The following is a 57,671-nucleotide window of genomic DNA, read 5'->3' as shown; positions in this document are numbered from 1 at the left end:
ATGGTATAATCCATCGTACTATCAGTCCCGGTATTCTTTACGTTACCCATGAAAATGCCATAGTCACTGATTTGTCGACCGCGACGCAGATTCGTTTTATCCACACACCTTGGTTTCCGCTTCCGCAGAATGCTACTTCGTTAAGGTGTGTAGCGCCGGAGTTAACCGGGCGTTCACAAGCGGTGGGTGACGCACGCTGTGATTTATACAGTCTTGGTGTGGTTTTATTTTATTGGTTCACTGGAAAGTATCCATTTATCGCTGATTCAAGCGCGCGCCTGGTCCACCAGCATTTAGTCGCAACCCCCAAGCGTTTGAATCAAGTTAATCCTCAATTGCCTGCGGTTCTGGCAGAGGTCGTTGCACGTTTGTTGGCTAAGCAGCCGTATCAACGCTATCGAACTGTGGATGCACTGTCGCACGACTTAGCGACAGTACGCCAAGTGGTATTAGGACAACGTAAAGATGATATCAGCATACTTTCGCGATTAGGATTTGCGAGCGAGATAGAGCGAATCGGTTCGCTCTATGGGCGTGATAATCAACTTCGGCTACTTGAAAAAAAATACAGTATGAGCCGCGAGGGTGGAACACACGGTGTATTAATCAAGGGTCGCTCGGGTTTAGGTAAAACATCATTGGTGCGTCATCTTTATCCACAAATGACAGCCGACAATGCTTTTTTTATTTCGGGAAAGTATGAGCACTCAACCCGTGGTGTTCCATACACTGGTTGGTTGTCAGCGATTGAGTCACTCGCGGGCTATTTTAAGCAAATGTCGAGTGACCAGCGTACCCAATGGCGAGCTTGGCTCGCCGAAGCAATGTCTGACTACCTGGCTGTTTTCTTGAGTTGGGTGCCCGATATTAAAAGAAGTCTTGGATTTTCGGATTCGGCTATTGCACCACAACACGCTAATTTACCGTCGTCAGAATTAAAACAGCGACTTAATGAAACAGTCCGTCGTTTTCTCTCGGTTTTTGAGCACGCTGACTGTTCGTTAGTCATCTTTTTAGATGATCTGCAATGGGCCGATCAGGCGTCAGTCGAATTATTAGAATGGGTACTCACCCAGCCAAGTCGAGCACCTATTTTACTGATTGGCTCACTGCGTGAAAATGAGGTCGACAATGGGCATCCGCTTAGTATTGCGATTCAAGAAGTTGAACGCGCTAATGTGATTTCACTTAAGCATATTCGGCTTGATGAATTATCTGTCGACGATATTTCCTTGTTACTCGCGGAAAAGGTTCAACACGAAACGAGTCAATTTCAACAGCTCGCTAATTGGTTGTATCAACACAGCCGTGGTAACCCATTCATGGTGTGGCAGTTGTTAAAAGCTTTAAGCCAAAAGGGGTTGCTTCAGTATCAGCCAGAAGCAGGCTGGCAATGGCGAATGGATGCAATTAATGACTTAGACGCCGTCGATGATATTTTTTCAGTCATACTGCTGCGGTTTCAACTTTTGCATGCTGAGGTTCAATATCTGCTCGCTCAAGCTGCGTGCATCGGCGTTCGGTTTGATATGCCATCGTTAGCCAGACTGACGGGAAAGCCGCCTGCAGTGATTCTAAAACAGCTATTGCCAGCAATTAATGAGGAATTTGTTGTCGTCGAAGCTGACATAACGACACCGAGCATGGATGAATCTAATATGACCTTCCGTTTCGTCCATGACCGAGTGCAAGAAGTCGCACACCGAACACTTGATTCCATCGATCTCGCCAAGGTGCATTATGAATTAGGCACACAACTCTTACAGCAGGTTAGTGGTCACTCAGAGGCTTATTCAATCCGTATCGTTAACCACTTGTACCGTGGTAAACAGTTTATTGATACCGCTGACGAACAAAGAGATTTTCTCCGGCTAGTAGTCAACGCTACCAGTAAAGCCGCTTCTGCGGGGGCTTTTGCCGAGGCCTTAACAATTTTGCGTCAGGGCATGCATGAAAACCCATGCCTCCATGATTTATGGTCGGTAGACCCCGAACTGGCTTACCAAGTGTATTCTGAACGTGGTGAACTTGAGTACCTCAACTCGAACTTTGAGCGCGCTGAGTATTTTGTCCGCCAAGCGATAGGCAATACCCACTCGTTACTTGATAAGGCGAACTTATATACCAAGTGGGTACAGCAAGCGACGTTAAGTGCCGATTACAAAAAGGCAGTCGATGTAGCGCGTGAGGGACTTGCATTGTTTAATGTGAGCCTGCCCGAGGAAACAGAATTAGATACGACAGCGCTGCGTTGCAGCGTATCAGACTCAGTCGACAGTCTCTCTTTTAATGATTTAGAGCATCTGTCAGTGCTGACCGACGAAAAGCAACAGGTGATTCTCGCATTGCTGATAGCCGTGGGTCCACCTTGTTATCGTGCATTTCCACGTCTATGGTCAAGTGTTGTCATCGCGCAATTTAAGCTTATGAGCGCTCATGGCGTCAATGGTGCCATTGGTTATACGTTACCGGCGCTCGGTGGCCTTATGGTTAATCATCAACTGGCTGATAGCGAACGCATTAAATCGCTGTACGGCGTCACTGAACAGTTGACTCGCAAGCGGGGTGATACGAGCTCACAAAGTATGGGCTTCTTGATGATGGGTAGCTCCTTAAGTCACTGGTTTAGGGCCCAACGTATCGCGAGTGATGACTATATGGCAGCGTACCGCTGCGGTCAGCAGTCAGGTAATTTGCAGTATGCGGTATATGGTTTTGGTCATGATACGTATTGCCGGTTTTTATCCGGTGAGCCACTTTCCGAGCTGGTACCGCGCGTTGAGCACTATCTGGAATACGCGAAACAGCGCGGCAATACTTGGGGTGTCGACTTGATGACCGGCGCTTTGGGCGTCATGTATCGATTGAGTGGTATCGGACATTTTCGCGGTAGCTTTGAGCAACATGTAGCTCAAGCCGAAACCCATCATAATCACCAAGTACTCGCTATCCTCAGTTGCATGAGGATGATTGAAGGGTTGGTCGGTAACGATAGAATTATTGTGCAAAAGTCGCTTGAACTCTGCGAACGCTATATTGAGCATACGTCAGTACAAGGTTTATTACCGATGGCACATTGGCCAGGGCTTCGTACGTTGGCATTAAGTCAGCTAGAACAGTTAGACGAGGACTCATTAAACGTCGCAATTGAGCGCTATCAAATTTGGGCGCAATGGCAGCCCGATAACTTTAGCCATTGGCTTGCGTTAATGCGCGCTGAACAAGATCGTTGCCGAGGCAAAATGCAGCAGACATTAGACGAGTACGATCAGGCATTGCGTCTCGCGCAGAAGCAAGGGCAGTGGCAAACCGCAGCCATGATAGCATCGCGGGCACAGCATTATTGGCACAACAAAGGTCACCCTGGCTTTGCAGCGGTGTATTCGTCACAACGTCATCATGTGATGGAGCGTTGGGATGCAATCGAGTTGATACACGATAGTGAACGTAAACCTCAATCAACGGGCTACGCCATGAGCATGGATGCCGTCATTGAGATAGCTCAAGCGCTCTCTGCATTTACCGAGCACGAGCGACTTGTGTCTGAAGTGTCGCGTATTCTGGTTCGTCAAACAGGCGCTCAGCGTTTGGCTCTTATGCTGTGTGAAGATGATGAGCTAAAGCTCGTGATGGATGTAGAACATCACTTAGAAAAATATTTTGAGCCGAGCGTTAGGTTAGAGCATGTAAGTAATTTGCCTACGGCAATGATTAGACATGTGGCTAAGGTCAAAAAGTTACAGCACATCAATGAAAACTCGTTGATAAATCGTAGTTGGCATAATCGTGCTGAAGACATTAAAAGTAGCCAAGTAAACGATTTTTCGGGTTCAGCTGTGAGCGTGCCGTTGGTTTACTTAGGCGATCTGATCGGTGTGTTGTATTTGGAACACAGCCGCAACCGTTACGCTTTTAATGAGCGGCAGATGCCCATTGTTGAGTTTATTGCTGCGCAAGCGGCCATTTCGATTCGTAATTTAGATCTCATGCGTGCGCTAGCGCGCGAAGGTGAGGCCCGTGCAGAAGCAGAGATGCGTATGCGATTTGCTGATGCCGAAATGGCATCACACGACAAAGTAAGGCAACAGCTACAACATCTAGCAAATACGGATGCATTAACTCAGCTGCCCAATCGTCGCTTCTTTATGAATGAGTTGCGACAGAGTTTTGAGCTGTTTAAGCGTAAAGGGCAACAAGCAGCGGTTGTTATGATGGATATTGATTCATTTAAAGTGATAAATGATCACTATGGGCATAGCACGGGTGACGAGGTCCTAAAAGCGATGGCTGAGCAATTTAATCGGGCCGTGCGTATGAACGATGTTGCTGCTCGAATTGGCGGTGAAGAATTTGCGCTATTAATTCGAGAAGCGGATTTGTCGCAAGTGCTGAGTATTGCCGAACGGTTACGGAAAGCCATCGAAATCGACTCAATTAAACATAACAACGAAGAAGTCGACTACACCGTGAGTATGGGCGTATCACAATTTGAGACAACGGACACACAATTTGAATCGATTCTAAACCGTGCGGATCGCGCGCTATATCAGGCGAAATCTCTAGGTAAAAATAGGGTGTGCCATGTTGAGCTGGAAAAGTGAGCCGTACGATGCTTCGCGCCTGTAATTCGAAACATCGTACGACAACTGCTCACACAGCTAACTAACGTGAAGTGCAAATTAATTATATGCGATTTATTCTCATTTGCAATACTAAATGAAAAAAATTCTCATTTAGATTATCATGTGTTAACCTGTTCATGATTTAAACAGTGATTTAGGAGTAGCCATGCGCAGTACCATTGCAGAAAAAGTCACTCAAGTACGTCATTGGAACGATACCCTCTTTAGTTTTAAAACTACACGACAGCGTTCTTTCACATTTGAAAACGGACAATTTGTGATGATTGGCTTAGAGGTCAATGATAAACCTCTGCTGCGCGCTTACAGCATTGCAAGCGCTAACTATGAAGACGAGCTCGAGTTTTTCAGTATTAAAGTGCCAGATGGCGCGCTGACCTCGCGCTTACAACATATCGAAGTGGGCGATGAAGTCATCATGTCGACGCGCCCTACAGGCACTTTGGTTCCGGGTCACTTGTTGCCGGGTAAACGACTGTATCTACTCTCGACGGGAACGGGTTTAGCGCCTTTCATGAGCGTGATTAAAGATCCCGATATCTACGAGCAGTATGAACAAGTCATATTAGTGCATGGCGTGCGTTATGTTTCTGAACTCGCCTATCAGAAAGAAATCGGCGAGGATTTGCCCAACAATGAATTTTTCGGTGACTGGGTTAAGGAAAAGCTACGGTACTATCCCACAGTAACGCGCGAACCATTCCGTGATGAAGACCATCAGAAACGTATCACCGAGTTGCTCGAGTCGAACACCCTCACGCGAAAGTTGGGTCTACCGGATATCGACCCTGAGCACGATCGTTTCATGTTATGTGGCAATGATGCCATGTTACAAGATTTAATGACTATCTTGAACGAGCGCGGCTTTAGTAAAGCGACCTCTCGTAAACAAGGCAGTTACGTTATCGAGCAGGCGTTCATCGAAAAGTAAACCGATTGAATTGACTGAGTAAGTTTGCCACGCTATTTAAGCGTCTTATATTAAGGAGCTTTCAATGAGCGCGTGGCAAACGACGGTGCAACAAGTACGTAAATGCACTCTATGTGAGCCCCAATTACCTTTGGGAGCTCGTCCTGTTATTCAATTTCATCCGCACGCTAGAATACTAATAGCGGGTCAAGCACCAGGCATTCGTGTACATCGTTCGGGCAAACCCTTTGATGATCCGAGCGGTGAACGCTTAAGATCATGGTTGGGTGTTGATAAATCAGATTTCTATGACGCACGCCAGTTTGCCATCCTGCCGATGGGCTTTTGCTATCCGGGTACTACGAGCTCTGGGGATGCGCCCCCACGACCTGAATGCGCTGATGCGTGGCGTGAGCAGTTACTTGAGCAGCTACCTCACTTAAAACTCACGCTCGCGATCGGACAATACGCTCAACAATGGCACGCTCAGCAACTTGTAGGTATCAAGCCTCAGCGAACACTCACTGCGCGTGTAAAGAATTGGCAGGCGTGGATAGAACAGGGCATACTGCCATTACCCCACCCAAGCCCCCGCAATAACCGCTGGCTTGCTAAAAACCCATGGTTTGAGGATGAGGTGGTACCCGAGTTGAAAGCGCAGATCGCGCGATGGCGAGGCTCTCAGAAATGAAAAGATTAGCAGCGTATGGACGCTTAATATGTTTTTTTGTGGCGGCTATGATAGGTATTCAAATACCTCAATTTGTCGACCAATATGGTGATGCCGTCTACGCACATCTTAACGAGGCAAAAGCGAGCGTAGCGGAGTTTCAACAAGAAGCCGATCGCTACTTTGATGGCTCAATCGAGCGTCTTATTGACTATTACCGCGCCTCAGATGATCCAGTATTCATTGATGGTGGAGATAGCATCGAGGGCATTTATCAGCGCTATCAGACGCTTCAGTCAGCTTGGAATCAGTATCAACAGAGCTATTGGCAACGTTATCAAACCACATTTTTGTCTCCAATCACCGATATCCGTAGAGAAGCCTGGGCGCGTTATGACTATGCGGTACGGCTGACACCTGAGGCGCTCGTTATGGCGGTCTCGGTCGGATTATTTGTCAGTTTGCTAGCCGACTTGTTGTTGAGCTTGTTATTATGGCCGCTCAGAAAACGTAGGACAGTCGCTAACTAGGAGTAAGCAATGGCATATGATTGGGTTGTATTTGATGCCGATGAAACATTATTTAGGTTCGATGCTAAGCGCGGTCTAACCCAGCTATTACAGTCTTACGACGTTGATTTTACCGAAGCGCACTTTAACCGGTTTAAAGAAGTGAATGCCCCTCTGTGGGAGGCGTTCCAACGTGGCGAGATTTCTGCCGCAGATATTAAATCTCGACGCTTTGTGGATTGGGAAGATCGTCTCGGGGTTTCATCTACAGAGCTCAACCGCCAATTTATGGCGCAGATGGGTACTATTTCCTCAACGCTTGATGGGGCAGGCTCAATGCTTGCTGCACTCGACGACAAAGTTCGCATGGGTATTATCACCAATGGCTTCGTCGATCTTCAGCAGGAGCGGTTGGCCACGCATCAGTTTGAACAGTTTTTTCAGTTTGTGGTGGTGTCTGAAGCGCTTGGCGTGGCGAAACCACACCCTGAGATCTTTCATCATACCCATCGTGAACATATCTCGGAGGAGGTTCCGACGAGTCGGATCTTAATGGTCGGGGATAATCCGTATTCGGATATATTGGGGGGACAACGTGCAGGTTGGCATACATGCTGGTTGAATGAACACCAAGCCACGTGCCCCGAACAAGTTAAACCGAATCATACCATCCGCCATTTAAGCGAGCTGGTGGAATTAGTCGCCTAGTCACCACCAGCGTCCCACGCGTTTTTTATAGTCACGGTAGGAATCGCCAAAGTGGCTTTCGAGCTGGCGCTCTTCGGGTTTGATTTGAAATAGGTTCATGTAGAACATATAGAGGGGTAAGCCTAACAAGGCTGCCATGTTGTGTAACGACAAGCCCCAAGCAAAAAGAATAACTAGAAAGCCTAGATACATTGGGTTACGTGTCCAGCGGTAAATACCGCGCGTCACCAATGTGCTCGATTTATCGGGTATGCGGGGGTCAACGGTGGTGTTTGCTTTGCGAAATTCCACCCAGCCTAATAATGGCAGTAAAATACCCACGGCCAATAAAAGGATACGTATCCAATGAGGTACCCAACCAAAGCGCACTTCAGGGAATAGGACGGCACAGCCATACATCAATGCGGCTACCACGATGATTAATAATAGCGGTGGTACTTTGAGCTCGAGTGCTTTCATAATTTAGGATAATAAACGATGGAACAACAAGCCATTATTGACCAAACCCAACGCTGGGTACAAGAGGTTGTGGTTAAGTTCAACTTCTGCCCATTTGCTCGACCTGAGGTCGATGCCAAGCGTATCCGGTACTGTGTTGTAGCTGAACAAGATCGTCAGACTCAGCTCGAAACACTGAATCACGAGTTGTTGAACTTGCAACAAAACGAAGCGATTGCCACCACGTTATTGATTATTCCCAAAGGGGTGGAGGGATTTTACGATTTTTTGGACTTGGTCGACCAAGCCAATGAGCTCATCACGATGCAAGGCTTTGATGGCGAATTTCAACTGGCACACTTTCATCCCGATTACTGCTTTGCGGATGCCAAGCAAAGTGACCCAGAGAACTATACCAATCGCTCTCCTTATCCGGTACTGCACCTACTTCGAGAAGCTATGATGGAAGAGGCATTAGAGCAATTTGAGCACCCCGAGAAGATTCCGGAGCGTAATATAGAATACTGCCGCCGCCGAGGTGCTGAGTATTTTGCTCAACAGCTGGCGACGATTACAGCAGGTAAGCGTTAGAGAACATTATTGAGCGCGATACCGACACCAAAACGTGTTTGTTTATGGTTGTAGTCAATTAAGCTCTCGCCGTACCCAGTAAACAAACTGGTATAGCCAATGAATTTGCCCCAAAGTGGGAAAGTGAAGTTGAATTCCGCTGAACCACGACCTGTCTCGATGGCATGGCGCAGATTTAATGTGTATTCAAAGTCATCGATATTAGCAGCGATGGTGAATTCATAGTCGCCAACATAGTCGGTTATATCCGGGTTGTCGTCGCCTGATGATTGCATCGGATCAGTTTTCGCATCTTCCTGAAAGCGAATCCAAGGCTTTAGGCTAAACACGAAAGGACCCTTTTCAGCGACTAACTGCACGTAAGCACGGTTCCAACTGCGAGAAAGTTCTTGGCTACGTCCGTTTGATAAATGCTCAACACCAACAGCTAAACCGGTGTTAGTACCGAACGGGTGCCAACCTGTCGGTGTGGTGTAAAATATTTCGGGTTGATAGTTGGTTTCTCTAAAAGGTTTAGAGATATTGCTGGCGTACACCTGCCACCAAGACTGCATACTGAAGCCAAAAAACAGCTTATCCCCTTCAATAAGCAAACTTTCCTTATTAACAGGCACTTTAAAGCTGAGTTGCAGTTTCGCCTCGTACTCTTCAAGGCTATCTTCGTAGCCCTGAAAATTTTGGTATGGAGCGGTATTGATATCGGTCGTACCCCAAACGGGTAGAATATAGTTACGGCGGTGAGGCGTTAAAACATAAGGATCGAATTCAGTCACCTTTTCACTTTGCATGCGCTTAGTCAACGCGCCAGGGTCTTTTACCTCATCGATTTTTACCACGTCTTGATTATCTTCTTCTCGAAGTTTCTCTGTGCATTGCTGTCTTACCTCTGCGACAGTTATTGAGGCGTTTTCTTTATTCATTGCGTCCAATAGACACTGCTGCATCGAAGAGAGCTCCTGAGCTTGAACAGCGGGCGCAAGACATGCAGCCGATAGGGCTAAAGAAGAGATGATACGACGAGGCATGAAAGCAAATCCTATATAATTGAATATAATAAATCATGACTAATACGTATCTAAATGTCTACTCAGATCCCCCCACATCGTGAACTCTTAACAAGACTTTTTCGTAGTCTGCTTATAAATTGAAATTTTGTGGATAGCTGGAGGCATTATGAAAGTTGCAGTGATTGGGGCAAATGGGGAAATAGGCACGCATGTGGTCGAGCAGTTGCAACATGCAAAGACTCACCCAGTCGTCGCTATGGTGCGCAAGCAAGCACAAGTGGATGGTTGGAAAGATCAAGGTGTCGACGCGCGTTTGTTAGATCTTGAAGGTCCTGTAAACGACATTGAGAAAGCGTTTGAAGATATCGATGCGGTAATTTTTACGGCCGGCTCTGGTGGCGCGACAGGCGACGATAAAACGCTCATGGTTGATTTGGACGGTGCTGTTAAAACGATGGAAGCAGCGCACGCGGTTGCTGCCGACCGTTTCATCTTAGTGAGTGCGCTGCAGGCACATAACCGCGAGCATTGGAACGAAGATTTACTGCCCTACTATGTCGCAAAACATTATGCCGACAAAGAGTTAATGCGTAGCGGTCTTGACTGGACTATCGTGCGTCCTGGTGGCTTAACAGACGAGCCAGGTACAGAGAAAGTGGAACTTGCCGAGAATTTAGGGCGTGGCACCATCGCAAGAGAAGATGTCGCGCGTATTCTAATCCGTTGTCTTGATGCGGATAACACGATTGGTAAGCACTTCGATGCGCTAACCGGCGAACAAGGTGTAGAGGCCGCTGTCAAGGCGATCTAGTCTGATTGCATGGCGTGCATCCAACTGCGGTGCACGCTATTGCGAGTTTTCGGATTCTTCGGGCGACACATATATCGCCACACCTTCTGCGGTTTTGTCGGTTAAACCAAACATGCGTCCAAGTTGAACACTTAAGCCTAAATTACCCGAATAACTACCCAACCCGGTACCAACATAGACCGAGCTATCACGTTTTTCGCCCGTCGCTTGTAACAGAACACCATTGGCACCTAACTTTGCTGCTTGTTCCTTAAGTCGTTGGACAACCGCGTCCATTTGGGCTTGATCACCGAAGCTCCAACTACCGTCACTTGAAACAGATAAGAGTGCGACCGTTTCATATTGTGTGGGTTCTTTTAGATAGAGTTTGACAGCGTCGACGTTGATTGCAGGACGCGCCTCACCAACCATAACGGTGGAAGGTTTCGAGGAACAAGCTGCTAGCCCCAAAAGCATAATAGCTGTCGTGAGCCAGGCCGAGCGGCGAGAAAAAACGTTGCGCATAATACACTCCAAACAAGTTCCTATTGATTGAGTATACGCAATTTACCGGCCTTTAGTGCGTCCTTTACATGAAAATTATAAACGCGCGGTGGTGCGCTAATCGATAACGATACTTGCAACGCCGCGTCTGACCAATACGCGTAATTCTTGAGTGCCACTCACAGTCACGGGTTGAATAACGATACTGCTAGTTTCACTGATGTTATCGACTAACGACTTATACATCGTTTGGACATCACTCGTTGCGGTGTACTCGAATACAGCGGCGCAAATAACATCGTTACAAGCTGCACTGCGTTGAAAAGCTGATGAAGTCTGCTCTACGGCATTTTTTAATGCTGCCCGAAAGTCGTACTCAAAGTCTTTGTGTTGTACGGCGCCACCCAGTTGATTAATGAAATTGTCGAAGTTTCGTAGTCTAAACGCCCGCTCTGTTGCCGTATTGGATAACCCACGCGGTGCAGATAGCTGGTCAATTAGTGTTTGTATAGCTGTCGGCTGCTCGGGCTCCGAATTAACGGAAAGTGTTTCGTCAAACTGCGCGATACGCGGTTCGGTGCTTTGTTCGGGTGAAGCGAGGGATGCTTTTGAGGACTGTTCTTGGTTTAGCCTTGGCGTGTCTATTTGAACAGGCGTCGATTTTGGTTGTTCCTTGCTCATATATAAAACGATGATTACCGCTGCGATCAATAGCGCAAGGACGAGCAAAAGATATCTATTTTTCATTGTATAGCGGTTATTTTAATTAGTTTTTAGACAACTTCATTATGTGTTGGTTAATGCTCGCTGGCAAGGGTAGCTGGTAAGTTGCAAAAGCGCGAGCTAAGCTCTTATTAAATAATAGAATAATGGGCATCTGAGGCACATGTTATTTATTGATGCGGCTATTCGATTTTCTGCTCTCGGTTTTTTGTTACTTATGACCGTCGTGATTATTCGAGACTTGCCGCGCTCATCACGTGGCTACCTCTTACTCTCAAGTAACTTTTTATTGGCTTGCTTTTTATTAGGCACGATGCCAACTGAGTTTCAGCTCCCTCATGCAGTTCAAATTCCCTTTCGTTTGCTTGATACCTTACTGATTCCAGTAACGTGGTTCTTAGTTTTAACACTGTTCCATCCGTATTTTCGTTTGAGCTATAGGTATGTGTTAGTCGCTTTGCTATTAACGAGTTCGATGCTTGCGGAACGAATGGTTTGGTTAGGGATTATTCAAAAGCTGCCACCTGAGTGGCCGCTGCTGGTCATCGGCCTCGCTGTGAGCGTAGTTATTCATATGTTAGTTGTGATTTTATCGGGGCGAACGGATGATCTCATCGAGCGACGCAGACGTTATCGGCTGTATTTCGTTGTAATTATTTCACTCTCTATACTAATCGCCATTTTCGTAGGTTCGATATGGTTACGTAGTGCACAAGCGACGACTCAGGCAATGAGTGTTTGGTTGCCCATTGCTTCGCTCACCTTGTGGTTGGTAAAGGGAGATACCTCAGCGTTGGCTTTTTATCGTAAAGGAGACAATGTCAACAAGCAGACCGATATCGATAAACAGTGGATGCAGAAACTGGACAGTTTAATGCAAACTGAACGTTTGTACTGCCGAGAGAAGCTTAGCGTGAAAGATTTAGCAACAGCGCTTGGCGTGGCAGAGCACAAGCTAAGAGCGCTGATAAATAAGCATAGTGGTTATAGCAACTTCAGCCACTACATTAATTCTTTGCGAGTTGATGCCGTTGTGAAGTGCTTAGAGAGTCGAAAGTATGACCATTTACCGATTCTTACCCTTGCGCTTAACCACGGCTTTAACTCCTTGCCTCCTTTTAACCGCGCATTTAAAAGTGAAGTAGGCCTTACACCATCCCAATTTAGAAAAAATTTGCGAGACTTTCAGAATTGACTCGCTTTTTTTAGAAATCGACCAGCTTAAACTTCTCTCTCTATCTATCGTGGTTGTATGTTTCTCGAACAAGGTAAGCAATCATGATGAAATTCAATTCCCTAAAAAAAGTGATGCTGTTCATTCTCATCGCTCTTATCATTATATGTGCATTCAGCTTCATCCTCATAAACCAACAAATAGAGCGAGCGTGGGGCGCGAGCGTTCCCCCTGTCGAAGTCGTTCCATTTGAACGACGCCAAGGGCAATACGCAATCGTCAACGCCAGTGTGCTAGATAGCCTTGGCGAGCAGATGTTGTTTAATCAGACCCTACTGATCAATAACGGAATCATTGAGGCGGTTGGTAACGATATTGCTATACCCGAAGAGGCTGAGCAAATTGATGCCAGTGGTATGTTTTTGATACCTGGGCTGATCGATGCGCATGTACACTTATGGCAAAGTCCCAATGACTTACTGCTTTATTTAGCGAACGGAGTAACACATATTCGTGAACTGAATGGAAGTGAAGAGCATTTGCAGTGGCGTCAACAAATCAGCCAGGGTAGACCGGGCCCTGATCTATTCGTAGCCTCTCGCCGACATAATAGCACAGGACTATTCGAGCAGTTGTTTCATAAGTGGGCAGCCAAGGTTGAATCGGTAACCGTCATCACAGATATGAAAACTCACGTGGGTGAGTTGAAAGCTGCGGGTTACGACGCGATTAAAGTATACACCGAGTTGAGTAATGATAACTTTAGTACGCTAACCAATGAAGCCAGCCATCAAGGCATTCCGATACTAGGCCATATTCCTCGGGGGCTGAAGCTCAATGAATTATGGAGCTCTAACCTCAAAGAAATTGCACATATTGAAGAATTTGTAAAAGCACTCGACCGTGAGTTTGGTGGTTATACACGAGATAATACAGATGACTTTATTGAGTTTGTTTGCCTACGAGCAGCTGAGATCGCACGGAATCTAGCCGCTCGAGATATGGCTGTAGTATCAACGCTTGCCCTAATAGAAGGCATTCCAAAGCAAAAGTTAAACGTGCAAAAGGCTTTAGATCAGGTAGCGCTCGAGTACGTCAATCGTGGTATAGCTGAGTCAGTTCATCCGAGTGTAAAAATGATGGGGTGGCATTCGGATGTGAACATTTATCGATTGCCAGATGACTATCCACAAGACCGCGTTGCAGGTAATCAGCGTTATTGGCTGGCATACGCCGAGGCTAATCGCATTTTGTTGAGTGAGATGCGCGAATATCAGGTCAAGGTATTGGCAGGCACCGATGCCAACGTACCGATCATGGTACCTGGTTTTTCGATACACGATGAATTGAAAGCGCTAGTAAAGGCTGGTTACTCACCGGCAGCAGCATTGCGAAGTGCGACTACTGAGACAGCGCAATGGATGGACCTAAAGACTGGCAAGATAGCGCCTGGTTATGAGGCAGACTTGGTTATGCTCAGTGGCAATCCATTGCACGACATTAGCAATACCCAAACAACTCAGGGTGTTATGAGTAATGGACGTTGGTACTCGAAGTATTCACTTGCGCAAATGCTCGTGGCGGTTCAAGAGGCTAATGGGTCTTAGCCTGAGGAACAGTAGCCAACCCTTCCGCACACGCATAGGCGCTTGACCATGCCCACTGGAAGTTGTAGCCGCCAAGCCAACCGGTGACATCAAGTACTTCGCCAATGAAAAATAGTCCAGGCTGTAGTTTACTTTGCATGGTTTGGGAGCTGACTTCATCGACATTAACGCCGCCCAGGGTGACCTCGGCGGTGCGATAGCCTTCGGTGCCGTTGGGCTTGATTTGCCAATGGTTAAGTTGCTCGGCGATTGTTTTAAACGTTTTTTTACTGATATCAGCGAGGCGTTGAGTCAGTGGCCATTGATGATACGCACCGAGTTGAGTGACGACGCGTTTCGCGAACAGCTGCTGTAATACGGTATTCAGCTGAGCCTTTGGTTGTTTAGTTTGGTTTTCTTGTAGCCATTCAAACGCATCGGTAGTAGGCAGGCAGTCAACGGTAATCGCCTCACCCGGTTGCCAATAAGAGGACACCTGCAGCATCGCCGGACCCGATAAACCGCGGTGAGTAAACAACATAGCCTCATTGAAGTGACCGTCATTGGCGCTGGCGGCGACGTCCATTGAGACGCCAGCAAGCTCAGCAAAAGCGTCTTTTTCGGTTGGGTGTAAGGTGAAGGGTACTAAGCCCGCGCGCACCGGTATGATCGAATGACCGAATTGCTCAGCAATTTGATAGCCCAACGGTGTCGCCCCGAGCTTAGGCATTGACAGTCCGCCACAGGCGAAGACTAAGTTACTGGCACTCAATTTGCCCTGCGAGGTATTAATACGATAAGTGTCTTGCTCGTATTCGACATCCAGTACTTCGGTTCTCAGCTGTACTTTGGCTCCGTAGCGAGCGCACTCGTCAAGTAGCATGCGAACGATGTCCTTTGCGGACTCATCACAGAATAACTGTCCTAACGTCTTTTCATGATACGGAATTTGGTATTCTGCGACTAAACCAATAAAGTCCCACTGAGTGTAACGACTAAGCGCCGATTTACAAAAATGAGGGTTACTGGAAAGATAGTTTTCGGGGCTAGCATACATGTTAGTAAAGTTACATCGACCACCCCCCGAAATGAGGATCTTTTTACCAGCCTGTTTGGCGTGGTCTACCACGATAACCTTGTGGCCGTTTCGCGCGGCATGGGCTGCACAGTGTAAACCGGCAGCGCCCGCACCAATAATCACTACATCAAATAACGCCATTACTGCTCAGATTTCAATACATCAAGAACGTATTTTGCTGCACTCACTTCGAATTGCTTCTCATCTTCCACGAATAGATGTTCTACGATGCCATCGACGATAACCATGGCGTAACGTTTTGAGCGAATGCCACCAAACGCACCCGTATCATTAGCGAGCCCAAGGGTTTGGCTGTATTCACCGTTACCATCTGACAATAACCGAACCTCATCTCCGATCCCAAGATGGTCACCCCAAGCTTTCATCACGAATGCATCATTGACTGAAACGCAATTAATACTCTGCACCCCTTGTTCAGCAAGCTCGTTTGCGAGTGACACATAACCTGGCAGGTGTTTTTCCGAACAGGTCGGAGTAAATGCGCCGGGTACTGCGAATAAGATGTGCGTGCCTTTGGCGAAAAGCTCTTGAGGGTCGTAATGTTGAATGCCAAGTTCACCTTTTGAGGTGAGCGAGCCTGATGGCAATAAATCGTTTTCATTAATCATAGCTGTTCGAATCCTTGCTTTATATAAACATCAAATCGATGTTTTTTACTCTTGATCTGCGAGTTCGGTTCTCTTTGTCCTAAAAAGTCGGCATGATCAGGACGCTTTACGACCACACGAAATTTAGCGGCTTGTATAGCTGGCGCTAATAAATCATCAGCATCCTCATCACCGCCGACCAAGTGCTGAAACATTTGCATGTCTTTCTTTACTTGAGCGCGCTGTTTACCCGATTTTGGATACATCGGATCGAGGTATACCACATCGTATTGTTCTGAAGAAACCTGTTTAACGTGTTCGAGCTCAAGTAGTTGCATGCGTTGGCAACAGTCGGCAATTTTATCGGCACCATTACGACCCCGTTCAAGCGCATCCTTGAGTAAAATACGAACCATCGGGTGACGCTCAATTAAATCAACCGATGACCCAAACGCGGCAACCATGAGTGCGTCACGAGCCAAACCGGCCGTTGCGTCGAGTACGGATGGTTTACGCTTGCCAGTAATACCCAGTGCTTTTATCAGAGATTCTGATTTCAAGCTTGAGTTAAGCGCACGGTAACCTGACTTTCCCGCGCGGAAATCCAGCTCAAGCGGCTTGATTCCTTTGGGACCAGCTGTCCAAACTAATTGGATGCCGTGTTCTGTTTGTTGTAATTCAAATTCCGAGCTCATTGATTTTTAGCGGAGCGTTGCATATCGACATGTGGAATATCATCTTCAAGATAGTCCTCGCTAATTGCCTCAAAGCCAAACGACTGATAAAACGCCCGTAAGTAAGTCTGAGCTTGGACTTGAATCGGCGCACTAGATGCCCGCGAATCAAGGTAGTCAATCGCACGCTGCATGAGCTCTCTGCCTAAGCCTAATTGTCGCGCGTCTTCGGTCGTGAGAAGGCGACCAATTTTTGATACGGGACTCACGTCAGAGGCTTTAAAAATGCGTGCGTAAGCAAGCATCTTGCCTTGATCGTTGCGAGCGAAAAGATGTTCGGCGTCAAAGTCAGTCCCGTCAGCGTCTAAATATGGACAGTTTTGTTCTACAACAAAAACTTCTTGGCGAATGCGTAGAATTTCATACAGCTGATGGGTGTTCAATTCTTCAAAAGTTCTTAAAAACCAGTTCATGTCCCTACTTTTTTAATGTCACGTTTAATCGGAATCACGTTTCGCTTATGTTCGTGGGAGAACAGTGCCAATAACTCGGTGACGGGTTTGCGTGCATCACCTTTTTGGCTAATATTGCGAGCTACTTTCAGACTACTGATTTCTGCCTGCTCGTACAATGCGCGTGTTAGCGGCGTATCGTGATTACTTATTAGTACAGGAATGTGTCTTTTACAAGCTGTACGTAAGGCGTGTCGCGCGAGCTCGCTTTGTTCATCTAAACTAAAGCCACCGGTAGCATAACTTGTAAAATTACTTGCTTGTACAAGTGGTGCATAAGGAGGATCACAATAAATGACATCGCCTTTTCGGGCTCTCCTGAACATTTGTTCAAAAGAACTGCAGACGAATTTAGCACGCTTTGCCTTTTCTGCAAAAACTTCAATTTCCGCTTCTGGAAAATAGGGCTTACGATAGTCGCCAAACGGGACATTAAAAATACCGCGACTGTTATAGCGGCAAAGCCCGTTATAACCATGTCGATTGAGGTACAAAAATAGCAGTGAACGGTAATAGGGGTCGTTGCTTTCGTTAAACGATTTACGCAACGCGTAGTAAGCGTCTGGTTGATTATTACGTGCAGTAAAAAGCCTACGCGCATCGACAATAAACGTCTTAGGGCGGCGCTTTACAAATTGATACAAGGTGATGAGATCAGGGTTGATATCGTTTAGTAAATAGCGATCATAATCGGTGTTTAGAAAGACCGATCCCGCACCCACAAAAGGTTCAATTAACTTACGCCCCTCGGGCAAACAAGCTTTTATGGGTTCGACAAGGCCGTACTTGCCTCCTGCCCATTTTAAAAATGCCCGATTTCGTTTCATTAGCCGGCCTTTTGTGGATTGAACGGCTAGTGTACCCGAAAGCTAAAGATATGAAAATTACTCTCCGCTCAATGGTCTTTGTTCCTGCTGAATAGCGGCAAAAGACTTGGGCCACGGACCCAGCGCGCGTAGAGCTTCCGGCAGTGCACTTGCGCGTGTTCGTGCCGCATCAATTGTACTGTAACTACCTAAGATAACGACATAACTGTTATCTTTTTGACGCTGATAAATACGCGCTTGCGGAGTCAGGTTATTGCGCTTAATAAACTCGGTTAAGGTTGGCTTATCACTGGCAATAGTGAGTTGTACTGAATAGTTTTGCGGCGGTTGACTGGCCACCCATTGACTATCGGTAAGTGTATTCGGTTGATTGTTGGTCTCGGCTTCTTTGGGGACTCGTTTATCACTGACCCATTCAACACCCACTTCACGTGGGTCATTCTCGGCGGCGGCGACACGATTAAGTGAATGAAGCGCTTCGCGATATGATGTTGCGAGCTCAGCAGGCACAAATTCGAATTGGTTCGACTGCAAAGGTTCAAAGCTCGGAAGTTGCTGTGTGACTTCTCTTGAAGTGGGTTCGGTCGTCAGCGGGCGAGGCTCAGGCGCCACCTCTGCTGTTTCGACGGAATCGGGCTGTTGGTTGAAGTAATCGATGATCGCTTGATGTTTGAGGCCTGCAAACCCAATTAAAGCGAGTGAAATACTTGCAGCAAGAATTTTGATGACCGGTACCGACCGTCGCTCTGTAGCGGGTTCGAGATTGCTCTCCGCTTGCTCCAGCTGGTTCGAAAACACATCATCCTGGTTTTCGTCTGGCTCCGAATAGCGTTGTGCTTGAGTCATTAGCTTCAGTTGCAGGCGTTGTTGAATCTCACCTGGATAACCATTGATGGTGGCAAGAAACTGTTGGATTTTATCTAGGTTCCAAAGTGGGCGTTGGCGCTCTGGTAATAACGCCTGAATAAAGCGCATCTGTTCTTCTTTGCCAAGTGGCGGTACTTCAACTAGCTCAGGTCGCTTCACACGTAACTGCGGTGGTGGTGTCTGTTGAAACACCCAGCGTGACTCGGCTGAGATAATAATACTTACACGTTGTCCAAGCGCACACAATTGATTAACTGTATTGACGCACTCCGCCAAAAAGCTGTCAGGCATGAGTTCACCATTATCAATGACGATAACGGCATGTTGCAGTGGACGTTGCCGCTGAATTTCACGACTCAGCGTATCATCATTTAAACTGATGGTACCAAACAGTTGGTTCAGGATTTGCGCACGAAGACGCTCTACCGAAGCTCGCTCTGATACTTGTACCCAAGCACATTCAGCGTAATTAGAGGCTTGCTCAATAAATAGCTCGCTGATAGTTGATTTGCCGCTACCTTGTGGGCCGTGCAGAAGCACGAGCGTATCACTGTGCTGGCAGTGTTCATGCAAACGGTCGATCACTGCCTGTTGGGAAGGCTTTGACCTAACGGGAGCGGCGACAATATGTGATGAGTAGGCGTTAGCCGGCATAATCTGCTTCCTATGTGATGCGGTTTAGCAACATTCAGTCAGCACAGCGGCTAGGTCCTCGTCAGTGATGTTGTGAGTGACTTCCGCTTGGCCGATACCGAGCGGTAACACGAAGTTTATTCGATGGTCTTTCACTTTTTTATCGCGCATCATATAGCTTAGCCAATCCGCCAACGTCATGTTGGGCGCTTGTGTTGGCAGCTGTAACTGTGACATCAGGTTGAGCACGCGACGGAAATCTGACGAAGACATCCGCTGTGTTTTCTCTGATAATTTAGATGCAATAATAGTGCCAGCGGCAACAGCTTCGCCGTGGGTCCACTCACCGTATTCAGTCGCTGCCTCGATCGCATGGCCGAATGTATGACCTAAGTTTAGCCATGCGCGGATACCAGACTCGCGTTCGTCTTTGGCGACAATCTCTGCCTTAATCTCACAGCTTCGTTGAATCGCATGTTGCAGCGCTTGCGTCTCTCGTTGTGCGAGGGCAATAGCATTGTGTTCGAGCCAGTGAAAGAAATCGGAGTCGTAAATGATGCCGTACTTTACGATTTCTGCTAGACCACTACGAAAGTCACGCGCGTCCAAGGTTGCTAGGCAGTTAAGATCAATAACAACGGCTTTGGGCTGATAAAAAGCACCGATAAGGTTTTTACCTTGGGGGTGGTTAATTGCCGTTTTACCGCCAACCGAGGAATCCACTTGCGATAACAACGTTGTCGGAATTTGATAAAAGTCGACGCCACGGTGATAAGTCGCTGCCACAAAGCCTGCTAAATCGCCTACCACTCCGCCACCTAAAGCAACGATTGCGCAGTCGCGACTGAAACCCTCTGCTATAAGCTTGTTGGTAATGGCTTCGAATGATGTGAGGCTCTTATATTGCTCGCCATCGTCCATCTCGAACAGGACAAGGCGATGATCAGTAAGAGCAGCGGATACATCAGCAAAATAATGTTTGGCGACCGTCGTATTACTAACGACAAAAACATCTTTACTTAAGTTAGGAAGCAATCGCTTCAGGTGTTGCAGATGATTTGCGGCGATATGAATATGGTAGCTGCGTTCGCCCAACTCTACATGCACATTGGCCATAACACAGCTCCCCAAAGAGGTTAACCTAACCCGTTAACCCCTAGTTGATCGATGATTTCATTGACTACTACTTTAGCGCTTTGTTCGTCAGTGCGAACAACGATATCCGCAATTTCCTCGTATAGCGGGTTGCGAACTTCTGCTAATTCTTCAAGTACTTTACGCGGGTCATCCGCCTCTGCGATCAGAGGACGACGTTTATCACGTTGCGTACGAGCCAATTGTTTGTCGATGGTCGTTTCAAGATATACGACAACACCACGAGCAGATAGACGGTTGCGGCTTTCTTTACTCATTACCGAACCGCCACCTGTCGCTAGGACAATACCCATATGCTCAGTCAATTCTTCAATGACTTTTTCTTCCCGCGCACGGAAGCCTTCTTCACCTTCCAGCTCAAAAACCCAGCTGATGTCAGCGCCGGTGCGTCGTTCAATTTCTGTATCTGAATCGTAGAAATCTAAATGAAGTTGTCTGGCAATTTGACGACCAATCGTACTTTTGCCGGCGCCCATTGGGCCGACAAGAAAAATATTACGTTTCTCAGCCATATTCCTGCTTACATCACTGTTAAATTAGCTGTAAATCACGAATCCGGAGTGTCTGGAGACGTCCCCCAACTCAACGAAAAGAAGCGGGATTATCTCAATTAGATTGCATTTTAGCAAATTTATTCCGATTCACTTAACAGCGTGGGTGTAACGAAAATAACCAGTTCACGTTTTTCTGATTGTTCACGCTGATTTTTAAAAAGATTACCGACAAGCGGCAACGAGGACAATATGGGGACACTTGTATCATCCTTCAACTCATATTGCTGAAAAATTCCACCTAATACGATCGTTTCGCCACTCTTTACTAATACACGAGTAGCCATTTCTTGGGTATCGATAGCCACGGCCGGACCTGTGGGTGTTGATACGGTATCGCCACGCGTGTTTTGTGTAATGGTAAGATCAAGCATTACATAGTCGTTAGAGGTAATCTGCGGTGTTACGCGTAGGCCCATCACTGCCTTTTTAAATTTGACCGCAGTAGCCCCCGAAGCCGCACTCTCAACATAAGGGATCTCGGTGCCTTGCTCGATGTAAGCGGGCTGCTGATTCGATGTAAAAATCTTCGGTTTTGCAATGATTTCAGCTTGGTTGTCTTGCTCCATTGCAGAAAGCTCAAGGTCGAGCAGGAGTCCATCAGACAGTTTTCCGACATTGACCTTAAACCGCCCCGCCGCGGGTACAGAAGGTAAGTCGACACGCATACCTTCGATGATTTGAGTAAGGCTCTCATCCTCGCGCAAGGTGGTGAGATCGCCCCACCGTACGCCAAACTGATCAATGGCATTGCTTTTCATGGTGACCATACGAGCCTCTATCATGACCTGCTTTACCGGCACATCCAATTGCGTAATAAGTTGTTTGATGCCGTCGAGATAAGCTTCTGATTCTTTGAGTATGAGTGTATTCGTTCGAGCATCGATAGTTACCGCACCTTGCTCTGATAACAGCCGTTGCTCGCTTTCTGAGAGAAGTTGAGCAATATCCTCAGCTTTTGCATGGTTGAGCGGAATAAGGTACGGAAGTATGACTCGCTCGGCCGATTGCTCAGAAGACCCAGAGGTTTGCGCACCTGTGACACGGATAAGGTTGTTGTTCATCCGTAGCGTGAGACCATAGCTATCGGCTAACTCATGCATTAATTCAAGCGCGTCGACATCACTGACGGCTAGGCTGACCGTCTCATCGATTGCTTTATCAGCAATAAGGTTTAGTTTCATTTTGTCAGCGATGATCTCGAAAGCAGTAACTAAGTCGACATCCTTCAAGCTCAAAGTGATTTTCGGTTGTTCGTTGGCGTACGCCGTTTTTAAAGACAGCAGGCAAAGTAACGCAAGTAGCAGTAAATAGCGTAAAGCTATAACGGCAGTTCGCTCGTGTGTTTTACTTTGCTCTGAAAGGTTGTGGTTGCACACGGAAAAGACTCCAGTTGTTTAAACGTGACGGACTCGTGGGTGATGTCTGTGATGACCGTAGCAGGTGCCTGAAAATAGTCGCCAACCGCTGCCATCTGCCAACGATCATCAGTTGATTGGAAATAAGCAGAAAAAGTGCCCTGGGTGGCTAAAGTGGCAACCAGTGTGTAGTTATGCCAATCACCCATTAATTTACCGTCGGTCATAAGTGTGCATTGCGTGGGCGCCGACTCGATTAAGCGAACAGAGGCAACTGAGGGGCCCGCATCAACTAGGTGCAGTGTGAGCTCCGTTGCACTGCCATCCTCACTGTTCTGAATCAGCGCTACACTGGATAATACAAACGGCTGGACGGCGTTGTAAGGCCAGTAGTTGAATGTGTCCGACAACCAGCGTTCGAGTTGTTGGGGTTGGGCAGTCAACTTCAGCCTTATTTGGGCGTCTGAAACAAGCGGTAATTGCTGTTCAACGTCAAGACGTGTCGCTGTTTCTAAGGCGCGGCTGAGCCATTGCGAAGCAGACAGCTTTTCAGGGGCTAAAGTGGTTGATGTATCGGCTAGTTGCGAGGGGGGACTTTCTTGCCAGGTGGCTTGGATAGCCGCGCGTGAGGTTTGTTGGTGCGAGCCAGTCAACCATGAACCTAGCAGCAGACTCACCGGTGTAATGACCAGTGAAAAGCTGATGAAAAAGTAAAAAAGAGCGGTATTTCGCATACTCAGGGTCAAGGTTTGAATATATCAATTTGAGCATGTCGGTGTTTTTGCAGTTGAAGCTGAATGCTCTGCTCACCGCCATATCGCAAGGATTCGCTTAAATGGGTTAGCTGCGCTGTACTAACATAAGACCCACTCAATGAGAGTTGCGACGACGTCCAACGCGCTTGTTTAAGGTTGAACCCCGATAGTCCATCCCGCCCAAATTTGATTAACTGCTTGAGCAGAGCGATTTGCTGCTGAGCCTGGACGGCTTGGTCGAATTGACGGAGCGCTGCTGCTTTCTGATCTTTTTCTGCGCGATGCCATTGAGCAACTTTAGTCTCAACCTCGCCAAGGTTTTGTGCAAAGAATTGCAAGTAGATCGGTAAGTTGACGAAAAGAGCACAGGCCCCATTGAACAGCATGAGCACTACAACGACACCAAGCCGCTGGCGCTGTTTTCTGCGCTGAATGGCAGATTGCCAGTCATTCAGGTTTAGCCACGCCATGGAAAGAAACCTCGAAGTGCGGCACCGAATAACAGCGGAGTGATATGTTTAAATAACGCGCTTGTGGTGCCGATATTAAACCACAGCGTATCTGAACCAAGTAATTGCTGTTTAACCTGACTATCTTCGTGATTATCTAGATAGCTGAGTATCATTGCACAAGCGTGATCAAAGCGCACAGCTTCTAGCCGTGCAAGTGAGTGTAAAGAGACTAGAATCCCGTGCTTAACTCGTAGCAGAATGTAACGTTGTTGTTCTTTGCATAAAATAATCCACTCAGTTATGGGATGTTGGGAGACCGCGTAGCGAGATAAAGAAGGCAGCAAATAGTTGGTACAACGCACCCAAGCTTGAGGTGCTGGCTCTAGTACTTTCGGAGCGATGGGCAGTTGTTCCGTCAGCTTCTCAATGGCGCTCTCATGGCCGCTGACCTGTTGGGTACCCAGTGTGGGCAGAGTCTGGGTATCCTGAAAAGCTGCCGCGCGCTGTGGAGCCTCTTGTGGGGCATCAGTGAGCGTTTTTAGGTGAACAAACTGGCTCGGAATAATAAGACACAACTGTGTCTTATACTTGCGCCAACTAATTTGATGAATAGCTGCAATGCGATGGTGTTTGATACTGAATCGACTCTGCTTGAGACGCAGCGAAACGAGTGAAACAGTACCGTCATCTATTAGTGCGGCTGTGAGAAAAGGTGTCATAAGTCTGTGCTACCAATGCAGTCGATTTTTGTATCGTGTTAAGCGTTGCAAGCGTAGTGTTTAGTTTAAAAATCAGCCATAATAGTTGGTCAAAGGTGTATGTCAGACATTCAACAACGTCACAGTAATGGGGTAAGTTTTTGAAGTTCTTAAAGCGATTCGCATGGATAGTCGCCATTTTGGGCGTGTTGGGGATATTGGCCGTAGGTGGACTCTACCTTTACGTAAAACCCGAATTGCCGAGCGTCGAGACATTAAGGGAAGTGAAACTGCAAACCCCAATGCAGGTATTCACAAAAGATGGCCAAATGATCTCTCAATTTGGCGAAAAGCGTCGTATTCCGGTTAAGCTCGAAGATGTCCCACAAACCATGGTTGATGCATTCCTAGCGACCGAAGATAGCCGCTTTTATCAACACTTTGGTGTTGACCCCATTGGTGTTGTTCGAGCATTTGGTGTGCTAGTCACTACCGGTGAAGTCAAAGAAGGCGCGAGTACTATCACCATGCAGTTGGCGCGAAACTTTTTCTTAAGTTTTGACCGAGCCTGGATGCGAAAAATCAAAGAGACCTTCATTGCGCTGCATATTGAACAGCTGCTTACTAAAGACGAAATTCTTGAGCTCTATCTGAACAAAATTGCATTCGGTCACCGAGCGTACGGCATTGGTGCTGCGGCACAAGTCTATTATGGCAAACCCTTGAGTGAATTAAGCTTAGCGCAAATGGCGACTATTGCAGGCTTGCCTAAGGCGCCCTCTAACCTGAACCCGATTAGTAACCCAGAAGCTTCAAAGGCACGCCGCCGTGTGGTTTTGTTGCGTATGCTCGACGAGAAAAAAATTACTCGGGCGCAATTTGACGAGGCCGCAGAAGCGCCTGTTACTGCTCGCCGTCATGGCGCGGAGGTTACGGTAAATGCGCCTTATCTTGCGGAGATCGTGCGTCAAGATATGGTCGACCGTTTTGGTGAGGAAGAGGCCTATAACGGTGGCTATAACGTCTACACCAGTGTGAGAAGCGATGTACAACTGGCTGCTCAACAAGCTATTTGGGACAACCTGCATGGCTATGATGAGCGCCATGGCTACCGCGGTCCTGTGAGTGTGTTGTGGAGTGAAAAAGAGGGGCAGCCCGCATTAAGCCAGAGTGAGGTGGAGCAATACTTAGATCGCGTCGACCGCATTGGCGCAGTGACCCCTGCGGTTGTGATGGCGCTTGAAGACCAGTCGGCAGACATTATCGTTAAAGGTGATGAACAGCTTACGACGCTCGATTGGGACGCCATGAAATGGGCGCGCCCCTACCTTAATGAGGAACGTCAGGGCGAACCCCCTGAGCGCGCAGCTGATATTATGCAGCCGGGGCATGTGATCTATGTTCGCTCAGTGGGTGAAACTAACCGTCTACGCTTAGCACAAGTGCCGGAGCCGAGCTCGGCGATTGTCTCTTTGAAGCCCAACGATGGTGCAGTCGAAGCTGTCGTCGGTGGCTATAGTTTCAATTTGAGTCAATATAACCGTGCGTTACAAGCAGCACGGCAAGTGGGTTCTAATATCAAGCCATTGATTTACTCGGCTGCGTTTGAGCAAGGTTTCACTTTGGCTACCTTAGTCAATGATGCACCGATTAATCAGTGGAATCCTGGAGCAGGTATCGCTTGGCGTCCTAAGAACTCTCCTGATGTATATGAAGGCCCGATTCGTTTGCGCAAAGCGCTGGCGAAATCTAAAAACGTGGTTTCTGTTAGGCTGATAAGAGAAATCGGCGTCAAAACTGCCGCAGATCATATTGCTAAGTTTGGTATTCCACGCGATTCCATTCCGGAAAATGAATCAATTTCGTTAGGGTCATTATCCATGACACCAATGGAGGTAGCGCGCGCTTATGCAACGTTTGCTAATGGCGGGTTTCTTATCGAGCCTTATGTTATCGAGCGGATAGAAAATGGCGATGGTGAAGTGGTGTACGAAGCGAACCCACAGCGCGCGTGTGAAGACTGCGATAACCCAGCGCCACGTATTATCTCTGAGCAGAACGCGTTCTTGGTCGCTCAGGCGATGAACTCGGCGGTATGGGGTGGCGGCAGTTGGGCACACAAAACTGGCTGGAACGGTACGTCTTGGCGTATTCAACGCTCAAAACCAATTGTTAACGTAACGGGTCGTGCGATTACAGGTAAAACCGGTACTACCAACGATGTGAAAGATACTTGGTTCTCAGGCTTTACTACTGGTCTGGTGACCACTACTTGGGTGGGCTTTGATGATGTATCACGCGAGTTGGGCCGGACTACGATGAACCCATTACTGAGTAGTAAAGAACAACCAATCTCAGGCGGTGAAGCGGGTGCGAAAACCGCATTGCCAGGGTGGATCTTATTCATGGAAAAAGCGGTCGACAAATTTCCAGCCGATGACTTTACCATTCCACCTAACGTGGTGAGCGTGAGAATTGATATGGAAACGGGTAAGTTATCGCATCGAAACGACTACACGAGCCGCTTCGAGTATTTTATCAGCGGTACTGAACCGACTGAATATGCTCAAGATGAGCGCGATAACAAAGATATATTTAATAACGAAGACGGGTTGTTCTAACCCGTCACCGTTAATTTCGCGAGTAATTGGTTGAGATCCGATTGGACCCCGCCGGCGGTGACGTGCTTACCTGCGCCTGGGCCGCTAATAACCAGTGGCATTTCTGAATACCAATCGGTGTATATCACAAAAATATTTTCACCAGGAATCAGGTTAGCCAGCATATCGCCTGCTGGAATATATTCGACACCAATTTTGGCGCTAACCCGCCCCTCTTCAGAGACAGAGAAGCTGGCAAGTAAGCGCGGCACATTACCGTCTTTAGCCGCTTCCTTAAGCATCGTATCCATTGGCTCGTCTAGCTCGTGAGCTCGTTGTAAAAACTCACTGGCAGAGATATCGCGAAGACTTTCAGGCACTAAACTGCTCACGCTGATATCTTCCCAATCAAGTTTAAGCCCAATTTCACGAGCTAAGATGAGTAGCTTACGTACCAGATCCTGACAGGATAAATCCTCACGTGGATCGGGCTCTGAATAGCCGCGCTTTTTAGCTTCCAATACTAAATCACTGAATTTAACACCGTCTGTGAAGTTCTCGAATAGCCAAGACATGGTGCCCGAAAAAATCCCTGAAATACTGCGAATCTCGTCACCGGAACCACGCAGATCGTTGATGGCATAATTAAGCGGCAGGCCAGCACCGACCGTAGTGTTATATAGCCACTCGCGTTTATACTCATGTTGAATCGTGCGAATTTCGCGATACAGTGCCTCCTCGGCCGACCCTGCTCGTTTATTTGCGCTGATAATATGTAAACCATTAGCAAACAAGCTTGGGTACAGTTGAGCGACCGGCTTCGCGTCGGTTAAATCAATCATGACCAGTTCATCATAGGGGGCATTAGGTAATTCGCGCAGTAACTCGGTTAGCACGTAAGGACGTGATAAACGGTCAAACCCTGCTTGCCACTCATTCAATTCGACGCCGCTATAGTCAAGCCAGAGCTTCTTAGAGTTCGCGATACCGATAACACGTACATCCATCACCTGATTAATGCGGTCGCGTTGCTGGCGGAATAAGTCCAACCAAGCAGTACCAATGTTACCGCGACCAATGACTAACACGCCTAAGCTACGGCGATAGTTAAATAACTGGCTATGAAGACGATTGAGTAAACGGCTATCGAGTTTTTGTTCTAATATTGCGACCGCAGAGCACCCATCTTCGCTGACCGCAAAGCGACGCACCTTCTGTTCGCCTAACTGTAGTTTGAAGGTATTGTATTGATCCGTCTCTTGAATGCGATTACCCACCAGTGCCACCATTGAATAGCCGTGGATTTGCGTGACCGCATTACCCGCATTGATGCGGTCGAGCCAGTGGCTGATGTAGTTCAAGTGGTTTTGGTGGAAAACCAAGTATTGCTGGTGTTTTTCGGGTTCGGTCCAGCTTACCAATGGTGTTAAATCAAGCACCTCAAGTTGTTTGACGAGTTCGCGGTCGTTGAGTTCGACCTTAAACAATACAATTTCGGACAAAGATGTGAATACTTTGCCCTTGGGCTCTGTATGTTCAAAATTGCCAATACGGGTCTGTTGATTTTCGACTTTTAGACTTGAGCGTACAGAAATAACCATGCGATCGCGGTCAACAGGTTGGAATGTACGCGGGTGTAGTACCGGGCTGCCTAATCGAGCCAGCTCTTCTGCTTCGCTCCAATCTAAGGTCGACAAACTGACGACACGTTCTATCTTACGCGGATCGGCTGAATAAACACCGGCGACGTCTTTCCAAATAGTGACTTGTTTTGAATTAAGTAAGCTACCCACCAAAGTCGCAGAATAGTCACTGCCGTTTCGACCTAAGGTGAGGCTTTCACCGTTTAAGCTTCGTGCAATAAAGCCTGTGACAATAAATCGTGTGCCGGGAAACGGTGCTACGCGGTTTAATAGATTATGGCGCGATTCCAGCTCCTGAATGACGGGTTCGGGAGCGTCTTCAGCCTTTAGGAAGTCACGCGCATCAATATGGTCTGCTTTAGTACCTTGCTTTCTCAATAAGGCGGCAAGAAGTCGAGCAGACCACAACTCACCGTAGGACAATAATTCGGCTTCGTGTTCGATGATTTCTTTACCCGCAACAAAGTCGCGGAAACGCTGAAAATCAACAGTCGACTGCTCAAGGATAGGTGCAGCAAACTCGCTGCCGAGTAGCTCGAGGATTAACCCTTGCTGGAAACGCTCCAACTGATCGAGCAAAATGTCAGCCGTATCACCCGACTCCTTTTGAGCTTTGATAATCGCAAGAATCCGGTTAGTGGTATCACCTGCCGCCGAAACAACAACAACATCGCTTGCGCCTGCATATTCAGTTACAATACGCGCCACTCGACGGTAACAAAAAGCGTCAGCCAAACTACTGCCGCCAAACTTATGCACTTGAACGTTGTCTGCAACCGTTCGAATCTGGTCTAAGCTCGGCTCTACGCTCATTGGCGATACCCCTCAAATATATGAATTAACTGATGTAAATACTAAGGCTAAAACATCAAACACCAAATGTCAGCAAATTTTAGCCATCTAGACGGATAAAATTTGACCTTCATCTGGGATTGAGTAAAATTCAATATAACTTATATGGTTTTTGACTAAGGCAGGACTCTCACGATGAAGTGGAATGGTGACTATATCTACCCCTACGCTGAGCATGGGCGAAAGAGCGAACAGGTAAAAAAAGTAACAGTATCGATACCGACTCGCGTACTCAAAGTGCTCACTGATGAGCGCACCCGCCGTCAAGTTAAGAACTTGCGTCATGCTACGAATAGCGAGTTGCTCTGCGAAGCTTTTTTACATGCTTTTACGGGTCAGCCACTGCCAACAGACACTGATTTAGAAAAAACTAACCCAAATAAAATTCCTAAGGCGGTACGAGAGGAATTAGAAGCCCGTGGACTTCCAATTCCTTCTGATGACGAGCTTGATACGCCTTAATCTCTCATGTAGTTATCAGGCAGCGGGATCTTCGCGACACCGGATTCGACCGCTGCCTCCGCCACTGCTCTAGCGACTCGCTGACATAAGCGAGGGTCCATCGGTTTAGGAATAATGTAATCTGGACCGAAAGAGAGCTTATCAATGCCTGCAGCTTTTTTAACTGCGTCGGGTACTTCTTCTCGAGCGAGTTGGCGAATCGCCTCAACAGCAGCGATCTTCATCTCGTCATTAATGGCGGTTGCGCGCACATCTAAAGCGCCACGAAACATGAAAGGAAAACACAACACGTTGTTTACTTGGTTGGGATAATCCGAGCGTCCCGTGCCAATAATAATGTCGTCGCGTGTTTGTTGGGCTAACTCGGGCTTTATTTCTGGATCGGGGTTAGAGCAAGCAAACACAATAGGCTTATCGGCCATCAACTTAAGTGCATCCGGCGATAGCAAGTCTGGCCCTGATACGCCCAAGAATAAGTCTGCTCCCTCGATGACTTCCTCAAGTGTGCGCTTATCTGTGTTGTTGGCGAACAATGCCTTATATTCGTTGAGATCTTCTCGACGCGTATGAATCACACCTTTCGAGTCGAGCATGTAGATATGTTCACGCTGTGCGCCACACTTAATCAGTAGTTCCATACAAGCAATGGCAGCAGCACCGGCACCCATACATACAATATGGGCATCTTTAAGTGATTTACCTTGGATTTCCAGCGCATTTAACATGCCCGCCGCGGTCACAATAGCCGTACCGTGTTGGTCATCATGAAAAACCGGCACGTTACACTTTTCAATAAGCGCTTGCTCGATTTCGAAGCACTCAGGTGCCTTGATATCCTCGAGATTAATGCCACCAAAAGTATCAGCTATATTGGCAACTGTATTAATGAAGTCTTGAGTGGTGCGGTGGGATACTTCGATATCAATTGAATCAAGCCCAGCAAAACGTTTAAATAACAGCGCCTTACCTTCCATGACAGGCTTAGATGCCAACGGTCCTAAGTTACCTAAACCAAGAATCGCGGTGCCATTAGAAATAACCGCGACCATGTTGCCTTTCGCCGTGTATTTATAGGCATTATCTGGATCTTCAGCAATGGCTCTAACAGGCTCAGCCACACCTGGGCTGTAGGCAAGTGCTAAGTCTTTAGCGGAGTCAGCTGGTTTAGTGAGTTCAACAGAGATCTTACCCGGTGTGGGGTATTGATGATAATCCAACGCTTTTTGGCGGAAATCTGACATTTAGGCAACCTGACAAAATGAGTAAAGGATGATGCATAAGGATAAAGGCAATTGCGAAAATAACAAATCTTACCTGCTTAATTGGCTTCTTTGGGTTAGGCTAACTTTTCATGTGTTTAAAAACGCACCAGTTAACTTTTCGTTAACAATGCTTGGTCTGGGCAGGGTAGAAACGAAAAAAGGCGCCATTTGGCGCCTTCTTCATAAAAACGTGCTGAAAAGCTCGTTTTAATACGTTTCGTGTTCGGGCTATTATTTTTTGCCCAAAGAACCAAAACGTTTCTTGAATTTGTCGACACGACCACCGGTGTCCATCACACGTTGCTTACCAGTGTAGAATGGGTGGCACTCTGAACATACGTCGATGTGTAGATCTTCTACGCGAGTAGAGCGAGTTTCAAATTCATTACCGCACGAGCAAGTCACTTTGATTGCTTCGTACTTAGGGTGAATACCTTGTTTCATGGGAATACCTCAAGTTGGGCCACATCGCTATCCAGTCGCCTCTTTTGCGCAGGACACCATGTGTAAAAAAACAACAATGTTTAAGAGCGCGGCATTTTATGCGATCTTCACCGATCATTCAAGAGGCTTATTGCGCTTGTTTTATCTTTAATTGCGTTTCAGAATAGCGGCATGATAGAGAGCCCGCATTACATAGAAGTCGCCTTACCGTTGCCATTGCGGCGCGTCTTCACCTACCAATACACATTGTCCGAGCCTGCGGTAGTTGGTGCTCGCGTGCGAGTACCCTTCGGTCAGCGACAATTGGTCGGCATTGTAACCGAGCTAAATGCGAGCGCGCCGGAGAAGTTTGAGGCAAAACCTGTGCTGGCGCAACTTGATGCCCAAGCGGTGTGGAAAGCCGAATTGTGGGAACTGTTAAATTGGGCGTCCGACTACTATCAGCATAGTCTGGGTGATGTATTTGCCAATGCCTTACCAGTATTGTTAAGGCAAGGAAAGCCCCTCGGCTATGCGCCAGTGACCTATTACGAGTTAGCGCAAAGTGCCCCGAATCCGAGTGACACTGCGCTTAACCGCGCGCCAAAGCAGAAGCAATTACTCGAGCTATTAGCACAAGGTCGAGTAAGCGCTGCGCAACTTAAGCAGGCGCAGATCAGTACCACAGTTGTTAGCGCTGCTTGCGACAAAAGCTGGGTGAAACGCATCGAAGAAAAGCCGCAGCTGAAGGTACAACAACATTGGCAGATGGCGCGTGGCGAAGAGCCACTCGCGGTCAACCAAGAGCAAGCCGTTGCATTAAGTGCGATAAAGCAAATCGAAGGTCATGCGTGCTGTTTGATCGAAGGCGTCACCGGTAGTGGTAAAACGGAAGTGTACTTGCAAGCGATTGAGCGAGTGTTGTCAGCAGGACGCCAAGTGCTGGTGCTGGTTCCTGAGATTGGACTGACGATGCAGACAATCAAACGTTTTAAGCAGCGCTTCGAGGTACCTGTTGAGGTCTTACATTCCAATCTTAATGACACCGAACGTCTTCATGCTTGGCTTAACAGTCAGTCGAACAGGGCTGCGATTGTTATTGGTACACGTTCGGCGATTTTTACTCCGTTCGCTGACTTAGGCATGATCGTCGTCGATGAAGAGCACGACCTGTCGTACAAACAGCAAGATGGATTTCGCTATCACGCTCGCGATATTGCTATAAAGCGTGCGCAATTACTTGATATTCCGGTCATTCTAGGCAGCGCGACTCCTGCGCTAGAGACTCTTAATAATGCCGTTAACCAGCGCTTTCATTGGTTGCAGCTAACTCAACGCGCCGGTGTTGCAGAAAGCGTTGAGCATGAACTCATAGACTTGAAGGGTCTACCGATGCAGGCGGGCTTGTCGGAACCGTTGCTACAGCAAATAGAACAAGAGCTAAGTAAGCACAACCAAGTGTTATTGTTTTTAAATCGGCGTGGATTCGCACCGGCGCTGATGTGTCATGAGTGTGGGTGGATTGCTCAGTGTAAACGTTGCGATGCGTATTATACGTTGCATCAAGCACAACGACGCCTTCATTGTCACCATTGTGATAGCCAGCGGCCTGTCCCAAAGCAGTGTGAGCAATGCGGTTCAACGCATATAATTTCTCATGGCGTGGGCACTGAACAACTCGAAGATTTTCTTAATGAGCGATTTCCCGAACACAGCGTGTTGCGAATAGATCGTGACTCGACGCGACGTAAAGGCGAGTTAGACGCGCACTTAAAATCGGCCTCTGAGCATAAACATCACATTTTGGTGGGCACCCAAATGTTAGCCAAGGGCCACCATTTTCCCAATGTGACTCTAGTCGCGCTGCTGGATGTAGATGGTGCCTTGTACAGTGCCGATTTCCGTGCGCCAGAGCGACTAGCACAGCTCTTTACGCAAGTGTCAGGTCGCGCGGGTCGAGCCCATAAACGCGGGCGAGTGGTGCTACAAACGCATCACCCTGAGCATGACTTAGTGCAAGATTTATTAAATAACGGCTATCAACACTTCGCGCTGACGGCGTTGGCTGAACGGCAGGCAACAGCACTCCCTCCGTTTAAGCATTGGGCGCTGGTACGTGCTGAGAGTACTGACAAAACGCAGGTGGTCGAGGCATTGAATCAGATGGCTGCCTGCTTACCCGAAGTGACAGGCGTTATGGGGGTCGGTCCCATTCCTGCGTTAATGGAAAAACGCGCGGGTCGTTATCGTTATCAATGGATCCTGCAGACAACATCGCGTAAACAACGCTACCAAGTCGTTAAATACTTACTTAGCCAGTGGGAAAACCTCAGTATTCTCAATCGCATACGCTGGTCGTTGGACATTGATCCACAAGACTTCACATAAACGCGCAAAAACAGGTAAACTAACCCCCTTATTGTGAATCACTTTTTCTTTCCTTTTTAACGTTAATACAGGTAGTCGTGTCGATGAAAGAGCAACTCGAACAGTTAATTACTGATGCTGTGGGCCAATTAAAAGCTGACGGTATTCTTCCTACGGATCAGACCGTGAAGATTCAGTTGGACCGACCACGAGATAAGTCACACGGCGACTTTGCGTCCAATCTGGCGTTGATGCTGGCAAAGCCTGCAAAAATGAATCCGCGTCAATTAGCGGAAAAGGTCATTGAAGCGATTCCCGCGAATACGTTGATTGCCAAAACCGATATCGCTGGACCTGGCTTTATTAACTTTACGATTGCACAGGACCAGTTAAAAGGTCAGTTAACTACTATGCTGAGTAGCGCTGATCTCGGTATTCAGCCTGCTGAAAAGCCAATGACCATTGTCATTGATTATTCATCACCTAACTTAGCGAAAGAAATGCACGTAGGTCATTTGCGCTCAGCGATTATTGGCGATGCGGTATCGCGTACAGCCGAAATGCTGGGCCATAAGGTGATTCGCCAAAATCACGTAGGTGATTGGGGTACTCAATTTGGGATGTTGCTGGCGCACATGGAAGAGCTGGATAGTGAAGCGGCTAACTATGAGCTCAGCAACTTAGAAACGTTTTATAAAGCCGCTAAAAAGCGCTTCGACGAGAGCGAAGATTTTGCTGAGCGGGCACGTGAATTAGTCGTCAAGCTCCAGTCAGGCGATGACTACTGTTTGAAGCTGTGGAATCAGTTTATTGATGTATCGCTGGCTCACTGTCAGGAAGTATATGACCGTTTGGGTGTGAAGTTAACCCGTGACGATGTGATGGCTGAAAGTGCGTACAACGATCGCTTGCCGGGCGTTATCGAACACCTTAAAGAGCAAGGGCTTTTAGTCGAAGACCAAGGCGCGCAGTGCGTATTTTTAGACGAGTTTAAAGGTAAAGAAGGTGAACCCCTTCCGATTATCGTGCAGAAAAAGGGCGGCGGTTATTTGTATGCGACTACTGACCTGGCTGCAATCCAATATCGTCAAAAAGAGCTCGGTGGCGACTATCTGATGTATTTTGTCGATGCGCGTCAATCTCTGCACTTCGAACAGATCTTTACTTTAGCGCGTAAAGCCAAATTCATTGAGGGTGATATCAAAACCCAACATTATGGATTTGGAACTGTCATGGGTAAGGACGGGCGTCCTTATAAGAGTCGCGACGGAGGTGTGACTAAGCTTGCTGACTTATTAGATGAAGCGGAGCGTAGAGCCCTTGAGCTGTTACAGCAGAAGAACTCTGATCTGACCGCAGAACAGCAAGAAGCTGTCGCGAAAGTGGTGGGCATCAGCTCAGTTAAGTATGCTGACTTATCAAAAAACAGAACATCGGATTATATTTTCGATTGGGATTTAATGCTTACGTTTGAGGGCAATACAGCGCCTTATCTACTCTATGCGTTTACTCGCGTGAATAGTATTTTCGATAAGTTAGGTGAGGGTTCATTTGATATGGACGCTGACTGGCTGCTAGAAGATGAGCGTGAACTCGCCCTAGCAAATCAACTGGTTCGGTTTGAGGAAGTGGTTAACCGTGTATTCGACAAAGCCATGCCGCATTTCTTATGTGGTTACTTGTTTGAACTCGCGGGTTACTTCTCGAGCTTCTATGAAGCTTGCCCAATCCTCAATCAAGAGGACGAGGTAGTGCGTAATAGCCGACTGAAGCTAGCGCGTTTAACAGCGAACACGCTCGAAAAAGGTTTATCATTGCTCGGTATTCCAACGTTAGAAAAGATGTAAGTTATGGATTACGCGAACCGTAAACCAAAGCCGAAAAAGAAGCCCGGGAAGTCGGGCGCTCAACGCGGAAAGTCCAACCGTGGAGCGGCGCCAAAGCAAACCAGGCAGGTCCCGTGGTTAGCTGTTGTCATTGTTATAGCCCTCATTGCATTTTTTGTGTACGGCTTGATAACGATTAAGGGCGATGGCGATAACCCCGAGCAGACGCAACCAGCTGACACGCAAGCCGTCGATGACCTGCCAGCTAAACCGCAAGAGAAATGGCAGTACATTGAGGAGCTGGAAAGTAAGCAAGTCGAAGTCGACGTGCCAGAGCGAGAGCTCGGTCCACCTAAATTAATGCAATGCGGTTCGTTTCGGAAGCAGTCGGATGCGGAGCGGCTAAGAGCCGAAATCGCGATGGCTGGACTAGAGAGCCAAGTGCGAGGCACCGAGGGTTCCAATGGTCTTTGGTATCGTGTGATTTTGGGCCCATATGAAACCAAGCGAGCCGCTGAAAGAGACCGTCACAAACTGCAACGCGCTAAGATATACGGTTGTGCAATTTGGAATTGGAATCTCGACTAAAACCGCATAAAACTGCAAAGGCATCTTAGGATGCCTTGAAATCTCACCTGTAAACCCTCAAATAGTCAGTAATCGCGTTGCAGCGTTGCCTGCAACTCACCGCATTAGCTAGAGAGGGTTTCGTTTTGACCACGATAGTATCCGTAAGACGCGGCGATAAAGTCGCAATTGGTGGCGATGGCCAAGTATCACTCGGTAACACCGTCATGAAAGGCAACGCCAAAAAAGTCCGCCGTTTATACCACGACCAAGTATTGGCTGGCTTTGCAGGCGGTACTGCCGACGCATTTACACTGTTTGAACGCTTCGAATCAAAGCTCGAACAACATCAAGGTAACTTGATGCGCGCAGCTGTTGAACTCGCAAAAGATTGGCGTACTGACCGCGCACTGCGTCGATTGGAAGCGCTGCTGGCTGTCGCCGATAAAGAGACCTCATTGATTATCACGGGTAATGGCGATGTCGTGCAGCCTGAGAATGATTTGATTGCTATCGGCTCAGGCGGGCCATACGCGCAAGCTGCAGCAACCGCCATGTTAGAGAATACCGAATTATCGGCGCGCGACATTGTAGAAAAGTCGCTCACTATTGCAGGCAACATTTGTGTTTATACAAATGGCCACCAAACCATCGAAGAGCAGCAATCCATCGCTGCGTCAAAAAGTAAGTAGGGGATAAACGATGTCAGATATGACCCCAAGAGAAATAGTTGATGAACTTAACCGTCACATCATTGGTCAAGATAAAGCTAAACGCGCAGTTGCTGTAGCACTTCGTAACCGCTGGCGTCGGATGCAGCTTGATGATGATTTGCGTAATGAAGTTACGCCCAAGAATATTCTAATGATCGGTCCAACCGGTGTAGGTAAGACAGAGATCGCGCGTCGCTTGGCTAAACTCGCTCGCGCGCCGTTTATAAAAGTAGAGGCGACGAAATTCACTGAAGTGGGTTACGTGGGTAAAGAGATTGAGTCCATTGTTAAAGACTTAACGGATGTTGCGGTTAAGCAAAAGCGCGAAGAAATGATGCAGAAAGTGCGTTATCGCGCTGAGGAAGCCGCAGAAGACCGTATTTTAGATGTTTTACTACCGCCTGCGCGTACCTCAGGCGGCTGGGGTGCAGAAGAAGATAAAGGCAACGATGACCAGCGTCATTCGCGCCAAGTGTTTCGTAAGAAGTTACGCGAAGGTAGTTTAGACGACAAAGAGATCGAAATTGATTTGGCGATGCCGCAAATGGGCGTAGAGATCATGGCGCCACCAGGCATGGAAGAAATGACTTCACAGCTACAAAACATGTTCCAGAACATGGGCAACGATAAGACCAAGAAGCGCAAAATGAAGATCAAAGATGCGTTTAAGCAATTGATCGACGAAGAAGCGGCTAAGTTGCTCAATCCCGATGAGGTTAAAGAAGCTGCCATCGAGTCTGTTGAACAAAACGGTATCGTGTTCCTTGATGAGATCGACAAGATTTGTAAGCGTGGTGACAGCAGTGGTCCTGATGTATCGCGAGAAGGTGTGCAACGCGACTTACTGCCATTAGTTGAGGGTACTACGGTAAATACGAAACATGGCATGATCCGCACCGACCATATCTTGTTTATAGCGTCAGGCGCGTTCCAGATGAGCAAGCCGTCGGATTTGATTCCAGAATTGCAAGGTCGTTTGCCGATTCGTGTTGAGTTGGACGCACTGACAAGTGGCGATTTTGTAAGAATTTTGACAGAGCCAAATGCATCGCTAACGACTCAGTACAAAGCATTGCTGAATACCGAGGGTGTTGAAATCGCCTTTACTGACGATGGTATTCAACGCATTGCCGAAATTGCCTTTCATGTCAATGAGACCACCGAAAACATTGGTGCACGTCGGTTACATACAGTGCTGGAACGCTTGATGGAAGAAATTTCCTTTAATGCGACTGATCATAGCGGTGAAAGCATTAGCGTTGACGCTCAGTATGTCGACAAATATATCGGTGAGCTATCGCAAGATGAAGATCTAAGCCGTTTTATTTTATAACGGGCGACTATCTAAGCCGTTGCCAGCGAGGATGGCAACGGCTCTCTTCCTAACTTCAATTCGTTTTCAATCAGTTGTTCTGCTAATTCAAGCTTAATGGGCGGCGAGTAGAAGTAGCCTTGCATCATGTCACATCCGAGTTGTTGCAGAATATCCTGTTGGTCCTGAGTCTCGATACCTTCAGCAATAACACGTTTACCCAAACCATGGGCTAAGCGAATCATCGCTTTTAAAATAGTCGCATCGGTTCGGTTGACTTGCAGTTCACTGACAAAACTACGGTCTATTTTAATTTTACTAATCGGTAATGAGCGTAGGTAAGCAAGTGAACTATGCCCAGTACCGAAATCGTCGATAGCGACCATAAAACCAATATCGCGCAACCTTCTGATGACATCCATGCCATTGCTGAGGTCAGACATTGCAACCGTTTCAGTAATTTCTAATTCTAAAACACTTGCGTCTAATTGATGCTGATCCATCAGTTCAGTCAGATGTTCTACGAGTTTTGATTGCTGGAACTGTTGTGCCGATAGGTTAACCGCGATAGGCCAAACGTGGTTAAACCGCGTTTGCCAATCCTTTAGAATCTCAGCAGCGCGTTCGAGCACCCAATTATCCAGTAACTCGGTTAAACCAAGTTGCTCTATATGTGGGATAAATTCGGCGGGAGACAGTAATCCGCGTTCCGGATGTTGCCAACGAATTAATGCTTCAAAACCACAGAGCTGCTGATAATCAAAATCAAACTGAGGCTGTAAATAGAGCACAAACTCGTTTTGTTTAAATGCCTTACGTAAAATAGGCTCCATATCAATCAGCTGTGAAAATGCGTCGTCCATACCACGTTCGTAAAAAGTAACGTTAGACGCATTTTGATACTTGGCTTCGGTTAAAGCCAGCGTCGCTTTATTAAGCAGTATTTCAGCGTTTACACCGTGCTGTGGGTAGCGCGAAATACCGACCCCAACCGATAACGAAATCTGTCGTTGATTGACTTCAATAGGACGAGAAATCTCTTTTTGTAACTCTTTAGCTAAATCGAGAATGTGGCGACGACTTTTCAGATGATCAAACATGACAGCAAAGACATCACCACTGATGCGGGCTACGGCAATAGGTTTGCGATTAAACTGTTGTAGACGTCGGGCGATCTCTTTTAGCACCTGGTCACCGCCCCGAATGCCCAGTCGTTCATTGACCGATTTAAAGCGTGATACACCGAGTAGCATGACGGAGAGGTGGCGATTGTTGGAGCGACAATAATCAACTAAAACGGGGATTTTACTCACTAATTGATGGCGGTTGGCGACTCCCGTAAGTGCGTCATGGGTATGGAGGTATTCGGCACGTTGAACGGCATAAAATGAAGTAGAGCGTTCGGAATCAAGCAACCAGATAACAATCCCGACCATGATGATAGTTAAAAAGACAATGGTGAATAAGCCTTGAGCGCTGATAATCCAGTCTAAGTAGATGGTTGTGGTAAATAATAAAATAGCCGATAGAATCACGTTTTTAATGGCTAAAAATAAAAATGCGAAGGCAACGATTTTTGGCCCAAAGCCCGGTGGTATGCGCAAAAACATGAATAAACTGATGCCCAAAAAGAGCAAGGCAGGTACCACAAATCTGGGTAACTCAGATTCGAAGACAGTGAGTTCGCCGGCTTGATTGGAATACATCCAAACTACCGTAAGCATCGCCGCCGTCGCGGTGACCACAAGTAGAACCCGACGCGTGAAAAGGCTGGGATCACGTTCTTTAATGGCGTTGAATGCGCCGAGTGCGATATAAGTTAACGCAACGTAATGTAAAAAGATCGAGCCGCTATAAAGGCTCTGACTTGCCCATTCCGGGTACGTTGTGCCGATCAGTGCACTCGCCGTCAGTATTGCCCTGATGAACTCGCTCGCACCATAACTTAGGCAGGCTATAGACCAATCACTCAGGTAAGTCTGTTGGTACGATTTAAAATAAAAGCGCAACAAACCCGCAAACCCTAATAACATGAGGGTTTGGATGACGTGAGTTAATGTTTCGATCGCCAAAGAGGTGACCAAATCGAGATCAGGCATCAGAAATAGTAATAATTATTGTTATAGTGGCATTAGATTACGCGCCATTGGTATGTTAATTCAAGTATAACTGTTCAAAGATTTTAACAAAGCCAGTATTGAGCATTTTTAAAACCACTAATTACCGTTATACTTACGTGAATTCGCACTGTCTAACGCAGGATACAGTCATGGAATACAATACCTCAGAACTTTGTGATTTATACCCAGACATGGTCGATGTTGTTGAACCTATGTTTGAGTCGTACGGGGGACGTTCATCGTTCGGTGGTCAATTGGTCATCGTGAAATGTCATGAAGACAAAGGATTGATTGAGGAAATACTGAATCAAGACGGTGGCGGTAAAGTGTTATTGATCGATGGGGGCGGTTCAGTTCGCCGAGCATTGATCGATTTAGCGATAGCTGAGCAGGCACTTGATAACGATTGGGAAGGTATCATTTGTTACGGCTCAGTGCGTGATGTCGATGCCCTTGAAGAGCTCGATATTGGCATTTTAGGTGTCGCTTCAATTCCAGTGGGTGCTTCGAGCGAGGGTATTGGTGAGATGGATATTCCAGTTAACTTTGGTGGAGTGACCTTCTTACCCGAGGACCATATCTACGTGGACAGCACTGGTGTTGTTCTATCTCCTGAGCCACTTGATATCGAATAATGCAAAAGCCTGAGTTTTTAACTGCCGACGATTTAAGCCGTTACGTTAAGCTTCGGCCACATGAAACCAAAATCGGGCAAGCCATGAATGGCCTGCCCTCTGGTGCTTATTCTGATGCATTGGATAAAGCGTGGGACATGGGCCAACGCGTTGCACTTGTCGGCGTGCCCGAAAGCATCGGCGTTAAAGGCAACCTCGGTCGTCCGGGTGCCGAGGGTGGCTGGCAGGCTTTCCTAGGTAGCTTCGCGAACTTACAGCATACGGGTTTACTCTCCACGCATGAATTGCTTCTTGTAGGTTCTGTCGACTGCAGTGATCTTATGAGTCAGGCAGAACCGCTAGACACCCGTAACGAACACGACTTACAAACGATTCGACAGCTTGTTGAACGGATTGATGTGCGCGTTCAGGAGGTGGTGGCACCGTTATTCCAACGCGGATTCGAGGTTATTTTAGTCGGTGGCGGACACAATAACGCGTATCCCCTATTAAAGAGTCTTTCGAGTGCTAAACAGCAGCCATGTGGGGCTATTAATCTCGATCCCCATGCTGACTTTAGAGCTCGTGAGGGTCGACACAGCGGCAATGGCTTTAGTTATGCCTATGTTGATGGGGCTTTATCACACTATCACGTTGTTGGTTTACACCAAGCCAAAAATTCAGCCTCAAGCCTGCGACAAATGGCTGATGCCGGAATGCGTTACCATGCGATTCACAGCATTATCGGACGCCCGTTTGCAGAAGTCATGGATGAAGTCGCCGCTAAGTCAGTCAGCTGGCAACGTCCACTGGGTATCGAGGTGGATGTCGATTGCTTAACGGGCGTTCCCGCTAGTGCAGTCAATTACAGTGGCTTGAGCCTGGCGCAAGGATTTAGTTTTGTGAAACGTTTAGCCGAGCTCGAAGATGCTGCCTACTTGCACCTTGCTGAAGCAGCACCTTCATTATGCCCCACAGGTTTTGACGAGGGTCAAAAGCAAACGGGGCAAGTGTTAACTGAGCTCGTTATTGCTTATATGCTGGGACGTGAACGACGCCGTCGTACCAACGCTTAATCAGTGGATTCACGCCGAACTGATAAGTCAGTTCGGCGGCATCCTGAATGTCCCATAAAGCTAAATCAGCTTTCATACCTGCTTTGACTTCACCGACCTGTCCATGCATACCAAGCGCTTTAGCTGCGTTAACTGTGACGCCGCGCAAACACTCTTCCGGTGTTAACTTAAAGAAGGTCGCCGCCATCTGTAGCATCAACTGTAAGTTGTGAATTGGCGACGATCCAGGATTAGCATCGGTAGCAATCGCCATCGGCACTCGGTGCTGACGTAGCAGTTCAATCGGCGGCACTTGGTCATCTCGCAGAAAGTAAAACGCACCCGGCAGCAGCACAGCGACGGTGCCGGACGCCGCCATGGCTTTAACACCCTCTTCGTCGAGTTGTTCTAAATGATCGGCCGAAAGCGCTTTAAATTGTGCTGCGAGCTGAGCACCCTTTTGATTCGTGATTTGCTCGGCGTGTAATTTGACGGGTAATCCTAACGATTGAGCCGCTTCAAATACGCGTTGTGTTTGCGCCGGTGAGAAACCGATTGATTCACAGAACGCATCGACGGCATCCACCAGTCCCTCATCAGCAAGCGTTGGGAGAATGCGCTCTACGATTTCATCGATATAGCCGTCAGCGTTATTTTTGAACTCCGGTGGAATCGCATGAGCCGCCAGTAATGTGGTTTTTACCCGTACAGGTAACTGGTCGCCGACAGCACGTGCCACTTGCAATTGTTTGCGCTCGGTCGCAAGGTCGAGGCCATAGCCCGATTTAATCTCAAGTGTTGTTACACCCTGCGCGATAAGTGCTTTAGCTCGCTTTAGTGCCAGTTGTAGTAGCTCATCATAGCTTGCTTCTCGGGTCGCTCGCACGGTTGCGGCTATGCCGCCTCCGGCTTGCGCAATCTCAGCATAAGTAGCGCCATGCAACCGTTGAGCAAATTCGTTAGCACGCGAGCCTGCCCAGACTAAGTGAGTATGGCAATCAACTAACCCAGGTGTCATTAAACCACCTTGACCATCAATGACCTCGGCTGTCGGTGTGGACGGCGCATCAAAAGCGGGCCCCGCCCATTCGATGTGCTTACCGTTAATAATCACGATGGCATCTTCAATTAATCCATAGTCGGATAGCTCAGCATCTAAAGTAACTAGTTGAATATTCTCGATTCGTTGCATGATGTATGGCTCTTACGATTCTACTTGGCAAGATGATACCTGTTAGATTAGCAAATACAGGTTGTATAGACAAATGATCTGATCTAAACTTTTTGTCATGTTCAACGCTTATGCCGCTGGGTGTCCTATGGCCAAGTTTTCCAATATCAAACAATTCATTTACGACAAAATCGAGACAGGCGAATGGCCGGAAAATCATCCTGTCAGTTCTGAAAATGCGCTCGCTGAACAGTTCTCTGTTAGCCGCATGACCGCCCGTCGCGCCTTACAAGAGTTGGCAGACGAAGGTTTGGTGATTCGAACACAGGGCGCTGGTACGTTTGTGGCACCGATTAAGTCACAAACATCATTTATGGCGATTAAAAACATTGCTGATGAAGTACGCGACCGTGGTCATGAATACCGCGCCAAGGTTCATCATTTACGAATTCAGGATGCGTCAAGCCAAGTCGCCGAGGCATTACAAATTGAACCGGGTAGCGAAGTCTTGCACTCCACCATTACGCACTTGGAAAACGATTTACCGGTGCAGCTAGAGGAGCGTTACGTAAATCCTAAGTTGGTGCCGGATTATTTAAAGCAAGATTACACCAAAGTGACGCCCCACGAATATTTATGCGTGGTTACGCCGCTGACTGAAGCAAGTCACCAAATTGAAGCCATTCATCCAATTTCTTCAGTGTGTCAATTACTACAAATTAGTCGCGATGAGCCATGTTTGAGAATCATACGCCGGACATGGAGTTCAGGCGGAGTCGTGAGTTACGCGATACTGACGCATCCGGGCTCACGATTCAAATTAGGCGGACATATGAACTTTGATGCGCCAAAATCAGATTAATACAGGAGTCAATCATGTCATTTACCCGTTTAGATAAGTCGCGCGTTATCCGTGCTGATCGTGGCGCGGAGTTAACCTGCGCGAACTGGCAAATTGAAGCTGCCAAGCGCATGTTAATGAATAACCTCGATGAAGAAGTGGCAGAACATCCACAAGCGCTCGTCGTATACGGCGGTATTGGTCGTGCGGCTCGCAGTTGGGAGTGTTTTGACAAAATCGTTGAGACGCTTGAACGGTTAAAACCGAACGAGTCACTCTTAGTCCAGTCAGGTAAACCAGTCGGTGTATTTCCGACTCACGAGAACGCGCCGCGAGTGCTTATTGCGAACTCTAACTTGGTGCCCGAATGGGCGAATTGGGAGCACTTTAACGAACTCGATAAAAAGGGTCTGATGATGTACGGTCAGATGACCGCTGGCTCTTGGATCTATATCGGTTCACAAGGCATTGTTCAAGGCACCTATGAAACGTTTGGTGCGGTAGCGCGCAAGCACTTTGAGGGTGATGCTGCCGGGAAATGGATTCTAACGGGTGGTCTAGGCGGCATGGGTGGTGCTCAACCACTGGCTGCAACGATGGCGGGCTTTTGTATGCTTGCGGTTGAGTGTGACGAGAGCCGCATCGACTTTAGACTCCGCACACGTTATGTGGACCACAAAGCGACCAGTTTGGATGAGGCGTTGGAATTAATGAACAACGCCATGGCGGAAGGTAAAGCCATTTCGGTTGGATTACTCGGGAACGCCGCTGACGTTTACGAAGAACTAAAACAACGGAACGTAACGCCCGATGTGGTGACTGACCAAACCTCAGCGCACGATCCCTTGCATGGTTATCTACCTCAGGGTTGGACACTCGAAAAATATCAGGCTGAGCAAGATAACGATCCACAGGCGACTGTGCTTGCAGCCAAACGCTCAATGGCAGTACAAGTGAAAGCAATGTTGCACTTCCAGCAACAAGGCGCTGCCGTACTGGATTACGGCAACAATATTCGCCAGATGGCACAAGATGAGGGTGTCGCTAACGCCTTTGATTTCCCAGGCTTCGTACCGGCCTATATCCGTCCGCTATTCTGTGAGGGTATTGGTCCGTTCCGTTGGGTCGCGCTGTCAGGCGATCCAGAAGATATTTACAAGACCGACGCCAAAGTCAAAGAGCTTATCCCTGATAATCCACATTTGCATAACTGGCTGGATATGGCGAAAGAACGCATTAGTTTCCAAGGCTTGCCTTCACGTATTTGCTGGATTGGTCTGAAGGACCGTGCCCGTATTGCAAAAGCGTTTAATGAAATGGTGCGTAACGGTGAATTGAAAGCGCCTATCGTGATTGGTCGTGACCACCTCGACAGCGGCTCAGTTGCTAGCCCCAACCGCGAAACCGAGAGTATGGCGGACGGGTCCGACGCCGTATCTGATTGGCCGCTACTGAATGCACTCTTGAACACCGCAGGCGGCGCGACTTGGGTCAGCTTACACCATGGCGGCGGCGTGGGGATGGGTTACTCCCAGCACGCGGGTGTGGTTATCGTTGCCGATGGTACCGACGAAGCTGAGCAACGTTTGGGCCGTGTTTTGTGGAACGACCCGGGTACCGGGGTTATGCGCCATGCAGATGCTGGCTACGATATCGCGAAGAACTGTGCGCAAGAACAAGGGCTTGATCTGCCCATGCTCGAGAAATAAGGAGTAATAATGAGCCAATTTCCATTAAACCCAGGTCAGCTTACACTCGCAGACCTCCGTGCGTGGTACTTCGAACCGCAACAGCTTGAGCTCGCTGAATCCGCTATCGAAGATATTGAGCGCTCGGCAGCAACTGTGCAAAAAGTATTGGATAAAGGGCGCGTTGTTTATGGTATCAATACCGGCTTTGGCTTACTCGCCAATACACGCATCCCACCCGAGAAGTTAACCGACTTACAGCGCCGTATTGTGTTGTCACATTCGGTCGGTACGGGTGAGCTTATGGACGATGAAGTCGTCCGCCTAATGCTGTTGCTAAAAATAAACTCGCTAGCGCGCGGCTTCTCGGGTATCCGTTTAAAAGTTATCAATGCCCTTACTGCGCTACTGAACCATCAGGTCTATCCGTGTATTCCGAGCAAAGGTTCGGTTGGCGCATCCGGTGATCTGGCGCCTTTGGCACACATGGTGCTGCCGTTGTTAGGAGAGGGCGAGGTGCGTGTTAATGGTGAGATTATGTCAGCCAAAGAAGGCTTGGCTAAAGCGGGTTTAGAGCCATTCGAACTTGCACCGAAAGAAGGTCTCGCATTGTTGAACGGCACGCAGGCATCCACCGCATTGGCATTGGCTGGATTGTTTAAAGTGGAGCGTGTATTCCATAGCTCGATTCTGGTAGGCGCCTTGTCAGTGGAGGCAGCGATGGGGTCACGCGCACCGTTTGACGCGCGTATTCACCAAGTTCGCGGACAAATCGGACAGCAACAAGTGGCGGCTGCATTCCGTGATATCCTGACTGATAGCTCTGAGATTGCTAAAGATCACGAAAATTGTGAGAAGGTTCAAGACCCTTACTCTTTGCGTTGCCAACCTCAGGTGATGGGTGCGGTTTATGATCAATTGAAGCACGCAGCGACGATTTTAGAACGTGAAGCGAACGGCGTGACCGATAACCCACTCGTGTTTAGTGAGCAGGAAGATATTATTTCAGGTGGTAACTTCCATGCTGAGCCCGTGGCTATGGCGGCAGATATTATTTCTATCGCGGCGAGTGAGATCGGTGCAATGTCAGAACGTCGTGGCGCGTTATTGATTGACAAGCATCTGAGCAACTTGCCTGCGTTTCTAGTCGAGGAAGGCGGTGTGAATTCGGGCTTTATGATGGTGCAAGTGACTGCGGCGGCACTCGCCTCAGAGAACAAAACATTAGCTCATCCTGCGTCGATTGATAGCCTGCCAACCTCAGCGAACCAAGAAGATCATGTTTCCATGGCAACCTTTGCAGCGCGTAAAATCAGTGATATTGCTGACAATATCGCCGATATTGTTGCTATTGAGTGGTTGGAGGCTGCGCAAGGCTTAAATTTTAGAAGGCCATTAAAAGCCAGTGCAAAACTAGAAGAAGTGTTCGCTATCTTACGCGAACAGGTCGCCTATTACGCGGAAGATCGCTATTTTGCACCGGATATTAAGGCGGCGAGTGATTTGATTAAGTCGGGTCGCTTAGGCGTTACGCTAGCGGACATAACGCCCGCTTAATCACGTTTAGCCAACACTACAAAACGGCCTGTAAATTCAGCCACAGGCCGTTCATCATCCATGATCTGGGCTTTCATCATCATACGCGCGTTCTTGCCTTCTTTTAGCGCTGAGAAATCACCCGTTACATCACTTAAATAAGCGACCGCGCGCGGCTCTCTTGAAACCGGCTTGTGGTAGTGGATGTTAGCGTCGCCGAGTACCACCGACCCCTCAAGTTCACGCTCAAGCAATTGCAGATGCAACAGACCCCAGCACGTGAGCGTACCCAAGGAATAGATGCTACCTGCGAACATGGTGCCATGCACGTTGATATTACGTGACAGTTGAGCGCGTGTTTCAAACATGCGACCCGTATATTGGTGAATTTTAATACCCATAGCATCAGAGATAGGAATATCTTTTGCCCACGTGTTCTGTAATTCTTCACACCATTCTGGGCGATAGATAATACGGTTCTGCTCACTGAATGACTTTTTAAGCTGGTGTTCTGCCATTGGGTTTTTGACTGTATCAGCCTCTTCAACGACTTGGTATCCACACTTCTTATAAAAACCGATTGTGGTATCGCGAGAGTTAATAATAACGTGAGTGGCTCCCTCGGCGCGGGCTGCGCTTTCGAGCGCAAAAATAATCGCAACGCCATGGCCCTCGCCACGATACTCCGGCGCTGTGGCCATAAAGCGTATTTGTGCCTCTTCAGGGCTGTTAAAATGTAATCGGCCGACGGCGACAGGGTCATTTGCCTCATTGACGACCATACGATGCAAACCGACCTGATCATACTCATCTTGTTCCGAACCTAACGGGCGTTGAAAAGGCTCACGTAGTACACGCCATCGTAAGTGAAAGTACTTTTCAAACTCGGTGTCGGTGGTAGGGGTAATGACTTTATACATATTAATCTACTCGTAACTCAAAAGTGACAGGTCCGTCATTCACCAAACTAACTTGCATATCGGCACCAAATTCGCCGGTTTCTACATGCACACCCTGTGCTTGGATATGTTCGCAAAATACGTGGTACAGCTTTTGCGCATCAGACGGATGAGCCGCGCTCGAAAAACTAGGACGGCGTCCTTTGCGCGTATCGGCAGCGAGCGTGAATTGCGAAACAACCAACGTTGCATAACCTTTGTCGACAAGGCTTTGGTTCATTTTTCCTTCCGCATCGGTAAATACGCGATAATGAATAATACGCTCGGCAAGACGCTTGGCCTTTTGCTCATTATCACCCTGTTCGACACCCAGTAATATCAGCAACCCGGCGTCAATTCCGCCAACTTTGTTATTATCTACATCTACCTGAGCACGGCTTACGCGCTGAATTAAACCTATCATGCTACCTACTCTTGCCCGTAAAACAGTATATGGTTGTCGATTCTGCTAAGCAGATCAATCTGACTTTGTACGCTTTTTGTGGATTAATCGGTATTCCTCTAGACTCACTGTCATCTCCGCACCGGCCAATACAATCAACCATGATAAATAGATCCAAACGATGAGTATGGGCACCGTGGCAAGCGCACCATAAATCGCCTGATAGGTTGGAAAGTGGGTGATGTAGAGTGAGAATAGTTGTTTACTAACCTCAAATAGTATGGCTGAAAAGGCGGCACCAAAAGCCGCATAGCGGAACTTCACAGGCCTATTCGGCACGAGTTGGTAAAGCAGTACAAAGGCGATGAAACTCGTCACTACCGGTACCGCCGACAGCAAAAAACTACGAATCCCCGAAACATACGTTTCTGCAAATTGAGACAGCGAGACTAAGTAAGACGTTGCCGCCAAACCCGTACCAATAAGAACAGGTCCGAGTGTCAAAATCATCCAATAAATGGCAAAAGATACTGTCCAACGTCGGCTACTGGTATCGCGCCAGATATTATTTAACGCAGAGTCTATCGCCGAAATCAGAGCTACGGCGACAAAAAATAAAAATGCGATACCGACGGCGGTCATCTGAGAAGCGTTGCCAACAAACTGATCGATATATTCTTTCAGCTGCTCGCCTGAAGTGGGCAACAAGTTAGCGAACAGCGCACTCTCTATGTTGTTTTTGAGGTCATCGAATACTGGAAAGGCGGAAAATACCGTGAAAGTGACCACTAACAGGGGCACTAAGGATAGTAAACTGACATAGGTTAGGTGCCCGGCGGTCACGTTAATTGAGTCGGACTGACTGCGCAGTGCGACATGCCGAGAAAATTTAAAACCGTGTTTTAGCCAAAGTTTCCAGTTCATATTGGTCAAAATTACATATCTCTGCGTACGATGAATGAGTCTTATATTGATGGAGAACGCACAAGATGGCAATTGTAGTCTTTGGTGCCGCAGGTGGTCTCGGGCTTTCACTAACGAAAGAGCTCAAGCAAAAGTTCAACGACAGCACTATTATCGCAGTATCGCGTCAGCCAATTAACCAACGCGTTGCCGGTGTACACTACACGACGATAGAGAATTACACCGCTGAGCCCCTAGAACAGTGGGTGACTGAATTTAACCAGCGCGGTGAAGTGCTCGAGGGCGTTGTTTCGACGGTCGGCATGCTGCATGACGATGATACGTTCCCAGAAAAGCAACTCGACGATTTAAATGAAGCAAACTTGAGCAAGCTCTTTAGCGTTAACGCAGTGATGCCGTTAATGATTCTAAAGGCGTGTAAACCACTGCTGGATAAAAAGAAGAGTCGCTTTTTTGTTCAACTTTCAGCGAAAGTAGGCAGCATTGAGGATAATTATTTAGGCGGTTGGTACAGCTACCGTGCCAGTAAAGCGGCGTTAAACATGTTGCTCAAAACGGCATCAATTGAACTTAAACGCTCACACAAATCCTTTGTGGTTGCTGCAATTCATCCAGGCACGACAGATACCGGCCTGTCGAAACCATTTCAAAAGCGCGTGCCCGAAGACAAACTTTATTCGCCTGAGCGTTCAGCCGAACGCATCGTTAAGGTGATACAAGGGCTGAAGGCTGAAGACTCAGGTGGTTTATTTCACTGGGATGGCAAACGACTGCCCTATTAAGACTTGTATTCATTGTGCAACCAATGCATTAATATGAGGTGGTACGGGGGGATTTCATTTATCTCGACAGGGGGTTTTATGCGTTACATTTTAGCTGTTTTGATTCCACCGCTCGCGGTGTTGACGACAGGACGGATCTTTCAATTCTTATTTAACGTGATACTCACAGCTTTAGGCATTGTGCTATTTGTTTTTTCATTTGGCGCTTTAGGCTTAGTTTATATCCTTGCGATCATTCACGCGATTTTGGTCGTACGTAGTTACAACCAAGATAAACGAGATGAACGATTGGTTCGCGCCGTAAGGGGAGACTAATGAAAAAGCTGGGGTTAAGTATTTTCACGTTGTTGTTCTTAGTGGGCTGCCAAAGTGCCTATTATGGAGCGATGGAGAAATTGGGCATCGAGAAGCGCGATATTTTGGTCGATCGTGTTGACGACGCTAAAGATGCGCAAAGCGATGCTCAAGAAGAGTTTAAATCGGCTCTCGAACGCCTAGATGCGCTGCTGCAGTTTGACGGTGGTGAACTTGAAGAACGCTACAACGCACTGCGTGACGATTATGAGGCGAGTAAATCCGCCGCTGAGCGTGTTAACGAACGTATCGAAGAAGTCGACGATGTGGCTCAAGATTTGTTTGATGAATGGAGCGAAGAGCTAGAGCTATACAGTAACGATGCCATGCGCCGCGAGAGTGAGCGACGTCTGCGAGAGACAGAGCGTCATTATGGTGAGCTCATTCGTGTGATGGAACGGGCCGCCGGAAAGATGGACCCTGTTTTACAAAAGATGCAAGACAATGTGTTGTATCTCAAACACAACCTGAACGCGCGCGCTATCGACGCAATTCGCGGTGAATTTAGTCGTTTACAGACCGATATCTCGGACCTAATTGATGAGATGGAGTCTGCCATTGATGAGTCTAATCGCTTTATTGAAAGCATGAACAGCGGTGCTTAACCCACTATTACAGGAGTTTTCATGAGTATTTTGTTTATCGGCGGCAGTCGTCGTAAAGAGTCAATTAATGCAAAATTAAAGCATCGCTTGGTACAGGTTGCCGAAAAGCATACGTTTGATTTTGAGTTACTCGATGCCGATGCGTTAGATGCGCCTATCTACCACGGTGATCACGAGCAGGCAGAAGGTGTTCCTAAGGCAATGCAACAGCTGGCAAAGGCCGTTGCCGCGGCTGATAAAGTGGTGCTTGTCAGCCCTGAATATAACGCCTCTGTTTCGCCACTGATTAAAAATGCGATTGATTGGACTTCGCGTGTTGACGGTCAGGTGTGGAAAGGCAAGAAAGTATTACTTGCAGCTGCTTCGCCGGGTGGCCTAGGCGGTATCCGTGGACTCAGCCATTTACGCGACATCTTGGGTAATGTTCAGGCGTGGACGGCTCCTCTTTTTGCCTGCTGTCCTAATGCCAATGATGAGACCATCGCGGCAATGGATGACGATTTTTTATCGACTTTCCTTAGTCAGGGTGACTGATGAGTCTCTCGGACATCCTGGTGTTTGAACACATGGCGCCCTTCACTTGGAAGGGCATTGCCACTGCGATTGCCAGTGGTGCCATCGTAGGGCTTGAGCGGCAAATTCGTGGTAAACCTGTCGGTATTCGAACTTCAGCACTAATCACACTGGGTACCTACGTATTCTTAGTAAGTGCCAAACTGGTGATGAATGATCATACCGATGCGTCGCGCATTATTGGGCAAGTGATCACGGGCATTGGCTTTCTTGGTGCTGGCGTGATGCTCGCTAAAGATGGCGTGGTGGTCGGCGTCACATCAGCGGCTACCATCTGGATGCTAGCAGCAATCGGCGTTGTTGCTGGGCTAGGATTATACCCGACAGCTTTCGCTTTGGCTCTGATCGTGGTGGTGGTGTTAGTGGGCGTGGACTTGCTAGAGGAGAGTTTTCAGTCGCTTACGCGCGGCGTTCATCAGAAGTACGATGGCTGGCGTAAGCGCCGCGCAGATAGTAACGAACCTTAAGCTTTTAAGCCGTTCATATACGTATTTATGGCTGCTTCACCATACTCGACAAGTGGGAAGTAGCCATCATCCATTAACCAGTTGTAAATCAACCCATCGACTAAGCCGAATAACCCGATAACCGCAATACGTGGGCTCACTTTGGGGGGTAATTGCCCCTCGTTAATTGCTTTCTCGAATAACGCTTCGACATCACAGATACAGTCATTGCGGCCACTTAAATGGCGTAATTTGATTGGATTGACTTCGTCAATGTATTCGCACTTATGCATGAGAATGTTTGCCAATGCCTGCACCCGTGGATCGGTGGCAACACGGTTTAAAAACTCATTAGTACGCTCTTGGATTTCGACAAGGGCATCGAACTCAGGTTGTTGTGCAATTTGCTCGCGCATTTCATCAATGGGCAAACGAACACGCTCCATTAATGACTCAATCAACGCCATTTTATTACTAAAATGGTGATAAATAGCGCCTCGAGTGACACCCGCAGCCTCGGCGACCTGTGCCATTGACGTATGGGTGACACCTCGCTCACTAAATACACGCTCTGCCGCATCGAGCAGCTGTGAGCGAGTCGCGAGCGCATCTTCTTTTGTACGCCTAACCAAATTACACCTCATCAAATTAGAATACCGTCTAATTATAGCGATTTTCTGCTTATCATGCATTATTGTATGTATATTTTATATACATGTTCGTATTTGACAACTGAGTCATTTCGATAGACTCTGAAAGGGCATTTGGAGCAGAACAAGTCTAGTCACGGCGATGTTGCGTATAACTCATATGTATACATTAATGGACAAGCAAGGAGACAGTGCATGAAAAACGAGATCGATTTTCGTCTTATTTTAGATGCTTATGAAAAGATCCATGAGCATGGCGAGGCAAAGCAAGGCAAGCACGTCCTTGATGGTATTACTGCGTATACTGACCATGATGGTTACACCGTATTTTTGGAAGGCCACGGCGTAAAGCTGACGTTAGAGTTTCATAACAAATACCGTCTAGATTACGACAATGGCAAGCAGTTCGACCAATTCATTCGTGCGCTTAAAAATATCAGTGAAGGCTACGAAACCCCAGGTTTGGAGCGTGGATGAGTAATAAGTCGTATACCGTTTTAGAAGAAGTCGCTCATGCGCTAACGCATGGCATAGGCGCGGTACTGAGCATCGTTGGGTTGGTGGTGATGCTGGTTTGGTCTGTCGCCTACGGCGATACTTGGCATGTGGTGGCAGCGAGTATTTATGGGGCTAGCCTCATTCTGCTGTACACGGCCTCAACGTTGTATCACGCTTTTCCATGGCCGCGTATCAAAGCTGTATTCCAACAGTTAGACCACGCCGCTATATTTGTACTTATCGCGGGCACCTACACACCCTTTGCGCTGATTAATTTGCGAGGACCTTGGGGTTGGTCATTGCTTGGTGTGGTCTGGGGAATCGCATTATTCGGCGTGATTCTAGAGCTCGTTGTGAAGAATCCACCGAAGTGGTTGTCTTTGACGTTGTATCTTGGCCTCGGCTGGATGGCGTTGGTGGCAATTAAGCCGATGCTCGACAACGTTGACACAGGCGGGTTACTACTGTTGCTTGCAGGTGGTCTTGCATACACCTTGGGTGTGATATTTTACGTGCGCAAGCAGATGCCTTATCACCATGCGATTTGGCACTTATTTGTGCTAGCGGGGAGCATTCTACACTTTTTCTCGATTTTCTATTATGTGTTGCCGCAGCCTGACCTTTTGGCAGCGCAATGATTAATTATCGCGCATAAAAAAACCCGCCGGTTGGCGGGTTTTTTGTATCTCATCACGCAGCGACTTAGCTTTTCGGTTCGCGACTCGCGCGCTTACGCTCGTTTTCAGTCAGCATACGCTTACGAATACGGATTGACACCGGCGTCACCTCAACCAATTCGTCATCGTTAATGAACTCAAGCGCTTGCTCAAGTGTATAACGGATCGGTGGGCTCAAGGTTTGTGCGTCGTCAGTACCTGAAGCACGTACGTTAGTCAGCTGCTTACCTTTCAAACAGTTAACCGTCAGGTCATTTGAACGGTTATGAATACCGATGATTTGACCTTCGTATACTTCGTCACCGTGTGATGCGAACAACTTACCACGCTCTTGCAAGTTGAACAGCGCATAAGTCAGTGCTTTACCCTGTGCGTTTGAAATCAATACGCCGTTCACACGTTGACCGATAGTACCGCCTTTATGTGGGCCGTAGTGATCAAAAGTGTGGTACATCAAACCGGTACCTGAAGTCAGGGTCATGAATTCGGTTTGGAAACCAATCAAGCCACGGCTAGGTACTTCAAAGTCGATACGTACACGGCCTTTACCATCTGGGTTCATGTCAGTCATCTCGGCTTTACGTAAGCCAAGTTTTTCCATGACAGCACCTTGGTGTTGGTCTTCGATATCAACCGTCAGTGTTTCGTACGGTTCCATTTTCTGGCCGTCTTCATGCTTGATGATAACTTCTGGACGCGATACTGCGAGTTCGAAGCCTTCACGACGCATGTTTTCGATTAAAACACCCAAGTGTAATTCACCACGACCTGATACACGGAACTTATCCGGGTTATCGGTTTCTTCAACGCGTAGTGCAACGTTGTGAACCAGTTCTTGTTGTAAACGCTCAAGGATCTGGCGAGAGGTTACGAACTTACCTTCTTTACCCGCGAACGGTGACGTGTTGACTTGGAAAGTCATGGTCACTGTTGGTTCGTCAACCGTCAATGGCTTAAGCGGGTTGGGTTTACCCACCGCGCATACTGTGTCAGAGATTTTTAATTCACCTAAACCCGTAATCGCACAGATATCACCTGCGTGCGCAGCTTGCGCATCGATACGGTCTAAACCAAGGTAGTTAAATACCTGGCCAACTTTACCATTGCGTGTTTCGCCGTCGGCGCCCACGATAGTCACTTGTTGGTTAACCTTAACGCTACCTTGAGTAACACGGCCGATACCGATAACACCTAAGTAGCTTGAGTAGTCCAACTGAGAAATCTGCATTTGCAGATCGCCTTCAGGATCCGCATCTGGATGACTGACTTGGTCAACGATAGTTTCGAACAATGGCGTCATATCGCCGCCCGATTGTTCTGCGTCCAAACTTGCCCAACCGTTCAATGCTGATGCATAAATAACAGGGAAGTCCAACTGCTCATCGGTCGCGCCAAGGTTGTCGAACAAATCAAACACTTGATCCATAACCCAGTCAGGACGTGCGCCTGGACGGTCAATTTTATTAATAACGACGATTGGATTAAGTCCGTGAGCAAACGCTTTTTGCGTTACAAAGCGTGTTTGCGGCATTGGACCATCAACAGCGTCAACGAGAAGCAAAACTGAGTCAGCCATTGACATGACACGCTCAACCTCACCACCGAAATCGGCGTGGCCAGGGGTATCTAGAATGTTGATGCGGTAGTCTTGCCAGTTGATCGCTGTGTTTTTAGCGAGGATGGTAATACCGCGCTCTTTTTCTAGATCGTTTGAGTCCATGATGCGCTCTTCAAGCTCACCACGGCTTTCTAACGTGCCAGATTGTTGAAGCAGCTTGTCGACCAATGTGGTTTTACCATGGTCAACGTGCGCAATAATCGCAATGTTGCGAAGTTTATTAATATCAAATGCCTGAGTTGTCATTAAGAACAGCCTATTGATGTCGGAAAGTGAACAACGTTGTCTAAACCGACAAGGGGTTGATGAAAATAGCGGCGTATTCTACCTGTTTGCTAACGATATAAAAAGGGGCTGTTGAATTTTTCATCAGAATGACATGAATCAATAGGAATTAATGCTTATTTGCACCAAAATAGTCTACAATGATCCAAATTGGTGCAATTTTGAGTTGCTTTCAACGTTCAAACGAGACTCCAATTTATTAAAAAACTTTAAAAACAATGGGTTATATATTTGGCACGTGGATTGCAATCCAATATGCATCCTAAGAGGTACACAACAATAGCTGTATAAAACTGGATTTAATCAGTTATTGATATATGTTTATTTTGACTTTTGATATTCAAGATTCCGCTGGAGGAAAACATGTCAGCAAGTAAGATTTTCGACGCCATTAAAGAGCATGACGTCAAATTCGTCGACTTACGCTTTACCGATACAAAGGGTAAAGAACAGCACGTCACAATCCCGGTGTCGCAAATCGACGACGACTTCTTTGAAGAAGGTAAGATGTTTGACGGTTCATCAATCGCTGGCTGGAAAGGTATTAACGAGTCAGACATGGTGTTGATGCCAGACGCAGAGTCGTTGGTACTCGATCCGTTCACCGACGAAATGACACTGAACGTACGGTGTGACATTTTAGAACCCGATACCATGCAAGGCTATAGCCGCGATCCTCGTTCTATCGCGAAACGCGCAGAAGAGTTCTTGCAAGCATCAGGCGTAGCTGACAGCGCATTCTTTGGCCCTGAGCCAGAGTTTTTCTTATTCAACGATGTTCGTTTCCACACCGACATGAGCGGCTCGTTCTACAAGATCGATGCCGAGGAAGCAAAGTGGAACTCGGGTCGTGAATATTCAGAAGGTAATTTGGCGCACCGCCCGGGCGTAAAAGGCGGTTACTTCCCAGTGCCTCCGGTTGACTCTGCGCACGATATTCGTGGCACTATGAGTTTGGTGATGGAAGACATGGGCTTGGTGGTTGAAGCGCATCACCACGAAGTAGCAACAGCGGGTCAGAACGAAGTGGCAACTCAGTTCAATAGCCTGACTAAGAAAGCCGACGAGATTCAAATCTACAAATATGTGGTGCACAACGTAGCGCATTCCTATGGCATGACCGCTACCTTTATGCCTAAGCCATTAGTGGGTGATAACGGCTCTGGTATGCATGTTCACATGTCACTTGCGAAAGATGGTCAAAACTTGTTTGCTGGCGACCAATACGCAGGCTTGAGCGAAACCGCGTTATATTACATCGGCGGTATCATTAAGCACGCACGTGCTATCAATGCGTTTACTAACCCATCGACTAACTCGTACAAACGTTTGGTACCAGGGTTTGAAGCACCGGTCATGCTGGCTTACTCAGCACGTAACCGTTCTGCATCGATTCGTATTCCATTGGTATCGAGTGCCAAAGCGCGTCGTATCGAAGTACGCTTCCC

55 protein-coding genes (1 of these 55 running past the window's edge) are annotated in these 57,671 nt (G+C 47.6%); 29 read left to right on the top strand and 26 right to left on the bottom strand.

Annotation, left to right across the window (positions count from 1 at the left end; all coding sequences use genetic code 11):
• The 5 genes from B2X00_RS05355 to yjjG all read left to right on the top strand — a co-directional run.
• Positions 1–4,601 carry the 3' portion of a diguanylate cyclase gene (locus B2X00_RS05355; protein ID WP_290486424.1) on the top strand. Its footprint begins 304 nt before the window's first position, so only the last 4,601 of its 4,905 coding nucleotides appear in the window; its start codon lies beyond the left edge, outside the window; the stop codon is at positions 4,599–4,601.
• A gap of 187 nt (positions 4,602–4,788) precedes the next feature.
• Positions 4,789–5,571 (top strand): ferredoxin--NADP reductase, encoded by a 783-nt coding sequence (locus B2X00_RS05350; RefSeq protein WP_290486423.1) that lies wholly within the window; start codon positions 4,789–4,791, stop codon positions 5,569–5,571.
• 64 nt (positions 5,572–5,635) lie between these two features.
• Positions 5,636–6,241, top strand: a complete 606-nt coding sequence (locus B2X00_RS05345) for a uracil-DNA glycosylase family protein (RefSeq protein WP_290486422.1) — start codon at positions 5,636–5,638, stop codon at positions 6,239–6,241.
• On the top strand, positions 6,238–6,750 hold the full coding sequence (locus B2X00_RS05340; protein ID WP_290486421.1) for a DUF2937 family protein: 513 nt from the start codon (positions 6,238–6,240) through the stop codon (positions 6,748–6,750). The genes B2X00_RS05345 and B2X00_RS05340 overlap by 4 nt, the downstream gene beginning before the upstream one ends.
• 9 nt (positions 6,751–6,759) lie before the next feature.
• On the top strand, positions 6,760–7,437 hold the full coding sequence (gene yjjG, locus B2X00_RS05335) for a pyrimidine 5'-nucleotidase (RefSeq protein WP_290486420.1): 678 nt from the start codon (positions 6,760–6,762) through the stop codon (positions 7,435–7,437).
• Here the strand turns inward: yjjG and B2X00_RS05330 are convergent, their stop codons facing one another.
• Entirely contained in the window at positions 7,438–7,896 is a 459-nt protein-coding gene (locus B2X00_RS05330) for a methyltransferase family protein (RefSeq protein ID WP_290486419.1), read from the bottom strand.
• Positions 7,897–7,914: 18 nt separating this feature from the next.
• Between B2X00_RS05330 and B2X00_RS05325 the strand changes: the two genes are divergently transcribed.
• Positions 7,915–8,466 (top strand): DUF1415 domain-containing protein, encoded by a 552-nt coding sequence (locus tag B2X00_RS05325; RefSeq protein WP_290486418.1) that lies wholly within the window; start codon positions 7,915–7,917, stop codon positions 8,464–8,466.
• Here the strand turns inward: B2X00_RS05325 and B2X00_RS05320 are convergent.
• Positions 8,463–9,491 (bottom strand): phospholipase A, encoded by a 1,029-nt coding sequence (locus B2X00_RS05320; protein WP_290486417.1) that lies wholly within the window; start codon positions 9,489–9,491, stop codon positions 8,463–8,465. The two genes, B2X00_RS05325 and B2X00_RS05320, sit on opposite strands and share 4 nt — an antisense overlap.
• A gap of 148 nt (positions 9,492–9,639) precedes the next feature.
• Here B2X00_RS05320 and B2X00_RS05315 point away from each other — a divergent pair, with 148 nt between their 5' ends.
• Positions 9,640–10,284, top strand: coding sequence for an SDR family oxidoreductase (locus B2X00_RS05315; protein ID WP_290486416.1), 645 nt, complete (start codon positions 9,640–9,642; stop codon positions 10,282–10,284).
• Positions 10,285–10,320: 36 nt separating this feature from the next.
• Here the strand turns inward: B2X00_RS05315 and B2X00_RS05310 are convergent, their stop codons facing one another.
• Positions 10,321–10,788, bottom strand: a complete 468-nt coding sequence (locus B2X00_RS05310; protein ID WP_290486415.1) for a hypothetical protein — start codon at positions 10,786–10,788, stop codon at positions 10,321–10,323.
• Between the two features lie 96 nt (positions 10,789–10,884).
• Positions 10,885–11,448, bottom strand: coding sequence for a hypothetical protein (locus B2X00_RS05305; protein ID WP_290486414.1), 564 nt, complete (start codon positions 11,446–11,448; stop codon positions 10,885–10,887).
• Between the two features lie 205 nt (positions 11,449–11,653).
• Between B2X00_RS05305 and B2X00_RS05300 the strand changes: the two genes are divergently transcribed.
• On the top strand, positions 11,654–12,685 hold the full coding sequence (locus tag B2X00_RS05300; RefSeq protein WP_290486413.1) for a helix-turn-helix transcriptional regulator: 1,032 nt from the start codon (positions 11,654–11,656) through the stop codon (positions 12,683–12,685).
• A gap of 83 nt (positions 12,686–12,768) precedes the next feature.
• Positions 12,769–14,271, top strand: coding sequence for an amidohydrolase family protein (locus tag B2X00_RS05295; RefSeq protein ID WP_290486412.1), 1,503 nt, complete (start codon positions 12,769–12,771; stop codon positions 14,269–14,271).
• Here B2X00_RS05295 and B2X00_RS05290 read toward each other — a convergent pair.
• The 12 genes from B2X00_RS05290 to B2X00_RS05235 all read right to left on the bottom strand — a co-directional run bounded on the left by B2X00_RS05290 (position 14,258) and on the right by B2X00_RS05235 (position 24,439).
• On the bottom strand, positions 14,258–15,469 hold the full coding sequence (locus tag B2X00_RS05290; protein WP_290486411.1) for an NAD(P)/FAD-dependent oxidoreductase: 1,212 nt from the start codon (positions 15,467–15,469) through the stop codon (positions 14,258–14,260). The two genes, B2X00_RS05295 and B2X00_RS05290, sit on opposite strands and share 14 nt — an antisense overlap.
• A complete protein-coding gene (locus B2X00_RS05285) occupies positions 15,469–15,957 on the bottom strand; it encodes a peroxiredoxin (protein ID WP_290486410.1) in 489 nt (162 codons plus the stop codon). The genes B2X00_RS05290 and B2X00_RS05285 overlap by 1 nt, the downstream gene beginning before the upstream one ends.
• Complete coding sequence (locus B2X00_RS05280) at positions 15,954–16,631, bottom strand: class I SAM-dependent methyltransferase (RefSeq protein ID WP_290486409.1); 678 nt, start codon at positions 16,629–16,631, stop codon at positions 15,954–15,956. Before B2X00_RS05280 ends, B2X00_RS05285 begins: the two co-directional genes overlap by 4 nt.
• Entirely contained in the window at positions 16,628–17,083 is a 456-nt protein-coding gene (locus B2X00_RS05275; RefSeq protein WP_290486408.1) for a GNAT family N-acetyltransferase, read from the bottom strand. Before B2X00_RS05275 ends, B2X00_RS05280 begins: the two co-directional genes overlap by 4 nt.
• On the bottom strand, positions 17,080–17,949 hold the full coding sequence (locus B2X00_RS05270) for a Dam family site-specific DNA-(adenine-N6)-methyltransferase (RefSeq protein ID WP_290486407.1): 870 nt from the start codon (positions 17,947–17,949) through the stop codon (positions 17,080–17,082). Before B2X00_RS05270 ends, B2X00_RS05275 begins: the two co-directional genes overlap by 4 nt.
• 57 nt (positions 17,950–18,006) lie before the next feature.
• Entirely contained in the window at positions 18,007–19,470 is a 1,464-nt protein-coding gene (locus B2X00_RS05265; protein ID WP_290486406.1) for an AAA family ATPase, read from the bottom strand.
• Between the two features lie 24 nt (positions 19,471–19,494).
• Entirely contained in the window at positions 19,495–20,565 is a 1,071-nt protein-coding gene (gene aroB / locus B2X00_RS05260) for a 3-dehydroquinate synthase (RefSeq protein ID WP_290486405.1), read from the bottom strand.
• Between the two features lie 20 nt (positions 20,566–20,585).
• Positions 20,586–21,116, bottom strand: a complete 531-nt coding sequence (aroK, locus tag B2X00_RS05255) for a shikimate kinase AroK (protein ID WP_071462156.1) — start codon at positions 21,114–21,116, stop codon at positions 20,586–20,588.
• Positions 21,117–21,235: 119 nt separating this feature from the next.
• Complete coding sequence (gene pilQ / locus B2X00_RS05250) at positions 21,236–22,393, bottom strand: type IV pilus secretin PilQ (protein WP_290486404.1); 1,158 nt, start codon at positions 22,391–22,393, stop codon at positions 21,236–21,238.
• Positions 22,394–22,476: 83 nt separating this feature from the next.
• Positions 22,477–23,190, bottom strand: a complete 714-nt coding sequence (locus B2X00_RS05245) for a hypothetical protein (RefSeq protein WP_290486403.1) — start codon at positions 23,188–23,190, stop codon at positions 22,477–22,479.
• Positions 23,191–23,255: 65 nt separating this feature from the next.
• On the bottom strand, positions 23,256–23,738 hold the full coding sequence (locus tag B2X00_RS05240; RefSeq protein ID WP_290486402.1) for a hypothetical protein: 483 nt from the start codon (positions 23,736–23,738) through the stop codon (positions 23,256–23,258).
• Positions 23,726–24,439: a hypothetical protein gene (locus tag B2X00_RS05235; RefSeq protein WP_290486401.1), complete on the bottom strand. Its 714-nt coding sequence runs from the start codon at positions 24,437–24,439 to the stop codon at positions 23,726–23,728. Before B2X00_RS05235 ends, B2X00_RS05240 begins: the two co-directional genes overlap by 13 nt.
• A gap of 140 nt (positions 24,440–24,579) precedes the next feature.
• On the opposite strand from B2X00_RS05235, the gene B2X00_RS05230 reads away from it, so the two are divergent.
• Positions 24,580–27,039, top strand: a complete 2,460-nt coding sequence (locus B2X00_RS05230; protein WP_290486400.1) for a penicillin-binding protein 1A — start codon at positions 24,580–24,582, stop codon at positions 27,037–27,039.
• Here the strand turns inward: B2X00_RS05230 and B2X00_RS05225 are convergent.
• Positions 27,036–29,474 (bottom strand): bifunctional aspartate kinase/homoserine dehydrogenase II, encoded by a 2,439-nt coding sequence (locus tag B2X00_RS05225; protein ID WP_290486399.1) that lies wholly within the window; start codon positions 29,472–29,474, stop codon positions 27,036–27,038. The genes B2X00_RS05230 and B2X00_RS05225 overlap by 4 nt on opposite strands.
• A gap of 174 nt (positions 29,475–29,648) precedes the next feature.
• Here B2X00_RS05225 and metJ point away from each other — a divergent pair, with 174 nt between their 5' ends.
• Entirely contained in the window at positions 29,649–29,975 is a 327-nt protein-coding gene (gene metJ, locus B2X00_RS05220) for a met regulon transcriptional regulator MetJ (protein ID WP_071462150.1), read from the top strand.
• Here metJ and B2X00_RS05215 read toward each other — a convergent pair.
• Together B2X00_RS05215 and rpmE are read right to left on the bottom strand one after the other, a co-directional pair.
• Positions 29,972–31,216, bottom strand: coding sequence for a malic enzyme-like NAD(P)-binding protein (locus B2X00_RS05215; protein WP_290486398.1), 1,245 nt, complete (start codon positions 31,214–31,216; stop codon positions 29,972–29,974). The two genes, metJ and B2X00_RS05215, sit on opposite strands and share 4 nt — an antisense overlap.
• 252 nt (positions 31,217–31,468) lie before the next feature.
• Positions 31,469–31,681, bottom strand: coding sequence for a 50S ribosomal protein L31 (rpmE, locus tag B2X00_RS05210; protein WP_071462147.1), 213 nt, complete (start codon positions 31,679–31,681; stop codon positions 31,469–31,471).
• Between the two features lie 171 nt (positions 31,682–31,852).
• Between rpmE and priA the strand changes: the two genes are divergently transcribed.
• The 5 genes from priA (at position 31,853) to hslU (ending at position 38,466) form a co-directional block, all read left to right on the top strand.
• A complete protein-coding gene (priA, locus tag B2X00_RS05205) occupies positions 31,853–34,048 on the top strand; it encodes a primosomal protein N' (RefSeq protein WP_290486397.1) in 2,196 nt (731 codons plus the stop codon).
• Positions 34,049–34,131: 83 nt separating this feature from the next.
• Entirely contained in the window at positions 34,132–35,874 is a 1,743-nt protein-coding gene (gene argS, locus B2X00_RS05200) for an arginine--tRNA ligase (protein WP_290486396.1), read from the top strand.
• Positions 35,875–35,877: 3 nt separating this feature from the next.
• Positions 35,878–36,441 carry an SPOR domain-containing protein gene (locus B2X00_RS05195; protein WP_290486395.1) on the top strand — a complete coding sequence of 188 codons (564 nt, stop codon included), beginning with the start codon at positions 35,878–35,880 and terminating at the stop codon, positions 36,439–36,441.
• A 125-nt stretch (positions 36,442–36,566) separates the two neighbouring features.
• A complete protein-coding gene (hslV, locus tag B2X00_RS05190) occupies positions 36,567–37,112 on the top strand; it encodes an ATP-dependent protease subunit HslV (protein ID WP_290486394.1) in 546 nt (181 codons plus the stop codon).
• A 10-nt stretch (positions 37,113–37,122) separates the two neighbouring features.
• On the top strand, positions 37,123–38,466 hold the full coding sequence (gene hslU, locus B2X00_RS05185; protein WP_290486393.1) for an HslU--HslV peptidase ATPase subunit: 1,344 nt from the start codon (positions 37,123–37,125) through the stop codon (positions 38,464–38,466).
• Between the two features lie 11 nt (positions 38,467–38,477).
• On the opposite strand, the gene B2X00_RS05180 is transcribed toward hslU, so the two are convergent.
• Positions 38,478–40,544: a putative bifunctional diguanylate cyclase/phosphodiesterase gene (locus B2X00_RS05180; protein ID WP_290486392.1), complete on the bottom strand. Its 2,067-nt coding sequence runs from the start codon at positions 40,542–40,544 to the stop codon at positions 38,478–38,480.
• 170 nt (positions 40,545–40,714) lie between these two features.
• On the opposite strand from B2X00_RS05180, the gene rraA reads away from it, so the two are divergent.
• Positions 40,715–41,200, top strand: a complete 486-nt coding sequence (gene rraA / locus B2X00_RS05175; protein ID WP_071462140.1) for a ribonuclease E activity regulator RraA — start codon at positions 40,715–40,717, stop codon at positions 41,198–41,200.
• The gene (locus B2X00_RS05170) at positions 41,200–42,255 is read left to right on the top strand and encodes a formimidoylglutamase (protein WP_290486391.1); all 1,056 of its coding nucleotides are present in this window, start codon (positions 41,200–41,202) and stop codon (positions 42,253–42,255) included. The genes rraA and B2X00_RS05170 overlap by 1 nt, the downstream gene beginning before the upstream one ends.
• Here B2X00_RS05170 and hutI read toward each other — a convergent pair.
• Positions 42,206–43,426: an imidazolonepropionase gene (gene hutI, locus B2X00_RS05165; protein WP_290486390.1), complete on the bottom strand. Its 1,221-nt coding sequence runs from the start codon at positions 43,424–43,426 to the stop codon at positions 42,206–42,208. The two genes, B2X00_RS05170 and hutI, sit on opposite strands and share 50 nt — an antisense overlap.
• Before the next feature lie 127 nt (positions 43,427–43,553).
• On the opposite strand from hutI, the gene hutC reads away from it, so the two are divergent.
• Genes hutC through hutH form a run of 3 tightly spaced genes read left to right on the top strand, consistent with a single transcriptional unit; the run spans position 43,554 to position 47,491 of the window.
• Complete coding sequence (hutC, locus tag B2X00_RS05160; protein WP_290486389.1) at positions 43,554–44,267, top strand: histidine utilization repressor; 714 nt, start codon at positions 43,554–43,556, stop codon at positions 44,265–44,267.
• A gap of 14 nt (positions 44,268–44,281) precedes the next feature.
• Positions 44,282–45,955 (top strand): urocanate hydratase, encoded by a 1,674-nt coding sequence (gene hutU, locus B2X00_RS05155; protein WP_290486388.1) that lies wholly within the window; start codon positions 44,282–44,284, stop codon positions 45,953–45,955.
• Positions 45,956–45,964: 9 nt separating this feature from the next.
• A complete protein-coding gene (hutH, locus tag B2X00_RS05150; protein ID WP_290486387.1) occupies positions 45,965–47,491 on the top strand; it encodes a histidine ammonia-lyase in 1,527 nt (508 codons plus the stop codon).
• Here hutH and B2X00_RS05145 read toward each other — a convergent pair.
• Genes B2X00_RS05145 through B2X00_RS05135 form a run of 3 tightly spaced genes read right to left on the bottom strand, consistent with a single transcriptional unit; the run spans position 47,488 to position 49,735 of the window.
• Complete coding sequence (locus tag B2X00_RS05145; RefSeq protein WP_290486386.1) at positions 47,488–48,390, bottom strand: bifunctional GNAT family N-acetyltransferase/hotdog fold thioesterase; 903 nt, start codon at positions 48,388–48,390, stop codon at positions 47,488–47,490. The genes hutH and B2X00_RS05145 overlap by 4 nt on opposite strands.
• Before the next feature lies 1 nt (position 48,391).
• Positions 48,392–48,832, bottom strand: coding sequence for a D-aminoacyl-tRNA deacylase (gene dtd, locus B2X00_RS05140; RefSeq protein ID WP_290486385.1), 441 nt, complete (start codon positions 48,830–48,832; stop codon positions 48,392–48,394).
• 54 nt (positions 48,833–48,886) lie between these two features.
• On the bottom strand, positions 48,887–49,735 hold the full coding sequence (locus B2X00_RS05135) for a virulence factor BrkB family protein (RefSeq protein ID WP_071462132.1): 849 nt from the start codon (positions 49,733–49,735) through the stop codon (positions 48,887–48,889).
• Positions 49,736–49,800: 65 nt separating this feature from the next.
• On the opposite strand from B2X00_RS05135, the gene B2X00_RS05130 reads away from it, so the two are divergent.
• From B2X00_RS05130 to B2X00_RS05110, 5 genes are all read left to right on the top strand, one after another.
• The gene (locus B2X00_RS05130; protein ID WP_290486384.1) at positions 49,801–50,517 is read left to right on the top strand and encodes an SDR family NAD(P)-dependent oxidoreductase; all 717 of its coding nucleotides are present in this window, start codon (positions 49,801–49,803) and stop codon (positions 50,515–50,517) included.
• 78 nt (positions 50,518–50,595) lie between these two features.
• Entirely contained in the window at positions 50,596–50,832 is a 237-nt protein-coding gene (locus B2X00_RS05125; RefSeq protein ID WP_006954575.1) for a YqaE/Pmp3 family membrane protein, read from the top strand.
• Complete coding sequence (locus B2X00_RS05120; RefSeq protein WP_071462130.1) at positions 50,832–51,476, top strand: DUF2959 domain-containing protein; 645 nt, start codon at positions 50,832–50,834, stop codon at positions 51,474–51,476. Before B2X00_RS05125 ends, B2X00_RS05120 begins: the two co-directional genes overlap by 1 nt.
• 21 nt (positions 51,477–51,497) lie before the next feature.
• On the top strand, positions 51,498–52,010 hold the full coding sequence (locus B2X00_RS05115; RefSeq protein WP_290486383.1) for an NADPH-dependent FMN reductase: 513 nt from the start codon (positions 51,498–51,500) through the stop codon (positions 52,008–52,010).
• Positions 52,010–52,516 carry an MgtC/SapB family protein gene (locus B2X00_RS05110; RefSeq protein ID WP_006954572.1) on the top strand — a complete coding sequence of 169 codons (507 nt, stop codon included), beginning with the start codon at positions 52,010–52,012 and terminating at the stop codon, positions 52,514–52,516. Before B2X00_RS05115 ends, B2X00_RS05110 begins: the two co-directional genes overlap by 1 nt.
• Here the strand turns inward: B2X00_RS05110 and B2X00_RS05105 are convergent.
• A complete protein-coding gene (locus B2X00_RS05105; protein ID WP_290486382.1) occupies positions 52,513–53,127 on the bottom strand; it encodes a TetR family transcriptional regulator in 615 nt (204 codons plus the stop codon). The two genes, B2X00_RS05110 and B2X00_RS05105, sit on opposite strands and share 4 nt — an antisense overlap.
• 213 nt (positions 53,128–53,340) lie before the next feature.
• On the opposite strand from B2X00_RS05105, the gene B2X00_RS05100 reads away from it, so the two are divergent.
• Positions 53,341–53,622: a DUF3081 domain-containing protein gene (locus B2X00_RS05100; RefSeq protein WP_006954570.1), complete on the top strand. Its 282-nt coding sequence runs from the start codon at positions 53,341–53,343 to the stop codon at positions 53,620–53,622.
• Positions 53,619–54,281 carry a PAQR family membrane homeostasis protein TrhA gene (gene trhA, locus B2X00_RS05095; RefSeq protein ID WP_290486381.1) on the top strand — a complete coding sequence of 221 codons (663 nt, stop codon included), beginning with the start codon at positions 53,619–53,621 and terminating at the stop codon, positions 54,279–54,281. Before B2X00_RS05100 ends, trhA begins: the two co-directional genes overlap by 4 nt.
• A gap of 64 nt (positions 54,282–54,345) precedes the next feature.
• Here the strand turns inward: trhA and typA are convergent, their stop codons facing one another.
• A complete protein-coding gene (typA, locus tag B2X00_RS05090; RefSeq protein ID WP_272977697.1) occupies positions 54,346–56,184 on the bottom strand; it encodes a translational GTPase TypA in 1,839 nt (612 codons plus the stop codon).
• Positions 56,185–56,586: 402 nt separating this feature from the next.
• Here typA and glnA point away from each other — a divergent pair.
• On the top strand, positions 56,587–57,671 hold a 1,085-nt coding region (gene glnA / locus B2X00_RS05085), incomplete at its 3' end, for a type I glutamate--ammonia ligase (RefSeq protein ID WP_290486380.1).

It is taken from the genome of Idiomarina sp. UBA3162 (assembly GCF_002364475.1).
In the GTDB taxonomy this organism is placed as follows: Bacteria; Pseudomonadota; Gammaproteobacteria; order Enterobacterales; family Alteromonadaceae; genus Idiomarina.
The sequence above is the reverse complement of the archived record's forward strand: the minus strand, read 5'-3'. Positions and strand labels throughout refer to the sequence as shown.

What these genes read in the sequence shown, in the direction of transcription:
- B2X00_RS05135 (WP_071462132.1), bottom strand. Translation starts at nt 49,735, where the DNA reads ATGAACTGGAAACTTTGGCTAAAACACGGTTTTAAATTTTCTCGGCAT.
- argS (WP_290486396.1), top strand. Translation starts at nt 34,132, where the DNA reads ATGAAAGAGCAACTCGAACAGTTAATTACTGATGCTGTGGGCCAATTA.
- hslU (WP_290486393.1), top strand. Translation starts at nt 37,123, where the DNA reads ATGTCAGATATGACCCCAAGAGAAATAGTTGATGAACTTAACCGTCAC.
- B2X00_RS05340 (WP_290486421.1), top strand. Translation starts at nt 6,238, where the DNA reads ATGAAAAGATTAGCAGCGTATGGACGCTTAATATGTTTTTTTGTGGCG.
- dtd (WP_290486385.1), bottom strand. Translation starts at nt 48,832, where the DNA reads ATGATAGGTTTAATTCAGCGCGTAAGCCGTGCTCAGGTAGATGTAGAT.
- B2X00_RS05265 (WP_290486406.1), bottom strand. Translation starts at nt 19,470, where the DNA reads ATGCCGGCTAACGCCTACTCATCACATATTGTCGCCGCTCCCGTTAGG.
- B2X00_RS05275 (WP_290486408.1), bottom strand. Translation starts at nt 17,083, where the DNA reads ATGAACTGGTTTTTAAGAACTTTTGAAGAATTGAACACCCATCAGCTG.
- B2X00_RS05300 (WP_290486413.1), top strand. Translation starts at nt 11,654, where the DNA reads ATGTTATTTATTGATGCGGCTATTCGATTTTCTGCTCTCGGTTTTTTG.
- B2X00_RS05325 (WP_290486418.1), top strand. Translation starts at nt 7,915, where the DNA reads ATGGAACAACAAGCCATTATTGACCAAACCCAACGCTGGGTACAAGAG.
- B2X00_RS05130 (WP_290486384.1), top strand. Translation starts at nt 49,801, where the DNA reads ATGGCAATTGTAGTCTTTGGTGCCGCAGGTGGTCTCGGGCTTTCACTA.
- hutU (WP_290486388.1), top strand. Translation starts at nt 44,282, where the DNA reads ATGTCATTTACCCGTTTAGATAAGTCGCGCGTTATCCGTGCTGATCGT.
- B2X00_RS05285 (WP_290486410.1), bottom strand. Translation starts at nt 15,957, where the DNA reads ATGATTAATGAAAACGATTTATTGCCATCAGGCTCGCTCACCTCAAAA.
- B2X00_RS05225 (WP_290486399.1), bottom strand. Translation starts at nt 29,474, where the DNA reads ATGAGCGTAGAGCCGAGCTTAGACCAGATTCGAACGGTTGCAGACAAC.
- B2X00_RS05280 (WP_290486409.1), bottom strand. Translation starts at nt 16,631, where the DNA reads ATGAGCTCGGAATTTGAATTACAACAAACAGAACACGGCATCCAATTA.
- B2X00_RS05110 (WP_006954572.1), top strand. Translation starts at nt 52,010, where the DNA reads ATGAGTCTCTCGGACATCCTGGTGTTTGAACACATGGCGCCCTTCACT.
- B2X00_RS05270 (WP_290486407.1), bottom strand. Translation starts at nt 17,949, where the DNA reads ATGAAACGAAATCGGGCATTTTTAAAATGGGCAGGAGGCAAGTACGGC.
- B2X00_RS05305 (WP_290486414.1), bottom strand. Translation starts at nt 11,448, where the DNA reads ATGAGCAAGGAACAACCAAAATCGACGCCTGTTCAAATAGACACGCCA.
- B2X00_RS05115 (WP_290486383.1), top strand. Translation starts at nt 51,498, where the DNA reads ATGAGTATTTTGTTTATCGGCGGCAGTCGTCGTAAAGAGTCAATTAAT.
- B2X00_RS05100 (WP_006954570.1), top strand. Translation starts at nt 53,341, where the DNA reads ATGAAAAACGAGATCGATTTTCGTCTTATTTTAGATGCTTATGAAAAG.
- B2X00_RS05170 (WP_290486391.1), top strand. Translation starts at nt 41,200, where the DNA reads ATGCAAAAGCCTGAGTTTTTAACTGCCGACGATTTAAGCCGTTACGTT.
- B2X00_RS05125 (WP_006954575.1), top strand. Translation starts at nt 50,596, where the DNA reads ATGCGTTACATTTTAGCTGTTTTGATTCCACCGCTCGCGGTGTTGACG.
- B2X00_RS05295 (WP_290486412.1), top strand. Translation starts at nt 12,769, where the DNA reads ATGATGAAATTCAATTCCCTAAAAAAAGTGATGCTGTTCATTCTCATC.
- hutC (WP_290486389.1), top strand. Translation starts at nt 43,554, where the DNA reads ATGGCCAAGTTTTCCAATATCAAACAATTCATTTACGACAAAATCGAG.
- hutH (WP_290486387.1), top strand. Translation starts at nt 45,965, where the DNA reads ATGAGCCAATTTCCATTAAACCCAGGTCAGCTTACACTCGCAGACCTC.
- B2X00_RS05235 (WP_290486401.1), bottom strand. Translation starts at nt 24,439, where the DNA reads ATGACACCTTTTCTCACAGCCGCACTAATAGATGACGGTACTGTTTCA.
- typA (WP_272977697.1), bottom strand. Translation starts at nt 56,184, where the DNA reads ATGACAACTCAGGCATTTGATATTAATAAACTTCGCAACATTGCGATT.
- aroK (WP_071462156.1), bottom strand. Translation starts at nt 21,116, where the DNA reads ATGGCTGAGAAACGTAATATTTTTCTTGTCGGCCCAATGGGCGCCGGC.
- B2X00_RS05290 (WP_290486411.1), bottom strand. Translation starts at nt 15,469, where the DNA reads ATGGCGTTATTTGATGTAGTGATTATTGGTGCGGGCGCTGCCGGTTTA.
- B2X00_RS05240 (WP_290486402.1), bottom strand. Translation starts at nt 23,738, where the DNA reads ATGGCGTGGCTAAACCTGAATGACTGGCAATCTGCCATTCAGCGCAGA.
- rpmE (WP_071462147.1), bottom strand. Translation starts at nt 31,681, where the DNA reads ATGAAACAAGGTATTCACCCTAAGTACGAAGCAATCAAAGTGACTTGC.
- aroB (WP_290486405.1), bottom strand. Translation starts at nt 20,565, where the DNA reads ATGGCCAATGTGCATGTAGAGTTGGGCGAACGCAGCTACCATATTCAT.
- yjjG (WP_290486420.1), top strand. Translation starts at nt 6,760, where the DNA reads ATGGCATATGATTGGGTTGTATTTGATGCCGATGAAACATTATTTAGG.
- B2X00_RS05120 (WP_071462130.1), top strand. Translation starts at nt 50,832, where the DNA reads ATGAAAAAGCTGGGGTTAAGTATTTTCACGTTGTTGTTCTTAGTGGGC.
- hutI (WP_290486390.1), bottom strand. Translation starts at nt 43,426, where the DNA reads ATGCAACGAATCGAGAATATTCAACTAGTTACTTTAGATGCTGAGCTA.
- rraA (WP_071462140.1), top strand. Translation starts at nt 40,715, where the DNA reads ATGGAATACAATACCTCAGAACTTTGTGATTTATACCCAGACATGGTC.
- B2X00_RS05310 (WP_290486415.1), bottom strand. Translation starts at nt 10,788, where the DNA reads ATGCGCAACGTTTTTTCTCGCCGCTCGGCCTGGCTCACGACAGCTATT.
- B2X00_RS05330 (WP_290486419.1), bottom strand. Translation starts at nt 7,896, where the DNA reads ATGAAAGCACTCGAGCTCAAAGTACCACCGCTATTATTAATCATCGTG.
- B2X00_RS05315 (WP_290486416.1), top strand. Translation starts at nt 9,640, where the DNA reads ATGAAAGTTGCAGTGATTGGGGCAAATGGGGAAATAGGCACGCATGTG.
- B2X00_RS05180 (WP_290486392.1), bottom strand. Translation starts at nt 40,544, where the DNA reads ATGCCTGATCTCGATTTGGTCACCTCTTTGGCGATCGAAACATTAACT.
- B2X00_RS05350 (WP_290486423.1), top strand. Translation starts at nt 4,789, where the DNA reads ATGCGCAGTACCATTGCAGAAAAAGTCACTCAAGTACGTCATTGGAAC.
- B2X00_RS05345 (WP_290486422.1), top strand. Translation starts at nt 5,636, where the DNA reads ATGAGCGCGTGGCAAACGACGGTGCAACAAGTACGTAAATGCACTCTA.
- priA (WP_290486397.1), top strand. Translation starts at nt 31,853, where the DNA reads ATGATAGAGAGCCCGCATTACATAGAAGTCGCCTTACCGTTGCCATTG.
- B2X00_RS05320 (WP_290486417.1), bottom strand. Translation starts at nt 9,491, where the DNA reads ATGCCTCGTCGTATCATCTCTTCTTTAGCCCTATCGGCTGCATGTCTT.
- B2X00_RS05195 (WP_290486395.1), top strand. Translation starts at nt 35,878, where the DNA reads ATGGATTACGCGAACCGTAAACCAAAGCCGAAAAAGAAGCCCGGGAAG.
- metJ (WP_071462150.1), top strand. Translation starts at nt 29,649, where the DNA reads ATGAAGTGGAATGGTGACTATATCTACCCCTACGCTGAGCATGGGCGA.
- B2X00_RS05145 (WP_290486386.1), bottom strand. Translation starts at nt 48,390, where the DNA reads ATGTATAAAGTCATTACCCCTACCACCGACACCGAGTTTGAAAAGTAC.
- trhA (WP_290486381.1), top strand. Translation starts at nt 53,619, where the DNA reads ATGAGTAATAAGTCGTATACCGTTTTAGAAGAAGTCGCTCATGCGCTA.
- B2X00_RS05215 (WP_290486398.1), bottom strand. Translation starts at nt 31,216, where the DNA reads ATGTCAGATTTCCGCCAAAAAGCGTTGGATTATCATCAATACCCCACA.